This is a genomic window from Proteiniclasticum ruminis DSM 24773, assembly GCF_000701905.1.
Lineage (GTDB): Bacteria > Bacillota > Clostridia > Clostridiales > Clostridiaceae > Proteiniclasticum > Proteiniclasticum ruminis.
The window spans coordinates 161,357-219,027 of the sequence record NZ_KL370832.1 but is presented as its reverse complement, the minus strand read 5'-3'; the positions used below and the strand labels follow the sequence as shown (position 1 = coordinate 219,027).

Annotated in this window: 49 protein-coding genes (1 of these 49 cut by a window edge); 2 read left to right on the top strand and 47 right to left on the bottom strand. The window is 44.7% G+C overall.

Going from position 1 to position 57,671, the window contains the following annotated elements:
* The 39 genes from T487_RS0114115 to T487_RS0113925 all read right to left on the bottom strand — a co-directional run.
* Positions 1–262 carry the 5' end (the start) of a TRAP transporter large permease gene (locus tag T487_RS0114115; RefSeq protein ID WP_031577785.1) on the bottom strand. The gene continues 1,022 nt to the left of window position 1, outside the view, so the window shows 262 of its 1,284 coding nt (coding positions 1–262); its start codon is at positions 260–262; its stop codon lies off the left edge, out of view.
* Positions 262–765 (bottom strand): TRAP transporter small permease, encoded by a 504-nt coding sequence (locus T487_RS0114110; RefSeq protein WP_051651746.1) that lies wholly within the window; start codon positions 763–765, stop codon positions 262–264. Before T487_RS0114110 ends, T487_RS0114115 begins: the two co-directional genes overlap by 1 nt.
* 24 nt (positions 766–789) lie before the next feature.
* On the bottom strand, positions 790–1,851 hold the full coding sequence (locus T487_RS0114105; protein ID WP_031577783.1) for a C4-dicarboxylate TRAP transporter substrate-binding protein: 1,062 nt from the start codon (positions 1,849–1,851) through the stop codon (positions 790–792).
* Positions 1,852–2,111: 260 nt separating this feature from the next.
* Positions 2,112–2,735: a GntR family transcriptional regulator gene (locus T487_RS0114100; protein WP_031577782.1), complete on the bottom strand. Its 624-nt coding sequence runs from the start codon at positions 2,733–2,735 to the stop codon at positions 2,112–2,114.
* Between the two features lie 149 nt (positions 2,736–2,884).
* On the bottom strand, positions 2,885–3,355 hold the full coding sequence (locus tag T487_RS0114095) for a YcxB family protein (RefSeq protein WP_031577781.1): 471 nt from the start codon (positions 3,353–3,355) through the stop codon (positions 2,885–2,887).
* An 8-nt stretch (positions 3,356–3,363) separates the two neighbouring features.
* On the bottom strand, positions 3,364–4,656 hold the full coding sequence (locus T487_RS0114090) for a TRAP transporter large permease (RefSeq protein WP_031577780.1): 1,293 nt from the start codon (positions 4,654–4,656) through the stop codon (positions 3,364–3,366).
* Positions 4,653–5,180 carry a TRAP transporter small permease gene (locus T487_RS0114085; RefSeq protein ID WP_143004594.1) on the bottom strand — a complete coding sequence of 176 codons (528 nt, stop codon included), beginning with the start codon at positions 5,178–5,180 and terminating at the stop codon, positions 4,653–4,655. Before T487_RS0114085 ends, T487_RS0114090 begins: the two co-directional genes overlap by 4 nt.
* Before the next feature lie 129 nt (positions 5,181–5,309).
* Positions 5,310–6,374 (bottom strand): TRAP transporter substrate-binding protein, encoded by a 1,065-nt coding sequence (locus T487_RS0114080; RefSeq protein WP_031577778.1) that lies wholly within the window; start codon positions 6,372–6,374, stop codon positions 5,310–5,312.
* Between the two features lie 168 nt (positions 6,375–6,542).
* The gene (locus tag T487_RS0114075) at positions 6,543–7,220 is read right to left on the bottom strand and encodes a GntR family transcriptional regulator (RefSeq protein ID WP_031577777.1); all 678 of its coding nucleotides are present in this window, start codon (positions 7,218–7,220) and stop codon (positions 6,543–6,545) included.
* An 18-nt stretch (positions 7,221–7,238) separates the two neighbouring features.
* The gene (gene uxuA, locus T487_RS0114070; protein ID WP_031577776.1) at positions 7,239–8,321 is read right to left on the bottom strand and encodes a mannonate dehydratase; all 1,083 of its coding nucleotides are present in this window, start codon (positions 8,319–8,321) and stop codon (positions 7,239–7,241) included.
* A 545-nt stretch (positions 8,322–8,866) separates the two neighbouring features.
* Positions 8,867–10,267 carry a glucuronate isomerase gene (gene uxaC, locus T487_RS0114065; RefSeq protein ID WP_031577775.1) on the bottom strand — a complete coding sequence of 467 codons (1,401 nt, stop codon included), beginning with the start codon at positions 10,265–10,267 and terminating at the stop codon, positions 8,867–8,869.
* 492 nt (positions 10,268–10,759) lie between these two features.
* The gene (locus T487_RS0114060) at positions 10,760–11,674 is read right to left on the bottom strand and encodes a sugar phosphate isomerase/epimerase family protein (protein WP_031577774.1); all 915 of its coding nucleotides are present in this window, start codon (positions 11,672–11,674) and stop codon (positions 10,760–10,762) included.
* Positions 11,671–12,732, bottom strand: coding sequence for a Gfo/Idh/MocA family protein (locus T487_RS0114055; RefSeq protein ID WP_031577773.1), 1,062 nt, complete (start codon positions 12,730–12,732; stop codon positions 11,671–11,673). Before T487_RS0114055 ends, T487_RS0114060 begins: the two co-directional genes overlap by 4 nt.
* 37 nt (positions 12,733–12,769) lie before the next feature.
* Positions 12,770–13,807 (bottom strand): ABC transporter permease, encoded by a 1,038-nt coding sequence (locus T487_RS0114050; RefSeq protein WP_031577772.1) that lies wholly within the window; start codon positions 13,805–13,807, stop codon positions 12,770–12,772.
* On the bottom strand, positions 13,808–15,301 hold the full coding sequence (locus T487_RS0114045) for a sugar ABC transporter ATP-binding protein (protein WP_242848069.1): 1,494 nt from the start codon (positions 15,299–15,301) through the stop codon (positions 13,808–13,810).
* A 98-nt stretch (positions 15,302–15,399) separates the two neighbouring features.
* A complete protein-coding gene (locus T487_RS0114040; RefSeq protein ID WP_031577770.1) occupies positions 15,400–16,413 on the bottom strand; it encodes an ABC transporter substrate-binding protein in 1,014 nt (337 codons plus the stop codon).
* 59 nt (positions 16,414–16,472) lie between these two features.
* Positions 16,473–17,480 (bottom strand): LacI family DNA-binding transcriptional regulator, encoded by a 1,008-nt coding sequence (locus tag T487_RS0114035; protein ID WP_031577769.1) that lies wholly within the window; start codon positions 17,478–17,480, stop codon positions 16,473–16,475.
* A 271-nt stretch (positions 17,481–17,751) separates the two neighbouring features.
* The gene (locus T487_RS0114030; RefSeq protein ID WP_031577768.1) at positions 17,752–18,726 is read right to left on the bottom strand and encodes a Gfo/Idh/MocA family protein; all 975 of its coding nucleotides are present in this window, start codon (positions 18,724–18,726) and stop codon (positions 17,752–17,754) included.
* A complete protein-coding gene (locus tag T487_RS0114025; protein ID WP_031577767.1) occupies positions 18,723–19,553 on the bottom strand; it encodes a sugar phosphate isomerase/epimerase family protein in 831 nt (276 codons plus the stop codon). The genes T487_RS0114030 and T487_RS0114025 overlap by 4 nt, the downstream gene beginning before the upstream one ends.
* A gap of 131 nt (positions 19,554–19,684) precedes the next feature.
* On the bottom strand, positions 19,685–20,734 hold the full coding sequence (locus T487_RS0114020; RefSeq protein WP_051651745.1) for a MupG family TIM beta-alpha barrel fold protein: 1,050 nt from the start codon (positions 20,732–20,734) through the stop codon (positions 19,685–19,687).
* Positions 20,721–22,142, bottom strand: a complete 1,422-nt coding sequence (locus T487_RS0114015; protein ID WP_031577765.1) for a PTS transporter subunit EIIC — start codon at positions 22,140–22,142, stop codon at positions 20,721–20,723. Before T487_RS0114015 ends, T487_RS0114020 begins: the two co-directional genes overlap by 14 nt.
* Positions 22,143–22,159: 17 nt before the next feature.
* Positions 22,160–23,056, bottom strand: a complete 897-nt coding sequence (gene murQ / locus T487_RS0114010) for an N-acetylmuramic acid 6-phosphate etherase (RefSeq protein ID WP_031577764.1) — start codon at positions 23,054–23,056, stop codon at positions 22,160–22,162.
* 3 nt (positions 23,057–23,059) lie between these two features.
* Entirely contained in the window at positions 23,060–23,950 is an 891-nt protein-coding gene (locus tag T487_RS0114005) for a MurR/RpiR family transcriptional regulator (RefSeq protein ID WP_031577763.1), read from the bottom strand.
* 317 nt (positions 23,951–24,267) lie between these two features.
* The gene (locus T487_RS0114000; protein ID WP_031577762.1) at positions 24,268–24,966 is read right to left on the bottom strand and encodes an LPXTG cell wall anchor domain-containing protein; all 699 of its coding nucleotides are present in this window, start codon (positions 24,964–24,966) and stop codon (positions 24,268–24,270) included.
* Positions 24,963–25,505, bottom strand: coding sequence for a hypothetical protein (locus T487_RS0113995; protein WP_031577761.1), 543 nt, complete (start codon positions 25,503–25,505; stop codon positions 24,963–24,965). Before T487_RS0113995 ends, T487_RS0114000 begins: the two co-directional genes overlap by 4 nt.
* Positions 25,502–28,738 carry a pilus assembly protein gene (locus T487_RS0113990; RefSeq protein ID WP_031577760.1) on the bottom strand — a complete coding sequence of 1,079 codons (3,237 nt, stop codon included), beginning with the start codon at positions 28,736–28,738 and terminating at the stop codon, positions 25,502–25,504. Before T487_RS0113990 ends, T487_RS0113995 begins: the two co-directional genes overlap by 4 nt.
* 63 nt (positions 28,739–28,801) lie before the next feature.
* Positions 28,802–29,380, bottom strand: coding sequence for a hypothetical protein (locus T487_RS0113985; protein WP_031577759.1), 579 nt, complete (start codon positions 29,378–29,380; stop codon positions 28,802–28,804).
* Positions 29,381–29,420: 40 nt separating this feature from the next.
* The gene (locus T487_RS0113980; protein ID WP_031577758.1) at positions 29,421–30,044 is read right to left on the bottom strand and encodes a SipW-dependent-type signal peptide-containing protein; all 624 of its coding nucleotides are present in this window, start codon (positions 30,042–30,044) and stop codon (positions 29,421–29,423) included.
* Between the two features lie 20 nt (positions 30,045–30,064).
* Entirely contained in the window at positions 30,065–30,601 is a 537-nt protein-coding gene (locus tag T487_RS0113975; protein WP_143004593.1) for a SipW-dependent-type signal peptide-containing protein, read from the bottom strand.
* 50 nt (positions 30,602–30,651) lie between these two features.
* Positions 30,652–31,179: a signal peptidase I gene (locus tag T487_RS0113970; protein WP_051651744.1), complete on the bottom strand. Its 528-nt coding sequence runs from the start codon at positions 31,177–31,179 to the stop codon at positions 30,652–30,654.
* 584 nt (positions 31,180–31,763) lie between these two features.
* Positions 31,764–33,341, bottom strand: coding sequence for an ABC transporter permease/substrate-binding protein (locus tag T487_RS0113965; RefSeq protein WP_031577755.1), 1,578 nt, complete (start codon positions 33,339–33,341; stop codon positions 31,764–31,766).
* A gap of 1 nt (position 33,342) precedes the next feature.
* Positions 33,343–34,470, bottom strand: coding sequence for a betaine/proline/choline family ABC transporter ATP-binding protein (locus tag T487_RS0113960; protein WP_031577754.1), 1,128 nt, complete (start codon positions 34,468–34,470; stop codon positions 33,343–33,345).
* A gap of 261 nt (positions 34,471–34,731) precedes the next feature.
* Positions 34,732–40,725 (bottom strand): Cna B-type domain-containing protein, encoded by a 5,994-nt coding sequence (locus T487_RS0113955; protein ID WP_031577753.1) that lies wholly within the window; start codon positions 40,723–40,725, stop codon positions 34,732–34,734.
* Between the two features lie 695 nt (positions 40,726–41,420).
* A complete protein-coding gene (citF, locus tag T487_RS0113950; RefSeq protein ID WP_031577752.1) occupies positions 41,421–42,929 on the bottom strand; it encodes a citrate lyase subunit alpha in 1,509 nt (502 codons plus the stop codon).
* A complete protein-coding gene (locus T487_RS0113945) occupies positions 42,926–43,792 on the bottom strand; it encodes an HpcH/HpaI aldolase/citrate lyase family protein (RefSeq protein WP_031577751.1) in 867 nt (288 codons plus the stop codon). The genes citF and T487_RS0113945 overlap by 4 nt, the downstream gene beginning before the upstream one ends.
* Positions 43,785–44,045: a citrate lyase acyl carrier protein gene (gene citD, locus T487_RS0113940; RefSeq protein ID WP_031577750.1), complete on the bottom strand. Its 261-nt coding sequence runs from the start codon at positions 44,043–44,045 to the stop codon at positions 43,785–43,787. The genes T487_RS0113945 and citD overlap by 8 nt, the downstream gene beginning before the upstream one ends.
* A gap of 14 nt (positions 44,046–44,059) precedes the next feature.
* Positions 44,060–44,566 carry a citrate lyase holo-[acyl-carrier protein] synthase gene (gene citX / locus T487_RS0113935; RefSeq protein ID WP_031577749.1) on the bottom strand — a complete coding sequence of 169 codons (507 nt, stop codon included), beginning with the start codon at positions 44,564–44,566 and terminating at the stop codon, positions 44,060–44,062.
* Positions 44,567–44,584: 18 nt separating this feature from the next.
* Entirely contained in the window at positions 44,585–45,763 is a 1,179-nt protein-coding gene (locus tag T487_RS0113930; protein WP_031577748.1) for an NAD(P)-dependent malic enzyme, read from the bottom strand.
* A gap of 111 nt (positions 45,764–45,874) precedes the next feature.
* A complete protein-coding gene (locus T487_RS0113925; protein ID WP_036909570.1) occupies positions 45,875–46,819 on the bottom strand; it encodes a LysR family transcriptional regulator in 945 nt (314 codons plus the stop codon).
* Between the two features lie 238 nt (positions 46,820–47,057).
* Between T487_RS0113925 and T487_RS0113920 the strand changes: the two genes are divergently transcribed.
* Both T487_RS0113920 and T487_RS0113915 read left to right on the top strand, forming a co-directional pair.
* Positions 47,058–47,714: a CoA transferase subunit A gene (locus tag T487_RS0113920; RefSeq protein ID WP_031577746.1), complete on the top strand. Its 657-nt coding sequence runs from the start codon at positions 47,058–47,060 to the stop codon at positions 47,712–47,714.
* Between the two features lie 3 nt (positions 47,715–47,717).
* Positions 47,718–48,386, top strand: a complete 669-nt coding sequence (locus T487_RS0113915) for a 3-oxoacid CoA-transferase subunit B (protein ID WP_031577745.1) — start codon at positions 47,718–47,720, stop codon at positions 48,384–48,386.
* A gap of 639 nt (positions 48,387–49,025) precedes the next feature.
* On the opposite strand, the gene T487_RS16090 is transcribed toward T487_RS0113915, so the two are convergent.
* The 8 genes from T487_RS16090 to T487_RS16575 all read right to left on the bottom strand — a co-directional run.
* Positions 49,026–49,487 carry a NanQ anomerase/TabA/YiaL family protein gene (locus T487_RS16090; protein ID WP_051651743.1) on the bottom strand — a complete coding sequence of 154 codons (462 nt, stop codon included), beginning with the start codon at positions 49,485–49,487 and terminating at the stop codon, positions 49,026–49,028.
* Between the two features lie 73 nt (positions 49,488–49,560).
* Positions 49,561–50,412: a MurR/RpiR family transcriptional regulator gene (locus T487_RS0113905; protein WP_031577743.1), complete on the bottom strand. Its 852-nt coding sequence runs from the start codon at positions 50,410–50,412 to the stop codon at positions 49,561–49,563.
* A 32-nt stretch (positions 50,413–50,444) separates the two neighbouring features.
* A complete protein-coding gene (locus T487_RS0113900) occupies positions 50,445–51,335 on the bottom strand; it encodes an ROK family protein (RefSeq protein ID WP_031577742.1) in 891 nt (296 codons plus the stop codon).
* 40 nt (positions 51,336–51,375) lie between these two features.
* Positions 51,376–52,065 (bottom strand): N-acetylmannosamine-6-phosphate 2-epimerase, encoded by a 690-nt coding sequence (locus T487_RS0113895; protein ID WP_031577741.1) that lies wholly within the window; start codon positions 52,063–52,065, stop codon positions 51,376–51,378.
* Between the two features lie 102 nt (positions 52,066–52,167).
* Positions 52,168–52,944: a Gfo/Idh/MocA family protein gene (locus tag T487_RS0113890; protein WP_051651742.1), complete on the bottom strand. Its 777-nt coding sequence runs from the start codon at positions 52,942–52,944 to the stop codon at positions 52,168–52,170.
* A gap of 312 nt (positions 52,945–53,256) precedes the next feature.
* Positions 53,257–54,147 (bottom strand): fumarylacetoacetate hydrolase family protein, encoded by an 891-nt coding sequence (locus T487_RS0113885; RefSeq protein ID WP_031577739.1) that lies wholly within the window; start codon positions 54,145–54,147, stop codon positions 53,257–53,259.
* A 26-nt stretch (positions 54,148–54,173) separates the two neighbouring features.
* Positions 54,174–55,328: a Gfo/Idh/MocA family protein gene (locus T487_RS0113880; protein ID WP_162178265.1), complete on the bottom strand. Its 1,155-nt coding sequence runs from the start codon at positions 55,326–55,328 to the stop codon at positions 54,174–54,176.
* A gap of 177 nt (positions 55,329–55,505) precedes the next feature.
* Positions 55,506–57,671, bottom strand: a 2,166-nt coding sequence (locus T487_RS16575; protein ID WP_031577737.1) for a bacterial Ig-like domain-containing protein, incomplete at its 5' end; no start/stop codon positions are given.

Below are 57,671 nucleotides of genomic sequence, written 5' to 3'. Positions count from 1 at the left end.
CGGTTAACATTGCTGCGAAATCAAATATTCTGGATGTAACACCACTGTAGTTCATCAAGGATCCTAGCAAAACAAAGAAAGGGACTGCCAACAATGAAATACTCTCAGTTCCACCTATAGCTTGTTGGGCAAATACAATACTGTTTACTCCTGGTGTGAGAAAGAAATATACTAAAGATGATCCTAAAATAGCAATATATACTGGAACTTTCAAAAACAGAAGTACAAGCAGTAAGACAAAGATCACTAAGACTAAATCCATTACATTTCAACTCCTTTCGTAATATCTATTCCTCTTAGCTTCTTAACAAAAACGTAAACAAAACTAAGAATGATATTAATACAAGAGATAGGAACTATTCCATATATAAACGTATACGGTATTTGCATAATACTAGTAGTTCTACCACTTCTTTCGAAAAGTTGAAAATATCCAAAGCTTTGATATAGTAAGTAACCCATTGTAACTAAGACTACAGCAGCAATGATAATTTCCATTACTTTCTGCATCTTCTCCGGTAATGCATCAACGAGAAGTTCGATTGCTACATGTCCACCAACTCTAAATGCGTAACCAGCGCCTAAAAAAACAACCCATACCTCTAGGAGGAGCTGAAGCTCCTCCATCCAGGTGAATGGATTATTTAAAAAGTATCTGGAAAGCGCGCCTAGTAGTGTAATAGATACAAGTATTGCTAAGGAAACTCCTGCAACAATCAAATCAATGTTGAGCAACCAATTTAATCCAACATTTTTCTTGTCCAATTTTACACCAACTCTCTTTATTAATTATTCTGCGCCCATAGCCTTTCTAACTGTCTCATAAAGTCCATCAGACCACCCGAAGGTAGATCCAAGATCATAGAAAGACATTGCTGACTGCTTAAATGCAGCTTGTGTAGCATCATCTACCTCTGTCACAGTTACTCCCTCATCCTTAAACTTCTGGAGATAATCTGCTTCAGCTTCATCTACCAATCCGTTGTTGTAGAATCCTGCTTCTTTACCAGTAGAAACTAATAGTTCTTGCTGTTCTGCTGATAATCCGTCAAAGAACATGGTTCCAGTAACCCAAGTAGTAAAGTTCTTCACATGAGCATCCAGAATCAGGTATTTTGCAACTTCCTGGAATTTTCTTCCATAAAGTGTAGCGAGAGGGTTTTCAACACCAGTTATGGTACCAGTTGTTAATGCTTCATATGTATCGCCTAGTGGAAGACCAACTGCTGTTGCTCCCATAGCATTAAAACCTTCGGTTTGAATTTGATTCGATGGCACACGAACCTTTAACCCCTTTAGATCTTCAGGTCCTTTTACTGGAGTTGTTGTCATAGTATGACGATCTCCGTACTTCCAGTTTGAAGTAATGATCTTGAGTCCCTTCTCTTCAAGCAGATCTGATTGTCCCTTATACCAGTCACTTTCAGTCAGTGTCCAAGCTTGTTCCCAATTATCAAATAGGAAAGGTCCAAAAAGAATACCGAAATCCTTTACACCATAATCAGCATAAAAAGCTCCATCTGCTAATGTCATTACTGGTTCACCTAGAAGCATGGAGTCAATGAGTTCATTCTTACTCCCAAGCTGACTGTCTGGATAAAGGACAATTTTCATGCTTCCGTCGCCTTGTTCTTCCACTAGATCTGCCCACTTTTGCAGTGCTTGTCCAATTGGTTCTGACATTGAGTTCTCAAATCCGATTTGGACTTCAACAACATCACCTGAGTCAACAGGTGTTTCAGTTCCTGGGTTTTCAGTTCCTGGTGTTTCAGGAGCCTCCTCCTTAGCGCCGCAAGCAGCAACTGAGAGAGCTAACATAGTTGCTACAACAATTGAAAGTACTTTTTTCATTTTTATCCCCCTAAAATATAGTACGGCCTTCAAGTCTTGTTTATTTGAAGTATCCGTCTTGTATACATGAATAGTAATGCATATAGAAACCGTTGTCAATGCAAATTCCAACATCTTGTCAAAAATAAGAATTTGTTAGATTTCTTATGCCTTTTATTCAATTACCTCTTAAATTCTGAAAACTAATTAGTATTCTAGAAAACTAATTTAACCATTAAATGTTCACCAATTAATTTGTTAAAACTTAAATAGATATTTTTTTATCTAAGATTTAAATTATATTCACTTAACATCATTTTATAGCTTGCTTCTCTAGATTTTTCCAAATGTATTGTAAGATACGTTGCAGCAGCTTCAAAGTCTCCTTTGAACAATGAGTTAAATATCTCACGATGCTCAATCTCAGTACTTTCCATCCTGGCATTTACTTTCTCACCGGCTAGAATACGGAGTCTCATATTATGATCATAAATAGCTCTCATAGTATTAATGAGATAAACATTGCCAGTTTGATGTACAAGATACATATGAAGTTCATCATCAATCTTGTACGATTGCTCACGAGACTCAAAATGCTGCATCCTTTCCCATAATATTTTTAAATACTCCTTATCAAGATTTACACCATAATTTCGAACTGCATAGGGCTCAATTAATAAACGTGTTTCGAAAATCAACTTGATATCATTTAATGTGATATCCTTGACCATTATTCCTTTTTTATATACTACTTTTACCAAGTTATCCTGCTCTAACTTATTAATGGCTTCTCTTACTGGTGTTCTTGAACTATTAATTTCCTCACATATTATACTTTCACTTATCATTTCATTAGGTGGGTAATGTCCATAAATAATCTTTCTTTTTATTTGATCATATGCCATGTCACTTAGACTACTCCTACTCAATTCACTCGCTCCTTATAATACGAAATATTTACTATATTTTACCATAGTTTTGAATGGGTTTACCCCACTGTTAAGTTAATAAATTAATAGAAATGACCACCTAAAAGGTGGTCATTCATGAGAAGTTATTTTTTATGCATGCGTATAACGTAGTTATAAAGATTCTCTTTTTCTTTTCCCAGTGTATCATTACTGAGGATATACCCTTGTCCGCCTGATGCAAAGATGATCAGAAGAAAAGGATACCGTTTGATTCCTTGGACTTTACTCCATCGGAGTATGGACTTTTGTCCATTCTTTTCCACGTGGATGCCTTTGTCGTCCAGCGCAATTTTCATGCCCTCCGGAAGACCCTCCACCTGCTTCTTCGCACGCAAGTAGATCAGAACAGGCTGTACCACTGTGAAGATGGATAGGCCAAGAAGAAGGAGAATCTTTAGGATCATATCCACTTGAGTGAAATAACGGATACTGAGAAGGATCATGGCCATGGTGAAGATGACATTCACCATGCCTGCCATGGAGTGGTAAATATTGTACATGGAAATCTTCCATAGATCCTTCGCTCTGGTCTCATAAGGAAATTCAAATTTCATGTCCATTCCTAGTTAAATAAGGATGGGAGCCACAAGCTCGCTGCAGGTACGAAGGTGATCACAAGAAGTGTCACAATCATCATAAGGAAGAATGGCAGCGTCGCCTTTACAATCTTCTCCATAGGCTGTTTACTCACAGCAGATCCAATGAAGAGCACCGCACCAACCGGTGGTGTCAGAAGACCGATACCGCAGTTCAGCACCATGATGATACCAAACTGAATTGGATCGATTCCGATGGATGTTGCGATTGGCAGGAGGATTGGTGTCGCAATTAGAATGATTGGCGCCATATCCATGATCATACCAAGAATCAGAAGGATCACATTAAGAAGCAGCGCCAGAATGATCGGATTGTTTGTGAATCCGATGATGGCATTGGCCGCCAGCTGTGGCACGTGAAGCCTGGTAAGCATAAATCCGAAAATACTGGAAGTAGCGATCAGAATCAGTACTATGGACAGTGTATTCACACACTCACCCAATGAGTTCCATACGCCTTTCCAGTCCAGTCCCTTGTAGATAAATACAGAGACTATAAGGCTATAGATAACAGCAATGGCTGCAGACTCTGTGGCTGTAAACACACCACCAACAACGCCTACAACAACGATAAGAACCGCTGCCAGAGCCCAGAATGAGCTGAGCATCTGCTTAAAGAGCACCATCAGGCTGAACTTCGCGCCCTTTGGATAGTTTTTCTTCACAGAAATGATGTAAGACATGATCATGAGTGATACTGCCAGGATCGCTCCTGGAAGATATCCTGCAAGGAAAAGACTTCCTACAGAGATTCCACCAGCTGTGGTGGCATAGATGACCATGTTATGGCTTGGAGGAACCAGTAGTCCTTCCACAGATGAGGTGATGGTCACCGCTGTGGAGAAGTCCGCATCGTATCCTTCATCCACCATCATAGGGATCAGGATACTACCAAGAGAAGCGGTATCTGCTGCAGCAGAACCAGAGATTCCACCGAAGAAGTATGAAGCTACCACGTTTACCATGGCAAGCCCTCCACGCATCCAGCCTACACAGGCATTCGCCAGGGCGATGAGCCTCTCAGAAATACCACCTGATCCCATGAGAACACCCATGGTGATGAAGAATGGCACCGCCATAAGGCTGAAGGAGCTGATACCTTTGACCATCTGCTGTGCGATGGTGGTCAGTGGAAGTCCTTCATATAATAGTGTGAACATAGATGCAAGTCCTACTGCGTACGCAATGGGAAATCTCAAGAAAATCATAAGCAGGAAGCTGCCCAGGAGTATTAAAATAGATATCGATTGTGCACTCATGATTTAGCCCCCTTTAATGATGAAAACTTTTTAAAATGTCCTACTAAAGATTCGGACAGGAACAGGATCATAGCAAAGCCTGCCAATGGAATTGGGAAATACATCCAGAATCTGGACAGCCATGGCATGCTGACATAGGTTCCTTTGGAACCTATTTTCATTGCATAGTTCCATCCAACCACAAGCATCACGATGGCGAAAGCGAAGACAAAAAGGTCTGCAATAATATCCATAACGATGAGTGCTTTTTCAGACAGATATTTGTCAAAGGCTGTCATTCGGATGTGTGCGTTTCTACGGATGGCCAGCGCTGCAGAAAGAACTGCCATATAAGACATGAGTGTTAAGACCACCTCTTCACTCCAAGCTGGATCCGGAATAAATGGAACAAATCTTCCGGCAACCGCCATGGTTGTGATGAGGATATCGGCTACCAGCAGCAGTTTACATACCAGCAGCACAAAATTATAGATGGATTCAAAAACCGATGACATCTGGCTTTTGGTCTCTACTTTATTTTGCATAAGAATCCTCCTTGATTCATGTGTGATAGAAAAGAAAGAGTGCATAAGGTGGTTTTCCTTATGCACTTCTTTTACAAGATGCTGGAAAAGAGAATCTCTTTTCCAGCATACAGTTCCTAGATTGTACGATTACTGCATATCAAGAATCTGCTGATACAGTTCTTTGAAGTCCTTTGTTTCAGCTTCAACAACGTCCTTAACAGCTGCCTGCCATGGAGCCATATCTGTAACTTCAACAACGTTTACGCCAGCAGCCTTCAGCTCATCCAGAACTTTAGCCTCTGCTTCAGCGGAGATCTTTCTGTTGTATTCAGATGCATACTTACCAGCTTCCATCAGGATGTTCTGCTGTTCTTCGGTAAGACCGTCCCATGCTTCGTCTGTGATGATAACCTGGATTGCACCAAGGGTATGTCCATCAAGAATCAGGTTAGGAGCAACTTCTGGGAATGCATTGGACTTGTAGTTTGCGATAGGCTGCTCAGCTCCATCTACAACACCAGTCTGAAGTGCGGAATACAGTTCTCCGAAGGATACTACTGTAGGTGAAGCGCCAAGACCGTTGACCATACCGTTCATAACTGGGTCATTGGATACTCTGAGCTTCATTCCCTTCAGGTCTTCGATGGAGTTTACAGGATCAACTGTGAAGAAATGACGGAATCCTTCTTCTCCATAGAAAAGTCCTCTTACGCCTGTTCCAGCTTCTTGTGGCTCAAGAAGAAATTCTGGTGCAAGATCAGATGTAGCAAAGTTCCAGAAATGGTCTCTGCTTACAAAAGTGTAAGGAATGGAGAGAAGCTTGGACTTCAGTCCGCCGTATGGTGTCAGCGCAAATGCGGAGATACGGGACATGTCGATGGTGCCTCCGCCGCCGAGCATTGCATCAAGTACGTCGTTTTCGGATCCAAGAACACCTGAAGCCTGAATTTCGATCTTGATCTTTCCACCGGAAAGTTCATGAACCTTGTCAGCAAATGCCTGGTCTGTCTGTCCAACGATGGTGTCCAGCGGATTTACTTCTGCGTACACAAGTGTCACTTCTGGTTCTACTTCACCTGGCTCTTCGCCTGGCTCTTCAGTCGGTGTTTCTGGTGTTTCTGGTGTTTCTGGAGCAGGCTCCTTCAGTCCACATGCTGCAAGACTTGCAACGATTGTTAAACTCATGATCATGGCTAATAACTTCTTTTTCATTTTGTCCCCCTGTAAATTTATATTTTTTAATTGGTAACAACGTTAAGTTCAACGATTCCTGTTGGAATCAATCGATGGTCTGCACTTCTTTATGCCTGGCCTCACCTCCTTAAAATAGGATGATCCTTTGTTTCCATAGCTTTCGTGTGCAATTACTGCTTTCATCCGCTACACAAAATAATCAGGATGGTCTCGTCTTATAAGCTCCTCATCCACCTTGTAGCGGGATAAGTGACTGGTCATGAGCGCAACGGCTTCGATTTTACTTTTTCTTATAATAGCATCCAGGATGGCACGATGATCATCCAGTAGCTCCTGCACTTCTTTATCTGTGAGCAGTCTCAGCATTCTCACCCGGTCAAAGTGAATCATCATACTGTCCATGAGGTGATAAATCTGAGTTTTCCTCGCAATGATGAAGAGCTGTTCATGGAATTCATTATCCAGCTGGAAAAACTGACGGAATGAGCTGGACTTGAGATAAATCTCCTGCATGGTGATATTTTGAAGAAGAGCTCTGTGGTCTTCCTCCGTGGCTACCTCACATACAGTTTCCACCACTGCATTTTCAAGAACCAGTCTCATGAATCTGGCTTCATCCACCAGACTGTAGTCAATCTTGGAGATATAGCTTCCCTTCTGTGGGAGAATATCTACAATTTGGCTCTTGCTGAGTTCTATGAGCGCTTCTCTTGTCGGTGTCCGGGAAATGCCCATTTCATCGGCCAGTTCTTTCTCACTGACCATGCTTCCAGGCTGCAGCTTCAAGTTGACGATATTCTTCCGCAAGGTGCGAAAGGCATAGTCCCGAGCGGTCTCTTTACTTTTCCTTGCTGTGATTTCCATAGAAGTATCCCCTTTTCCCTATTTATATCGGGTTTTCATTTTTGAGATGGCTTCCTGAAGACCCAGAAGGTAATTGGCCCCAATGGCTCTGTCGTAGAGTCCATAGCCAGGTCTTGCTTTCTCGCCCCAGATCATTCTTCCATGGTCTGGTCTTACATATCCTTCAAATCCCACTTCATCATAAGCTTTCATGACTTCAAACATATCAAGGTCTCCACAACTGGACAGATGTGCAGCCTCGTCAAAATCTTTTTCTGTCAGATGCTTTACGTTACGTATGTGTGCAAAATGGATTCTGCCTTCCTTACCAAACTCTCGGATCATCTCCGGAAGATCATTCTTAAGATCCGAACCAAGACTTCCAGTACAGAAGGTCAGCCCATTGTAGGGACTCTTGTTGAGATCCAGAAACTTTCTGATGTTCTCCCTGTTGGTGATCACTTTAGGCAACCCATAAAGCGGCCATGGTGGATCATCAGGGTGTATGGCAAGTTTTATGTCATACTGCTCCGCATATGGAATGACCTGATCGAGGAAATATTTCATATTTTCCCAGTAGGTCTCTTGGGTCATATTCTGATAGAACTCAATGTCTTTTGCCATGGCATCGAGCCGTTCTGGCTCCCATCCAGGAAGACTGTATCCTCGTGCTTTCTTTGCCATGACATCTGCCATGACTTTCGGGTTCATTTGAAGCACTTCTTCATGGCGGTAAGCCATGACCTGGCTGCCATCAGGCAGTTCCAGGGAAAGATCGCTTCTTGCCCAGTCCATCACCGGCATGAAATTGTAGCAGAGCACTTTTACGCCCACTTTGGACAGATGCTCCAGAGTTCTGATGTAATTCTCGATGTACTGATCGCGGCTTGGGAGTCCTTTTTTAATGTCTTCATGGATATTGACACTCTCGATGACTTCCATTTCAAGTCCCGCGTCGTTGATTTCTTTCTTCAGAGACTCGAGCATTTCCAGAGGCCACACCTCTCCCACCGGAATCTTCGGCATGCAGGTGGCTACACCTGTGACTCCCGGTATTTGGCGGATCTCCTTCAGCGTTACGCTGTCATCTCCAAAGGGAAACCATCTTAAAATCATTTTCATAGTTGTTATCCCTTCTTTCCCCAAAAGGATCATTTTTGATGTTATCCTTTTCACAGGACCTTAACTAAAGTTTAACACTGGTATACTAGTGCGTCAACAGGTAAATTCATAAATTTTGAAAGTTATTTTACGGATTGTACATTTTCTCCTGTATCCCTTTTCAGCACTTTTCCACCTTTGGTTATAATAGAGTATATCACTGAAAATCAGCAGCTTTCATCTTTTTATCCCATTATGATTTTGTAAAATTTAATTGTGGAAGCTCTAAAAATATAGAGATTATGAACGAAATATGAAAGCACTTTCACAAATCCCCAATATTCGGACAATTCTTTGTAACGGTTTACGTGCAACGTTTACCCGGGTATTCCTATGACTTCTTTTAAACATGTTTAATGAATATTTGTTTGTTTTTTATTGAGAAATTCGTAATGACTCCTTCACCCCGCAGGCAGCATGCTCTTCTTTGCCAAAGAAAAAAAGTCTGGAGTTCTGATGCTCCAGACTTTTTTTTCGGTACGTATTAGTATGCTGTTTCTTTTTTCTTACATGTTGAAGTATTTTTCTGCGTTGAGATAAGAAATTTCCTTCACCATCTGCTCCAGCAGAGCGTAGTCTTCAGGCACCTCTCCCTCTTCTACCCATTTTCCAAGAAGGCTGCAGAGAATTCTTCTGAAGTAGTCATGTCTTGGATAGGAGATGAAAGATCTGGAGTCCGTGAGCATACCCACGAATTTTCTGAGAAGAGAAAGGTTTGCCAGAGAGATCATCTGTTTTTCCATACCGTCTTTCTGGTCATTGAACCACCAGCCGGATCCGAACTGAATTTTCATGACGCCATTGGTTTCTCCCTGGAAGTTCCCCAGCATGGTTCCAATGACATCATTGTCTCTTCCGTTCAGGTTGTAGAGTATAGTCTTTGGCAGATTGTCTTCTCTGTCCAAAGTGTCCATGAGCTTGGACAGCGGTCTTGCCACCAGTTCGTCGTTGATGGAGTCAAACCCGATGTCAGCGCCCATTTTATGGAACATTCTGGTGTTGTTGTTTCTTAGAGCGCCAATATGGTACTGCTGTGCCCAGTCTCTCTTTTTGTACATCTTACCAAGTTCCACCAGCACAAATGACTTGTACTTGGCTGTTTCTAGAACAGTCAATGTCTCACGGGCAAGGGCTTTTTCCAGAACAGATGCGATTTCCGCTTCTGTGTACTCTTCGAAGAAAACGGTGTCCAAGGCGTGATCGGAAAGTCTTGCGCCATTTTCGTGGAAAAAGTCTACTCTGTTTTCCACTGCTGAAATAAGGCTCTTCACATCCTTCACGTCAAATCCAACAATGTCAGAAAGCTTTTTCATGTAATCCGCAAAGCCCTCTTTGTCGATATTCAGAAGCTTGTCTGGCCTGAGTGCTGGAAGCACTTTGGTCTGGAAGCTTTCATCTTCTTTGATGGCTCTATGATGCTCCAGTGTATCGATCAGATCATCTGTGGTGCAGATCACCGCCACATTGGAGTTTCTGATCAGATTTCGCACATTGAAATCCTCACCCTCAATGACCTTGTTTGCCTTTTCCCAGATAATCTGAGCGTTTTCCGGACAAATGGTGTCCTCGATGCCAAAGTAAGTCTTCAGCTCCATATGGGACCAGTGGTACAAAGGGTTTCCGATGCAATATGGCATGGTGGCGCAGAACGCTTCAAACTTCTCAAAGTCAGACTTGTTTCCTGTGATGTACTCTTCACTGATGCCTGTGCTTCTCATGGCTCTCCACTTGTAATGGTCGCCTCCCAGCCAGATTTCGGTGATGTTTTTGAATCTCTTGTTCTCTGCTATGAGTTTTGGATCCAAATGACAGTGGTAGTCATAAATCGGCATGTCTTTTGCATACTCATGATAGAGCTTTTTGCCTGTTTCATTCTTCAGCATAAAATTGTCGTGTATAAATGCCATAGTTTACCTTCCTTTCACATAAACATAATTTGATGCCTATATCATAGTCTAAATTTTAACCAGTGAAAAGTACCCATTTGTTGTTAAAACTGCTCTGTAATTCTAAAGCATGAAAAACTTGACTATTTTATCACCAGCCATGAGCCATCCGAATAACCTCCAATATTTTTCCCAAATTCTCAGTAAATTGAAACTAAATTTTCTTTATTTCAAATAATCATCCTGGAATTTCACGAAAATTTCAGATTCTAAAAAGTTCATTGGGCTAGATGCCTCTATTCACCAAGAGCAGCCAGAACCAGATTCCCCCACATTTTTCCGTCTTATCTGGGCATTTTTTCCCAGTGTCTTCGCATTTTTTGCAAGTCATTCACACGGAAAATTAGGAGCTTTCATTCACTGACAGATACCAAACAAGAACGGATAAAGAGCAGTATACAGCCTGCCGCATACTGCTCTTTACTAGAAACTATTGGAGGATTCTAAAAACCACTAAATGACAAACTGCTCCATGTATCTCTTCGAAATTTTCAAACTGTCCAGAATCTTCTTTTCGCTGCTCTCAAAAGCCCGGTCTTCCACCTCTATGCAAGCATACCCGTCATATCCGATGTCATGAAGAGCTGAAACATAAGCCCCCCAATCCACATCCCCATATCCAGGAAGTTTTGGACTCATGTAATCCAAAGGATAGGCCATGACACCAACCTCCTTCAGCTTATCAGGATACAGCTTGATGTCTTTGAAATGCACATGAAATATACGGTCTTTAAATTCATAAAGAGGAGCAAGATAGTCTATCTGCTGCCAGATCATATGGCTTGGATCGTAATTGATGCCAAGAATATCTGTATCCGCCAGTTTCAGCACTTCTCTCCAGATTCTAGGCGTTGTGAAAAGATTCTGTCCTCCTGGCCACTGATCCTTTCCAAACAGCATCGGACAGTTCTCTATGGCGATTCGGACCCCCGCTTGTTCTGCGTGCCGTAGGATGGGAGGCCAGAGCTCCTGAAAAAGAAGAAGGTTCTCTTCTACAGTTTTCGTCTGGTCTCTTCCAATAAACGTTGTCACCATATTGATACCAAGCTTCGCGCTGGCATCAATGACCTTTAAAAGATGCGAAATGCTTAATCGTCTTCCCTCCAGATTGCCATCCATGGGATTGGGATAATAAGCCAAGGAAGAAATCTCCACCTTCTTATTCCTGCTGTATGCTAAAATAGAGGCGATCTTCTCTTCACTTAATTCATCCACGTCAATATGAGTGACGCCTGCGTATCTTCTTTCAGCTTTCCCCTTTGGCCAGCAGGCCACTTCCACACACTCGTAGCCAAGGTCGCTGGCGATGTCCATCATTTCTTCAAAAGTCTTGTCGGGCAGAATTGCACTGACAAATCCGAGTTTCATTCAACCACTCCTTTCAGTTCGTTCACCTTTATGGTTTTTCCTGTTCTAAAAGCTTCTTGGCAGGCGAAGACCACCTGCATGGAATACAAAATTTCACTGGCTGAAAGTATAGAAGATTCTCCACGCTTCACATCCTCCAGAAAGCTGTCCATGACACCGGAAACCGTCTGCTGGTCATTGGTCTGCATTTCATCCACTTCAAAATACTCTGCCGTATGATCTTTCCGTACCAGTTTCAGGGGATGATCCTCATCCTCATAGACATAAAGAATACCCTCTGTTCCAAAAATTCTTGTACTGTTGTCCTCTGGACCATAATAAGTCCAAGACACTGTCATGGTGCCTACTGCGCCGCTTTCCAGTCTGAAAAGACATACTGCATTATCATCTACGGTAATGAGTTCTCCCTTTTCGTCCCTCTTGTCCAAAGTACCCATCATCGAAGAAACTTCAGAGATCTTCTCCCCAGTCAGGTACTGGAGAAGATCTGTCTTATGAATGCCAAGATCTGCCATAGCCCCCATACCAGCTGCATCTTTTTTGAAAAACCACACATCTTTCCCTGGACTTGAACTCCAGGTTTCTGGTCCCCCATGTCCAAATGTGCTACGGAAAGACAGCACTTTTCCAATTGCTCCATTTTTGATGAGTTCTTTCGCTTTCAGATGCGCTTTATTCAGGCGCTGGTTATGGGCAATATCCAGGATTCTTCCCGTTTTCTTTGAAGCTTCCACCATGGCGATGCTGTCTTCTAGGGTCATAGCCATGGGTTTCTCACAAAGAACGTGCTTTCCTTGTGAAAGTGCTTCTATGGTGAGCTTCATATGAAGATGATTGGCTGAACTGATGATGACCGCGTCAATGTCCTCATCTTTCAAAAGCTCTTCTTCACTGCCATAGACTTTTCCTCCGTAGAGTTTTGCCATCTGGTGTGCTTTTAAAGGGCTCCTGTTGTAGTATCCAGCAATTTCCACATCCCCTCGCCTTGCAGCTTCTGGGATATGACGCACCTGCGCAATTTTCCCGCATCCAAGAAAAGCCAGTCTGATTTTATCCATCCTATTTCACTCCTTGATTTCGTTCTTCTCCCTCCACTTAAGAGGTCTTTTCCTTTTTCTGAAGAAGTACGGCCAGAACTACAATGAGTCCTTTAAAGGCTTCTCTCAGGAAAGGCGGTACACCAAAAAGATTCAGAAGGTTGTTCATCACCGCTATGATGAGCATTCCGAAAACCGTACCGATGATGAGTCCTTTTCCTCCACTCATGCTGGTGCCACCGACCACAGCGGCCGCAATAGCATCCATTTCATTACCGCTGCCCGCATTGGCAAAATCCATGGAGCCAATTCTTGAAACCTGAATGATGGCTGAAATAGACACCAGCATCCCCATGAGGACATACACCTTCAGTTTCACCTTTTCCACATTGACACCGGAAAGCTTTGCTGCCCGTTCATTGGACCCCACCGCAATTACTTGGCGCCCGAAGGTGGTTTTCTTTGAGACATAGTAAAGAATCAGAGCGATGATGAGCCAGTACAGAATCGGCATGATCATATAATTGCCGAACCTGAAACTGGAGATGGCAAGAAATGGCTTTGGCACTGTTGGATTGTAGCCTTGCATAAAATGCTGTGTGACACTTCTGTAAATCTTCATCGCACCAAGGCTGGCAATGAACGGCGGTATTTTGCCTTTGGTGACGAGAAGTCCTATGAGTGCCCCTAAGATGCTTCCAAAAGCAACACTTAGAAGAATCGCCACGATAAAGGCAATAGGTCCGGATAATCCCAGAAGGCCAAGGATCCCCTTAGGGCCGTTGTCAATGAGCATCATAAGAACTGCTCCAGTGGCAACCAGTGTGGACCCCACCGCAAGGTCTATACCGCCGGAAATGATGACAAAAGTCATGCCCAGAGCAACGATACCAACTCCGGCATTATTTCTTAAAATATTGATCCAGTTGTTCAGCCAGGACATCAGCCAGGCGCCAAAAGAATCGTAGTCAAATCCCAGTGTCAGAGTCTGGAGTATGATCATAATAACCAGCGCGACCCCGGTACTGAACAGCGGTGTGCCCATCCACTGCCGCTTGAACCATGTAAAAAGTGTTTCTTTTCTCCGATCTTTCATCTAAACCACATCCCCTTCTTCTGTCACTGTGCCGCCGGTGGCAAGCATCATGATGTTGTGCTCATTAAGTTCTTCTCCCGTCAGCTCTCCTTGGATCCGGCCATGATACATCACAAGCACGCGGTCACAAACTCGGATCACTTCCTGTGCTTCACTGGAGAGAACCACGACGCCGATGTCCTCATCCACCAGGGAGAGAATAATATCGTAGATGTCCTCTTTGGCGCCCACATCCACCCCTTGTGTGGGGTTGTCCAGCACTAGAAGTGAAGGATTTGCTGTGAGCCATTTGGACAGGACCACTTTCTGCTGATTTCCGCCAGACAGACTGCCAATGGCATCCTGCAGTTTCCCCATCTTGATGTGGAGTCTGGACACTTGTTTCTGAAACTCTTCCGTCTGTTTTTTAAAATTGATGCGGCCTTTATTAGCGAACAGCGGCCAGGTGACGATGGATCCATTATCAAAAATGTCCATATCTTTGATGATCCCATTCTCTTTCCGGTTTCTTGGCAGGTATCCGATGCCATGGTGAAGCGCATCCACTGTGTTTCTGATCCTAACAGGTTTTCCATGGAGATAGAGAGCGCCGCTTTCATGGGGCTCTGCGCCAAAAACGGACAGGAAGAGCTCGCTTCTTCCGTCTCCAAGAAGACCCGTGATGCCAAGGATTTCGCCTTTATACACCTGAAAACTGATGTCTCTATAGAGCTGCCTGTAAGAGAAGCCTTCTACTTTCAGAATCTCCTCTCTTTGCAGGAGATTTCTCTTCAGGGATTCTGTTCGGACTTCATGTCCCACCATGAGCCTGGCCAGATGGTTGGGACTGGTTTCTTCAATGAGGCCGTCTCCGACTACGCTGCCGTCCCTCAGCACCATATATCTGTCGCAGAAGTCCATGACCTCTCCCAGTTTATGAGAAATAAAAATAATACCGACATCCTGCTTCACCAGCGTCATCATCATGGAGAAAACTCTTTCAATCTCCACTTCTGTGAGCGAAGTGGTCGGTTCATCCATGATGATAATGGAAGCATTCATCATAATCGCCCTGGCAATCTCCACAATCTGCTTATAGGATGCATCAAGATCCCGAACCATGGTTTTGGGATTCAGTGTGATGCCCATCTTGTCAAAGACTTCTTTGGTCCTGGCTTCCATGGTCTCCAGGTCTAGAAATCCATACCGGTTCTTCAGCTCTCTGCCGAGAAACATATTCTCATAGATAGGCAGATCATTGATGAGGTTCAGCTCCTGATGGATAAATGCGATACCTGCATCCAGTGAATCGGAAGGTTTCTGAAAACGCACTTCCTTCCCATCGATATAGATTCCGCCCTGATCCGAGGGCAAAACTCCTCCCAGGATATTCATAAGAGTGGACTTTCCTGCACCGTTTTCCCCGATGAGCGCTAGAATCTCTCCACCTTTCAGGGACAGAGACACCTGTTTCAGTACATGGTTGTCACCAAAAGATTTTTCTATGTTTCTCATTTCAATCTGCATCTTCTATCGTTGCCTCCTTTCTCCCTTAAGGGAAAAGGTTATGGAAATTCCATAACCTTTTCTGTTTTCCCAGGATTTATACGTTTTTAGTATGGAGAATTCGCATCCAGGAATTCTTCATAATTGTCACGGTCTACGATGGTGGTAGGAATGATCTTCACTTCATCTACAGTCTTGCCATCCAGGATATCCACTGCCATATTCACGGCATCCATGACCATGGCTGGGCTGTATAGTGCAGACTGAATCCAGATGTCTTCATTCTCAGGCATCATTTTGAAATACTCCTGCATTCCGCCTCCACCGGTCACAACCTTGATGTCAGTTCTTCCTGCTTCGGAAATCGCCTGGAGTACACCGATGGATGTTTCATCATCCATGGAGTAGACTGCATCGATCTTGGCATTGCTGGTCAGAATGTCTGCAAAGTCTTTCAGACCGTCTTCTCTGGTGAACTTGGTGGCATAGGTGATCACTTCAAGGTCTGGAGCGATTTCAGCCAGTGTGTCCACAAAGCCTTTCTTTCTCAGTTCAGATACAGAACCTGAAGTAGGGACTTCCAGCATAACGACAGTTCCAGTCTTACCGATTTTTTCTACGATATAGTTTGCCCCTTGGACACCCATATCTTCATTGTCTCCGGAAACGCGGTACACACCGTCTGCATCGATGGCGATGTCAAAATTCACAACGGTTACGCCTGCATCAATGGCCTGCTGAATGGGCACTTCCATACCTTCCCACTGTGGGAAGGCAACGATGGCCTCAGCACCCCAAGTCAGAAGGTCGTCCAGCTGAGCTGTCATTTCTTCTGCATTGGTTGAGGTCTGAATCTGATATTCGATTTTGTCAGAGAGCTCTTTTGCGCGCACTTCCGCGTTATAAGCAACAGCAGCAACCCAGCCATGTGTCACAGCAGGAGCAAGGATTCCAATTTTGTACTTGCCTTCAGCAGGCTCTTCAGAGGGTTCCTCTTCCCCAGGTGTTTCCACTGGAGTCTCCCCAGGAGTTTCCTCAGGTGTTTCGCTGGTGCCGCAGGCGGTCAGAAGTGGTGTGAGAAGCAAGCTTAAAGTCAGAAGCATTCCTAGAACTTTTTTCATTTTTCATCCTCCTCGTATTTTGAACTATATTTTAATCTGGTTAAGGACCAGATCGGCCTTCAGGTAGTATGGGGTCCTGATGATTCTCTCTCGATGAACTGATGCTTTAAAATATGATGTTTCTCTTTCATTTCTTTCTTTCTGATGCAGTCATAGAGAAGTTTCATAGATTGAACCCCCAGCTTATAGCAGGGCTGTTTCACTGTGGATATATAAGGGTGAAACATGGTGGTGTCCTCCACATCGTCAAAGCCTGTGACAGTGAGATCTTCTGGAACTCTGATGTTCAGCTCTTTGGCTGCACTGATGGCACCCAAAGCTATGGTATCGGAGATGCAGAACACTGCAGTTGGACGGTTTTTCATGGATAGGAGTTTCATCGCCGCTTTTTTCGCACTGTTGAAAGAATAGTCCCTGTCTGCAAAAACAGTGTAGCTCTTCGGCACCTTCATGCTCTTATCCTTCAATGCGTCTTCATAGGCTCTTTGTCTTTCCATGGTGGAGATATAGGGATTCTTCGAGCTGATGGTGGCAATTTTTGTGTGCCCCAGCTGGAGAAGATAGGTCATGAGTTCCCTGGTTGCCCTGTAATTGTCGATGGAGACTCTTGGCAGATCCGCTTTCTCATCATATTCGGAGCATTGGACCATGGGATAGTCATTGGCATACTGCATGAGAAGACTCCTGTCCATGGTGGAGGCGAGTAAAATCGCCCCATCCGCTCTCTTTTTCGCGAGCATATCCAGTGCTTCTTTCTCTTTCTCCGGTTTTCCTGATGTATTATAGATCAGCGCGCTGTATCCCAAAGTTCCTGCGGTGTCTCCAATCCCTGTAAGAATATGGGCATAGTAGGGATTTGTAATGTTCGGTGCTACGATCAGCACAACCCGCGTTTCATTCTTTCTGAAGTTTCGCGCCAGAAGATTCGGTTCGAAATTCAGCTTTTCTATGGCTTTCAGCACTTTTTCCTGTGTTTCAGGTTTTACTGTCTCTTTGTCATTCAGTACTCTGGAAACTGTGGCGACTGAGACCTTTGCTTCCTTTGCCACATCCTTTATGGTTGCCATAGTACACCGCCTTTCAATTTTTGATTTCTGGTTTGAACTGAAATCAGAGGACTAAAACCCTGAAACCCTTTAAAATCAACACATTCACACGATATTATAATTTTCAGAAATGTAATTGATTACATTTTTAGTGTAGTATCCCCGCTTTTCTTTGTCAACACCATCTCCGTTTAATTATGAATTTAAAATTAAAAGCAAGATCAAATGAAAAAGTCGCAGTAAAGGTTTACACCATCTGCGACTTTCGTAATAACTTTTTGATTCTATGTTTTTAGTGGGTAAAGACAATTTTTTCAAGAATTTCGATGGAACCGAGAATTTCCCTCTCCTGGATCACTTCTGAAGGCTTCCCTTCCTCCACGCAGGACATGAAATGGGAAAGCTCATTATAGAACATTCCAGTGGGTGGCAGATTGATTCCTGTGGACACCAGAACCTCATCGGCAGTGTCGTAGACGAAGGGTTCCTGGTCCTTCTTATACAGGGTCAGAACACCTTTTTCCTGCACAATAAGCCCGTGTTCAAAATAAATCCGAAATCTCTGGGTGAAAGGATACTCGGCATGATACCAGGCTGTTTCCGCACAGACCGAAAACTCGTCATATTCATATAGGATCCGGTACTGCTCCTGCCCCTCTTTCTTATTTCTGCCATTGGAAGTATACTGGAACTTTTTTGGTTTTCCAAAAGTGGATATGATGAGATCCAAATCATGGATATGTAAATCAAATGCAACAAGACCACTCTTTTCCTTATCGAAAAGCCATCCTCCCTGACTCCAGGAAGGTTTGCCGGATACACGTTCAAAATAGGCATCCAGGGGTTTTCCTAAAGTACCCTTCTGGACAATTTCTTTGAGAATCTGCACATCCTTTGTGAACCTCAGCACTTGAGCAACAAACAGAAACTTCCCCTTCTTCTCTGCCAGGGCATACATTTCTTCCGCGTCCTTTCGATGCAGTGCCATGGGTTTTTCCACAATGACGTGTTTTTCCAGTGACAAAGCTTCCATCACTTGCGCCTTATGGAGAAAGGTGGGTGTACAAATGTCTATGACATCCACGTCGAGATTTTCCACCAGTTCGCGGATGCTCTCAAAGGCAGGAAGACCGAATTCTTCCGCTTCCTTCGTCCCGGAAGCACTCTCCGTAACAACCCCCACCACTTCTGCATTGCTGATTTCTTTATAGTTGTGAAAATGGACTTTCCCCATACCGCCAAAGCCTACAAGCCCTACCCGTATCATATGCTTTCCTCCACTTTCGTGAGGACACCGTTTTTCTGAAGATAGGAAACTGAGTCCAAAACTGCCTGATCCACTTCCTCTTTCGAAGAAGGACCTTTTTGGGTGAACTCAATCTCAATGCTCAAAGGACTGTCGTTTCCGTGTTCACTCAGCAGCTGGATTGCTTCCAGAAGCGGCAGCTTTCCGCTTCCAACGGCAGGGAAATTCCATTCATCCTGAAGTCCATCCTTGTCCTTCAGATGGACAAATCCAATAAGATCTATACAGGAGGAAAGATCTTCCAGAATATCTACGTTGCCATAAAATACCGCATTGGCTGTATCATAGTTGATTTTTACACGATCACTGTCCACCCGTTTCACAATTTCTGCAAGATGCCTTCCGGTACTATGCTTTCCGTGATTCTCGAGGCAGAGTATAACGTCGTATTTTTCAAGATGAGGTACTAATTTTTTCACCACTTCAGCCACTTCTTCATCTGAGATTTCTTTTCGGTCTTTCAGGTGGGCTTCGCCTATGGAGGAGAGAATGTACTTACATCCAAAGAAATTGGCCAAAGCCATATTCAAAATAAAGTCCCCTATCCTGTCTTCATCCATCAGATTTGTATGTCCACTTAGGGCCAAAGGTGCAATGTTTTTATCTTTCATTGCTTCTTTCAGCTGAATGAGCTCACCAAAACTCATGGTGGGAAAAACATGTTCTGTCCATCCTTTTGTCGCAGTCAGCTCCACATTGGAAATCCCTGCCTGCAGCATCCCCTGAAGGGCGTCTTCCAGGGAGAATCCATGATAAGTATTTGAATTTAGAAGTACAGTCCGATTCATTCGATACACTCCTTGTAACCGTTTTAGATTCAGTATAGCACGTGAAAAACCATTGTCAAAATACTTAGAATCATTTAAAAACGTTTTTGAAATAAAAAAAGGCTTGGAAATCCAAACCTTTCTGTTATTCTTTATCTCTTTGTCAGTCTGATTTTTGCTCCATTGGGAATGTTCTTCAGCAGGGAGTGATAGCAAGGATCCACTTGTCCAATGACGTTCACTCTGTCATCTCTCTCAAAAGTTTCCCGCAGAATCTGTACTTCTCCAGAATATCGACCATAGTTCTTATTGTCTATGGTAATGCTTCCTAGCTTTCTTTCTGTTGTGTGTGAAGGTTCTATGACTGCTCCAGGAGTTGCATATTCTCTGGACTCCTGCACTCTTATGAGGCTTTGGGGTGAATCAATACGAACTGTAAAGTTCTTATGAAGAAGATCTTCTTTCTCCAAAGTGCTCACTGGAATAGAATAGACACCTTCTTCCAATAAAAGTCTAATGGGCTCAGCTTCCTCTTCTGAAAGAAGTCCATCTCCTACAAATATGTGCTTTATTCCATACCCATTCATAAGATCCACAAAGCTGACATAAGGCTTCTGATGCCTGTGTTCCTCTAAAGTGGGGAGGCCATCGTATAGAGGTCTTCTCTTCTCACTTTCCCCTGAGATGAATGCCATGACGCCAAGGCCATAGTGCTTCAAGAGCTCATTTCTTTTCATAAACTGCTCTCGGTCTATTCCTGTTTCGGGTCTTGGATAGAAGTTATACATAGCATAAAAGGTTTTTCCCGTTTCTTTCAGCACCATAAGATCTTCTTCTGTCAGCGTAGAAGCATTGAAGCAGACAGGCACTTTTTGTGCTGCGAGAAGGATTTCCTCTTGGGTGAACCCATAGTCCACGCGAAGGACATCAATTTTCAGCCGTTCCGCTAAGGATACTAAAGAATCTTCCGAGAAGATTTCCAGGCTCCTTCTGGAAACATCCGCAATCACTTCATAGCCCGTTTCGTTCAGATAAGCCATCATCTCCTCCACCTGTCCTACATAGGCATCGGAGAATTCCTCACTGATGTGCAGAGAAGTAAAAACAGCACTCCCCTCCTGATAGAGGGAGGAGAGCTGTTTTCTTTTTTCCTGCCATGTGGAAGGATAAATGGAGAAGCCTAGTGTACTAGACAGCTTCAACGTCCTTATCCTTGATGACAAAGTATGTGATGATAAATCCTGCAACGTAGGAGATCACAAGACCAATGAAGAAGTTCAGCATGCTTTCTGGCTTCATGATTGGAATTGCTACAAGTCCTGAAGGACCCCAAGCGTTTGCAAGAACCTTGGTCAGCATTACGTAGGCTCCACCGAATCCTGCTCCAAGACCAGCAGTGATAAATGGCTTGAACATTGGAAGTGTAACACCATAGATGAGTGGTTCTCCAACTCCGAGGAAACCTGCTGGAAGAGCACCAGTGATTACATTCATCATTCTCTGGTTCTTCACTCTCTTTGCAATGAAGTAGATGGCGATGGCTGCACCAACCTGTCCTGCACCAGCCATAGCCAGTACTGGGAAGAGGGATACTCCGCCCATAACTTCCAGCTGGATTGCATAGATGGCAATGAGTCCATGATGAAGTCCTGCAAGTACCATTGGAAGGAACACCGCTGCCAGCACATATCCGCTGATGACGCTCACTACAGGGTTGCTGGAGTTGATGATGACGCTAAGTGCGCTGACGAGAAGATCAGAAAGATATCCAGTTACAGGCATTACAGCAAATACCAGAATAAGACCTGTGATGAGTAAGCTCAATAGTGGTGTCAGAACAAGATCCAGTACATCTGGAATCACCTTTCTTAATCCCTTTTCTACCTTGGACAGAATCCAAACAGCCAGGATGACTCCCATGATACCGCCCTTACCGGTGGTGAGGATGGAGTTCAGTGGGGTTTCAGCATCATAAAGTCCAAAGATGGTGGAGATGGCTACGATGTTTGCATGAATGGACATGGCACCAATCATACCACCAAGACCTTCTGTAGCACCAAACTGCTTAGCAGCATTGATACCAGTGAAGATGGCAAAGTATCCTAAGAAAGCATTACCTGCCATAGCAGTAAAGAGCTGTGCTACCTGCCAGAAACCTTCTGCAGGAAGTGTTCCCTGTCCCTGAAGGGTGCTGATGAGGCTGGCAATTCCAGAGAAGAGACCAGCGGCGATGATGGCTGGAATAAGAGGAATGAAGATATCTGCAATGGTCTTGATGAATTTCTTCAGTGGACCCTGCTTCTGCATGGACTTCATCGCATCCTTGTTCTCTTCCCAGCTTCCTGCTGCACTATCTCTTGGAAGACCCAGTTCCTCTGCACAGATGTCCATAACTTTCTTTACCTTTCCAGGTCCAAGGACGATCTGGTAGGAGCTTCCATCAACTACAAGGCCAAGTACACCTTCGGTGTTCTTGATTTCATCTGACTGTACTTTGGAAGCGTCTTTTACGGTCAGTCTTAATCTTGTCATGCAGTTTCCTGCTTTTACAACATTGGACTTACCACCGACGAGTTCGACGAGTTTTACGGCGAGTTCTTTATTATTCATAAGTATCCTCCTAATTGTTATTTGTTGATTGCTTTTCGGATATGTCCTTTGGCTTTCTCAAGTGCTTTTTCTGCTTCGTCCACAGGGGTGTCAAGTAGAATCGAAGTGATGGCGAGCTTCACGCTGCCTTTTGCTTCATCAATGGCAGTTCTTGCTGTTTCTCTCTCACAGCCAGTGGCTTCCATGACAATATTTTCAGCTCTTGTCTTCAGCTTTTCATTGGACTGCATCACATCCACCATGAGATTCTCATAAGCCTTTCCGGTACCTACCATAGAAGCGGTGGAAATCATATTGAGCACGAGCTTCTGCGCAGTGCCTGCCTTAAGTCTTGTGGATCCTGTTAGGACCTCAGGACCTGGAACAGGTTCAATGGCGATGTCTGCTTCCTTGCTCATTTCAGAATTCTTGTTGCAGGCGATGATGGCTGTTTTCACACCAAGGCTTCTAGCATAGCGCAGTGCATGGATGACATAAGGTGTTCTCCCGCTGGCTGCGATACCAATGACCACATCCTTTTCATGAAGTCCGATGTTTTTGAGGTCTTCCGTTCCCAATGTCTCAGAGTCTTCTGCTCCTTCTACGGCTTTCACAAAGGCTTTTTCTCCACCTGCCATAAGTCCTACAACAAGGTCAGGGGAGACACCAAAGGTAGGTGGACATTCTACCGCATCGAGAACTCCAAGTCTTCCGCTGGTTCCTGCGCCCATGTAGATGATTCGGCCTCCGGTTCTTAGGGCTTCTGTGGTCCATTCAATGACCTTTGCCACTTCAGGAAGCACTTTATTTACTGCCTCAATGACCTTCTGGTCTTCACGGTTCATGGTTTCTACAAGTTCAAGCGGTGTCATCTGGTCCAAATTCATGGTCTCAGGATTTCGCTGTTCTGTGGTTAGCTTTGTTAAATCGATCAAATTCTATTCCCTCCCCTTTCGGGTTTTCTCTTTTGGTTCTGCCCCTTCATTTACATAGGGTTTCTCAATATGTGTTCTCTGGAACTGCATCACGTTCTCTTCATAGGCTCTGTTGATATAAGCTGTATACAAAATATCAATAATGTTTAGCTGGGCAATTCTTGAGGACATGGCGCCGGAACGGAAGGTGAACTCCGTCGCTGCCACGCTTAAATTATAATCCGCAATGATAGCTAGTGGGTTTTCCTCAAATCTGGTTACAGCAATCACAGTTGCACCATTTTCCTTCACAGCGCTGACGCACCTTAGCACTTCCTCTGTCATACCAGAGTAGCTGATGGCTATGGCCAAATCTTCTCTGGTCATATTCTTGGCCTGAAGATATTGGGCATGCCAATCCTCACTGATGATACAAGGCTTGTTGATTCTTAAAAACTTCAGGTAGGCATCCTTTGCCACCAGAAGCGATGACCCCATGCCAAAAAGGCAAATGGTTTTTGCTTCGGCAATTAGATTCACACATCGCTGAAGCACTTCGAGATCTATTAGTTTTCTTGTATCCTCTAATGAAACGATATTTTTATACGTTACTTTATCCACCAGTTCTTCCAGGGAGTCTTCCTTCGTGATTTCTTTGCTTCTCTCATCGTAACTAGATTTTCGAAGAGCAAGCTCATAAACAAGGGATTTGCTGAAATCACGGAACCCATGAAATCCTAGTTTTCTGCAGAGTCTTATGATGGTGGATGCAGAGGAATAGGTCTCTTCTGCCAGCTCATGAATGTTGAGCTGAGGCACCTCATCGGCATGTTCCAAAAGGAATCCGACGACACCTTTTTCTGCTCCACTGGCTTTTCCTTCGTACTCCTGAAGTCGAACCAATACACTTTTCATTTCTCTTTCTCCTAACATGTCAGGGAGTTATCGCGCGCACGATGCCTGGTGTTTACTGTACAAGGTATCTTTCAGTAATCCTTTCCAAGCTTATCTTCAGTATACTCACATGAAACTTAATTGTAAAGAAAATGGGAAATCATGAAACTTTGTTTCAATTGTTGAATAATTCTTTGTGTAAACGATATAAAATGTGATTCAGTTTCAAAGACATTAGCGTCTCCGTCTAAGAAAAAGACCATAAAAAGAAACTGCCCGGGATGACTCCAATCAAAGCAGTTTCTTAGGAGAGAGAACGCTTATTCAGTTAGCAGCACCTAGTTAGACGCTCCTTTTCTTTTTTTGTCCAGAAAGAGCACTAGAATGCCTAACGCCAGCAGCCCTCCACCGTAGAGAAGATAATTTTCTGACTGTTCTCCCGTTTTGGGGAGCTCTTTATCATCAATTTCCTCTTCTTCCGGTTCCTCAGGCTTTTCAGGCTCTTCAGGTTCTTCTGGCAGCGGCAGCGGATCCACGTCTTCATCTTCAATTTCTTCAATCATGATGACCCATTCCACCTCTGCCCCTTTTCCCATGAACTCATTGCCCATCTCTTTTGACACCTCTAAAGAGAGATCCCAGCTGAACGCGCTTTCAGGGAAAAGTTCTTTGATTTTCACGTAGTTCTCGAATGACCCTTGCTGGTCCAAGGACTCCCTAAATATTTCCTCCCCTTCCTCGGAGATGACTAAAGTCATCTGACGGAGAAGAGCCTCATCCTCTTCCTTTACAGGATTGATTTTGAGAAAGAAATCCACAAACTGACTGGAGTCATTTCTGAGAAAGATTTCTTGTGTTCGCACATCACCAGGCATCAGCCCTTTGAAATTATCAAAGAGGTCTTTGCTGTTTGGCACAAAGACAAAGAGTTCCGCCTGATTCCGATAAGTGACAGAAGATGCATGGACCGGCTTACCCTCTGATAGGGATAAAAAGAGAAACAGGAGCAGCAGTACTGTCCATTTTTTCTTCATCATGGTCCACCTCCCTGTAGTGTTTTATCCGGGTTCACGGTGATCCCCCACATTTCAGTGACCGCAGCCGGTGGGTCTGCCTGAATGCCGGAGCCGATGATCTGGAGCTCAAACTTCAGACCTTCTTTCACTGGCATTTCGAAGGTGCCAATGAGTTTCTCCGTGAGGGCTCCTGGTGCCACCATCTCGATATGATAGTAAAAACCATCGGTCCCCTTGAACCAACCCGGAAGAATCGGCAGCTCCGGAAAATCTGCTGCAGTTACTGCGGTTTCCGAAAGATCTCCACTTTCCGTCTTCCATACCGGAATTACCGCCGCCCTGATATAGGCATCGATGTTTCCGGTGTTTCTGATAAATACATTGTCTTTGGTTTCACCATCAAATTCCTCTTCCACAGTGGTGGTCACCGTGCCAGGAATAAAGGTGTTTACTTTTTCCTCTGTACTGTCCACCAGCCAAGCCGATGTGAGAAGATTTGCACTGAAGAGAATCACAGCCGCAGCAGTCAAAACGAGAAGTATTTTACGGTATCGTTTCATTCTTCATCTTCCTCCTCTCTTCTCAGCGTGCCATTTTCCTGTGACTGCCCTTGGAGATTCACCGCGTAGCTTTCACCACTGAGCCACTTGTCAGAGGTTTTTCTGTTTGTAAAGATCAACTTGACATCATGGCTTACTTTACTGATTTCCACTATTTTTCCATCAGGGACAGTGCTCTTGTAGGCAGCTGCTGGTTCAATGGAAATGCTGTCAATGTCATACCGGAAGGACCAGCTGGTGATTTCTGTCACCTTATAGTCTCCCAGTTTCAGTCCTGTGATCTTTTTGGAACCAAGCCCCTGAATGGCCACCTGATAGGTGCCTGTAGGTCCTTCCACCAGGAAGAGGAAACTTTGGTTCTCATCGAGGACACTGCCCGCCTTCAGTTTCTTTTCAATGGTCAAGGCAGCTTTCTTCACAAATATAGTGAAGTGGTAATCGTCATGACCCTGTCCAGATACCGCAGGAACAATTACTGTGTGGCTTGTGTACTCATCAGATCCGATGAACAGTTTGATCTTAAAGGTTGAGTCAAATTCCGGCTCATAGGCTGGAATGCTGTTAACTGTAGACCCAGCGATAAACTGAGGCTCCAGGGTAACTGCAGGAACTAAGGTCAAAGGCGTTACTGCAGAAGGATCCGGATTCACAAATCCATTCAGGATCATTCTCTGCGTGATGTCCGTCTGTTCACCCCACCAAATTTCATGGTCTGTGGCTGTCACTTTGGGCACCCACACATACAGGTTTGCATCAATATCTTCTGACGATGCTGTCACCGTTCCGGTATGGATCGGTGTCACCTTCACAGTGAAGGTGTACTTTTTATTTTCCACCTCTTCTAGTAGAAGATTGAGCTCATCAGACAGAATCGTGTCTCCTGCACCAATGGTGAAGCGTCTTAGCACTGTAGTACCGTCTGTATCATAGAGAATATACTCAAGATCCGCGTAGGCGTTGTTATAGCCATCTACTGTGTAGAGCGGTCCGCCAGGACTGGTTTTATAGGATAGGCCGTTGCCTGCGATCAGTTCATTGGCTGGGATGCTCTGGCTGATGTAGATACCCTTATGTTCAGGCTGTGCCAGATATCTTAATGGTACATCCACATCAGGAACCGGGAAGGCTTCCACAAAGGTTTCTTCCGGTGTATAGATGCCGGAGTCCGGTTTGTTTGTGACCACCTGGTTTCCGCCGATAAAGTCGTCTTTCACATCCACCACGAACTTCACAACGATTTTCTTTCCTCTAGATCCCGTGCTTTGGGTATAGGCTACATAGTTTGCAGAATAGTCAAAGCCTGTGATATCAAGCTTTTTGTTTGGTTTGTCCACTAGAGCTGTGATGCCTCCAGGCTGAGGGCTCGCAAGGCTCCATGGTGCTGCACTTTCAAAGTCTGTTCCATTTCCCGTGTAGTTGTAGACTTTGATGTCTACACTGGAAGCATTGAACCCAGATGAAAATTCAAACTGCTCTGTGAGTCTGTCTCTTAGCTTCGACTGAGCCGTAAGGGATTCGTTGGTAGCGCCTCCAATTTGGCTGGAGATGCTTTGGAATATGCTGTTCAGTGCATCCTGATTGTTGGCAGTAAGATAGTAGTTTTTTGTGTAGGATCCTGTACCAGGGTTTGTCATGCTTTGGGCATTCTCGTAATTACTGGACACATAGTTCATGAACTTGTTTTCATCACTGGTTCCTGCTGGGTTTGCCCCATTGAAAATCCCAATGGTGAATGATGTGGCATCTAGATTGTTCTTCATATTGTATGCCGATGCGATGGTACTGTTTGCTACCTCTGTGCTGAAAGTATTGGTGTAAGTCGGCGTACCATCTGTAAACATGATGACCACTCTTTGCCTTTGTGTTCCGCTTGGAATTGGATTCTGGGCAAGCACTGTCTGTGCCATCCCCATACCAAGATCCGTTCTTGTAGCACCCGATGCTTCAATCCAGTCTATCGCTGTATTTAGTCTCGACAAGTATGTCCGTACATCCAGGAGAGAATCCCTCAGATTGTTGTTGTTTGTGTTTGTGTATCCGATGGGACTTGTTCCGGATACTCTGGAGAGAATCTCCGTATTCTCATAGTTTTGTCCATTGGTGTTTCCAGCAGCAAAACCGATCATGGAAATTTTATGGTCTACGTTATTGGTTGTTGCACGGTTATAAACCTGTTGCACAAAAAGCCTCAACGCATCCTTCAGCACATCTCTTCTACGGATGGCTGTAGTATTGTTATAGAAAATCCAGTTAGGAACATCATCCTCATCATCCACACTCACTGTAACCGTATTACCATTTCCTGCAACATAAGAGTATGTATAGGTTCCATCCCTGCTGGTTCTTGTTAACGTGACCTTTCTCAATGTCCCACTATTATCTCTTATATATAAAGTGGAACGGATCGAATACAATGTTCTATTGGTGATTTCATCTCCATTCATATCCCAAGCCATACTACCGGACTGGTCAAGAACCAGAACGATGTCTGCAGGAATATGCTGAATGATGGTGGAGAGTTCTCCTGTGGCAAAAGCCTCCAGGGTGATTTCCACCTGATGGGTTCCAGGCAGATATACTGCACTTTTCTTCAGAAAGACACTGGGGTCATCCAAAGCAGATGCCGCTCCAATGGCCATAGGTGCAGCCATGCTGCCAGACCTCATGCTCTTCATGGTTTCCATTGGACCAGACACAGCAGGCTTCAGAGCACCAGCTCTTGTATAGTTTCTAGCTGTATTCACGGATAGAACCAGTTCTTCCTCCAGATCCTCTGGATCTTCAAGAGGTTCTTCCGATACTTCCGGTGACTCCTCTACGGGTTTCTCTACCGCCTCTTCCGTCGGCTTTTCTATTGATTCTGGCGCTTGGGACTGTTCTTTAGGACTTTCAGCGGGCTCTTCTTTTGCTTCTGGTAATTCAATTACAGTTTCGGAAGGTACTTCCTGCTTAATTTCAGGGGACAGCACATCGGGCTCTTCTGCTGCTGGCTTTTCTTCTAGAGGCTTACTCTCCTCTTCAGAAGGAGTTTCAACAGGCGCTTCCGTATTTTCCTCTTCTACAGGAGCGGGAGCTTCCGATGGTTTTTCACCAATTATAGGTTCTTCTTCAAGTGTATCTATAGACTCCACACTCAATTCCTGAGGACTCGTCAGCTGCTCTAAAGCATAAACAGGAAAAGGGACGCCAAAGAACATGAATACCGATAAGACAGCTGCCATTAACTTCTTCAAACTTCGTCATCCTCCTTTCATCAATTTCAATTCTTGATTCACATTTTTTCAAGAACCGTTTCTTTATTCAGCTGGCCACCCTGCAGCTTCCTGAACTGTTACTCCATTATTCTGGCTCTGCACACCCTGTGCAAGAACATCAATTTCTACTCTAGCATTCATAAACGCATTACCAAGAGACGTTGGGAAGGTCACCTGTGTGAAAAGATTCTCTGTGGTCTCACCAGGTGCTAAGATTTCGTTGTAGTAGAACCAGCCATCTGTTCCCTCTGTCCAGTCTTCATCATTGAGATCCAGACCAAGAACATTAAAGTCTACATCAGCGGCTTCGCCTGCCAAGATAATACTTCTGTCCAGCCTGACTCTGACCCAGATGGGATTGTCTCCATCATTGGTGACACTGACAATCTTATCAATGACGTCTCCAGGCATGACGAGATCAAAACCTTCCACAGGGAATGGCTTAAGATCTTCTGTCTCAGGATCTATCGTATCGTCATTCAAGATCAGCGCCACATTCCCCATGGTGACACGGTTCAGTGCTGTGTCTTCAGCAGTGAAGAAGGCCAGGGTCTGGAAGACCATAACGGCCAGTATACTTGTGATGGCTAGAACTGCGATAATTCTCTTATTTCTTTTCATTTTTCATTCTCCTCCATTGTCTTCATTTAACGTTCAACCGTTATGGTGCAACATATGCTGCGAAAGCTTCTGTAACATTTGCAAATCCTTGTGATTGAATGGCTTCTGCGATGATATTAATCTGGAATCCAGAAATACTTGCCATATCTTCACTGTCCAAAGATGCAGGAATGGTTACTTGTGTAAACAGTGGATTTGTGGATCCTCCTATAGTAAGAACATTCGCAAATCTGAACTCATATGTGTTTCCACTTGCACCAGCATAGCTCCACCCGCCACCTAGCGCTCCTAGAATGCTCTTAGGGTCTGGAATGGCAGCTGTTATTTCTGCATGCTTCGTAAAGGTAACTTTTATGCGTACATAAGCGGGATTTGATCCAGTATTATGTACCGTTGGATCTTTTGGTAGAACTGCACCAGGGTAAATTCCCGTATAAGTGTTCGATGGCACTCTTACATCAGGATCTGGAACAGTCCATGTGGTACCTGTGACGGATGGTGTCTCAAGAACATCCGCTTCATCCAATGTAATCTCCACATTACCCATGGTGAAGGTATTTTTTACTTCATCCGACTGATCTGTAAAATAAGCAAAGGTGATGGCTGCTGCAAAGACAGCAATGATACTCAAAGCAAGAATCATAATCCTCTTTTTGTTTTTCATTTTTTAAATCCCCCTTTCAATTAAGGTGTGACACCAAAGTGTGTAATGGCTGCAGTATTGGCAACGGCCAAGTCCACTTCCACCGCCTGATGTGCATAGGCTGCTACAACGATTTCCGGTGTGCCAATGGCTTCCAGGTCTTCTTTCGTCAAAGTTTCATCAAAGGTAACCTTTGTGAACATGGTGAATTCCTGAGAATCATCATCAGTCTGCACAATTTCAAAATAACGGAATACTTTGCCGCTGGTTCCCACTGGAATCCACTTGGCACCATCGATGTCAAGTTTTGCATCTTCACCAATCTTATTGTCTATGAAGATATATAGATATGTGGGTTCAGAGTTCGCAAGTACCGTCACTACAGGTTTCTTCGTAATCTCCGCCCCAGGATAAATTTTGGGATCTTCATCAAACTCCTCTTCCAGTTCAATATCGATGTCGCCCACAGTAAATGTATTGGTCACCGCATCAGCGGAATCCGTCAGATACGCTAGTGTTGCAAAAGACGCTACAGCTAAGATCGCAATGACAGCCAGGATACTTAATTTTTTCTTCATAAAAAACACCTCTCTCTTATTCTTTTCAAGTTGCAACAAGGTAGCACTTCTCAGTCCGCCACCTCCTTTTTGAGGGTTCTGCTCTTTCCTTCCGGAAGAAGCAGCGATAACACCAGGATTCCTAAAACACCCAGGAGAACAATTCTCCCTTGTCCTGATGCCAGGAATACCGAAACATAACCAAGATACGGTATGGAGAACTGTGGTCTTCCCAGTAAGTTTTTCGGATGCACCGGAGTGCCGTCTACAGTGTCATTGGCATCTCCTTTGGTAATGAAGCTGCCATCCTCTTTGATGTCCACCACTCTATGGGTAGCCACCATGAGACTTTCATTCATCACAAAGGTGATGGGATCCCCAATGGAAATCTCAGAAGGTTCCACCTGATCCACATAAATCAGAGAGCCCACAGGATATTGCGGTTCCATACTGCCCGAGATTACTGCATAAGGTGTCAGTCCCACAAGTCTGGTCCCTGCCAATAAGACTGCAAGGATCAGCACCAGTGCCATAAAACTACCACTCAATAAGGTAAACATGGAAGGTTTCATTTTTTTCTTCTCTTCTCTCGTTCTCATCGTTCTCTCCCCACCATTCGACATAATAATTGTATTTATACACAAATGAATAATTCATTTAACTAAATATTAGCATTCTACTTGAAAAATAGATACATTGAATCGACATATTTCCAATTTTATTTACATTAGTTCGACAATGTATCGATTATTCATTTATCTTTTCTTGGATATTTTATTAACGTTCAATTTTTAGGCAACTTTTTGTATTTTTCTTATAATATAGAATCAAAAATACGCCAGATTTTCTTGCGCTCATTTGTTTTTCCGAAAAATCTCCGGCCTTTTACACTTTTTTCACATAAAATTCATGCCTAAATTCTATATTTTTCAGAAAGCGAAACAAGCAGCAGAACACCTTCTTCTGAAGGCTCAGAACTTAAAATACGCCTCGGGATTCACAAATCCGCAGTAACGGTCCATTTTTCATTCATAATTCGTTCAAATTTTATGCAATCGTGTATAATTCCGCTCTCCAAATCCTTTCTCTCACTCCCCTTTAGGACAAAAAAACACCCGGAGCTTACTTTATGTAAACTTCGGATGCTTTTTTTGATCCATGATCCATTCTTATTAAGTTGTAATTACCCTTCTAAAAGACCTTGCTCAATCAGAAAGTCTCTTGCAACCTTATCAGGCTGCTGCTGAAGTTCATCCACCCGGTAGTTGAGATCCACCATAATATCATTGGTCAGCACCTGCCCCAGTTCATCCAGAACGGACGCAATCTCAGGATACTCTGCAAGAAGCCCGCTTCTTGCAACCGGCACCGCATAATAAGGCGGGAAGAAGTTTTTATCGTCCTCCAGCATCACCAAATCAAATTTCTTCAGAAGTCCATCTGTAGAGAAAGCATCTGTGATATCTGTCTCTCCGCTGTCGATGGCTCTGTATTTATTGGCCCCGTTGATGCCGATTTCTTTACCAAAGGTGATGCCATAGTGTTCTTTTAGCCCAAGAATCCCATCTTCTCTATTGAGAAACTCCAAAGTGGATCCAATGGCAAAGGCGTCAGACACAGAAGATAGATCGCTGATGGTCTCCAGTCCATACTGCTCCGCGGTCTCTTTTGTCACAGAGAGCACATAGGTGTTGTTGAACTGAAACTGCTTCAGGATGTCTACATCAAACTTCTCTTTCAGATCTTTCTTCGCTGTATCATATACTTCCTGCATATCGGAATTTGGTGCATACCCTAAAGTATCTCCATAAATGGTCCCGGTATACTCCAGGTAAAGATCAATGTCTCCAGTCTTAATGGCACCGAAGGCCACCTGAGTTCCTCCCAGGTTCGGCTTTCTCTCCACATGTAGATCCGTCCGGTCTTCAATAAGATCCGCCATGAGATGCACCACAATGAACTGTTCGGTAAAATCTTTGCCTCCAATGGTGATGGACTCTTTTCCACCTGTGCCACTGCCGATGGCTGTGACGGTGAATAAAATGACCAGGAGCGCTGCCACCGTACCAAGAAATCCCTTCTGAATTCTTCTGTCGCGCTTCACTTCAGGAAGACTCTTTCTTTGTCCCTGCTGAAGGCTGATAGGTGTCACCAGACTCTCCACCACACTGAAGATGTTATCCACGAGAAGCGCCAGCACTGCTGCAGGTATGGCACCTGCCAGAATCTGAGCATTGTTCGTGGTGCTGATTCCTGAAAAGATCAGGAAACCCAGCCCGCCAGCTCCAATGAAGGCTGCCATAGTCATAAGTCCAACAGCGGTCACCGCAGAAATTCTTACCCCTGCCATGATCACAGGCAGCGCCAGCGGAATCTGAACCTTTGTCAGCACCTGACTTTTGGTCAGCCCAATGGCCTTGGCCGCTTCTAAGGTCCCTTTATCAATACTGGTGATCCCTGTATAGGTGTTCTTGATGATGGGTAGAAGCGAATATAAAATAACAATCACAACAGAGGGCAGCGATCCGATACCAAGGAGCGGAATCGCAAGACCCAAAAGCGCCATACTGGGAATGGCCTGAACCACGTTCGCCCCACCTACCACAGCTTTGGATGCTTTTCTGAAATAACTGATGAGAATCCCCAGAGGCACCCCCACCAAAACCGCAAATCCAACCGCGATGAGCGTCAGCTCTATATGCTCCAAGGTCAGTCGAAGCACCTGGTCCCCGTTGTTTCTAAAATAATCAAATACATTCATGCTATATCACCTCTCCCTCTTCGAAGTACTGCTGACTGAGGGTTGTGACGAGACTGTTCTCCGTCACAAGACCCATAAGATTTCCTTCCTCAGAGAGAATGGGAATTTCAGAAATACTGTTGTCGTCCACCACCCGGAGAAGATCCACAATGGAATCCTGCGCGTGAGCAAAGGCAAAGTCTCTGATCATAAGATCCTTCACTAAAGTAGACCTGTCTTTCATTTTTGCAATTTGCTTTGGCTTGATGAGCCCCAACATCCTTTTCTTTGGTCCATCCACCACAATAAGGCTGTTCACTTTCATGGTCCTCATTTTATCCAGCGCTTTTCCGATGGTAAGTTCCGGAGAAACCGTCACAGGCTCATGGATCATAATATCCTCCGCCCGGATGTACTCCGGAGATTCCCAGATTCTGTTTCTCCCCACAAACTCAGACACAAAATCATTCACTGGATATTTAAGGATGTTTTCCGGTGTATCATACTGGATGATCTCCCCTTTGTCCATGATACAGATTTTATCCGCGATTTTGATGGCCTCTGACATATCATGGGTCACAAAGACGATGGTTTTTCGAACTTTACTTTGAAGATTCACAAGCTCCTCCTGTAGAGATGTCCTTGTGATGGGATCCAGCGCAGAGAAGGGCTCATCCATGAGGATGATATCCGGGTCCAGCGCAAAAGCTCTGGCCACTCCCACTCTTTGCTGCTGCCCTCCAGAAAGCTCACTGGGATAGCGGTCCAGAAACTCTTCTGAAAGACCCACCATTTCCATGAGTTCTTCGGTCTTTTCTGAGATTTTTACAGGATCCAGCTTTTCTACTCTAGCGATGATTTCTGTATTCTCACGGATGGTCATATGTGGGAAAAGCCCCGTCTGCTGGATGACATATCCGATGTTTCTTCTCAGCTCAATGGGATCCTTCCTGGAGATATCTTCTCCATCAATGGTGATCCTCCCCGTTGTGGGCTTAATCAGCTTATTGATCATCTTCAGCGTGGTGGTCTTTCCACAGCCGGACAGTCCAATGAGTACAACCAGCTGTCCTTTTTCAATGTCAAAGGAAATATCCTTCAGCACTTTTGTGTCTTTGAATTTCTTCGATACATTTTCAAATTTTATCATTCCATTCCTCCTTCTTTCCATTCTTTTTCAAAATGAATGATTGCATAACTAACAACTCTAATTATACCAGAGGGTTGTCACTATTGAAAGGAAACCTGAAACTGTTTCATGAAATCGTTACATATTTAAATCTCACAAAGGAATGTCATAAATGAGAACTTTTACTTTTATGAATCTCACAACACATTTTACAAAAAGAAAGAAGCAGCTGTTTCCAGCTGCCCCTCTTTTGGATGGGTATATGTGTTGTTTCAGATGCTGCTATTTTACAGTTCTCTTCTTCTTGGACAGTAGCACTGTGCCGCCCAGAATGAGGATCAAGCCTAATCCATAAAGGTAATTGACATTTTCGGATCCAGTCCTTGGCAGCGCTTCTTCCTCTTCTTCCTCTGGCAGTGGCAGTGGTTCCACATCTTCGATTTCAAGAATGTTCACTACAGTCAGCTCCAGCACTTCTCCATCTTCATCCAGCAGCACTGTCTTTGGAGTATCGTCAATGATGTAATCTTCTGGTGCGCTGATCTCTGATACGATGTAGGTGCCTAGTGGGAGAACCGCACTAAGGAGTCCATCTTCATCTGTAGTTCCAGTAAAGAGCACAACCCCTTCTTCATCTGTGATTTCAAATACTGCGCCTTCCACAGGGAAGTCAAAGTCATCAATCTTGATGATGCTCAGTGTCGCTCTCAGCTGTCTGTTCAGAATACTTGTGCCTGTTACAGTTGCTTCATATCCTGGTACCGCATCTTCTGTGATGGTGTACACATAAGGGATACCTGCTTCTGTAAATTCAGGAAGCTCTGTGAAGCTGTACAGCCATAGTCCGGATGCATTAGCGGTAACCACTTGCTCTCTTATCTCTTCTCCATTCTGAAGAAGATTCACAGTGATGCTTGCTGGTCTTCCGAACAGATCATCCCAGGTCTTCTGGCCATTGATGTTCACGATGCCTTCTCGGGTGTTCTGAATATCGTAGGTGCCTGGCACGTAGTTTGTGTTGTATCCTGTAACAGGATCTTCTGTGATGCTATAGAGATATGCGATGCCTTCCTCGTCAAACTCTGGAAGTTCAGGGAAACTGTAGGTCCAATTACCTTCTCCATCTGGTGTCACAAGCGCTTCCGCAATCTCTTCTCCGTTTTGAATGAGGTTCACCGTAATGGATTCAGGTCTTCCTGTTCCATCATCAAACCAGGTCTTCTCGCCGGATACATCCGTGATGCCTACTCTCAGGTTCGTAATGGTAAAGGTGCCATCTTCATTTGGTGTTACGGTGCTTTCATAGCCTTCTACTGGTACTTCTTCGATGGTATACGTGTAAGGGATACCCTTCTCATCAAACTGAGGAAGCTCTGTGAAGCTGAAGCTCCAAGCGCCTTCTGTGTCTGTGACTTCCAGGGATCTGTCAAACACTCCATTTCTAAGAAGGTTTACAGTGATGCTTTCTGGTCTTCCTGTTTCATCATCCAGCCAGGTCTTTTCGCCGGATACTTCCACGATGCCCACTCTCAGATTTTCCACTGTGAAGGATCCATCTTCATTTGGTGTTACAGTACTTTCGTATCCTTCCACAGAGTCTTCTGTGATGGTGTATTCATAAGCCTTACCCATGTCATCAAACTTTGGAAGTTCATTGAAGCTGAAGCTCCATGCGCCTTCCTCATTTGGTGTTACAATCTCTTCATCGATTTCTTCGCCATTTTGGAGAAGGTTTATGACGATGCTTACTGGTCTTCCTGTTTCATCATCCAGCCAGGTCTTTTCTCCGGAAATATCGACTGTTCCGACTCTGAGGTTCGTAACTAAATACTCTCCGTCTTCCAGATCGTCAATGTTTGTGCTGTAGCCTTCTACCGCTTCTTCTTCCAGGGTATAAACATATGCTTTACCGTATTCGTCAAACTCTGGCAGTTCATCAAAGCTGAAGGTCCACTTTCCATCTTCCCCTCTCGATACAACAGCGGAATCAGAAATCTCACCATTTCTCAAAAGGTTCAGTGTAATACTTTCTGGTCTTTCTGGATTTTCATCATCCAGCCAGGTCTTCTCGCCAAATACTCTGATTGCGCCCACTCGGAGGTTTGTCACAGTGAAGGTGCCATCTTCTTTCTTCAGCACACTCTCGCTGTATCCTTCCAGATTTTCCTCTTCGATGGTGTAGGTGTAAGCGATGCCCTTTTCATCAAACTCCGGTTCGTTCAGGAAAGAGAAGCTCCAGCCGTCTTCTTCTGTGATGGTTTCTGACTTATAGTCTTCGCCGTTTCTTAGAAGCTTCACGGTGATGGACTCTGGTCTTTCTGGGTTTTCATCATCCAGCCACACCTTGTCCCCTTCAATATCCACGATGCCTGTTCTCAGGTTTTCCACTTCAAAGTAATTGTCTCTTGGTTCTGTGATCTTTACTTTGTATCCTTCTACGGATTCTTCTGTGATGGTATAGGTATAAGCAATACCCTTCTCATTAAACTCCGGCAGGTTCTCGAAGGAGAAGCTTGCTTCGCCATTCTCACCCAGCGGGATACTCTTCTCGTCTACTTTCTGTCCATCTCTCAAAAGATTTATGATGATATTTTCTATGCTTCTTACTCCATTGTCCAGCCAGGTCTTTACACCAGATACTGTGACAATGCCTGTTCTCAGGTTTTCTACCGTATAGCTGCCATCCTCATTCATGCGGATGGTGGAGGTATAGCCTTCCACAGCCTCTTCTTCGATGGTGTAGGTGTAAAGGATGCCTTCTTCGTCAAATTCTGGAAGTTCCAGGAACTCAAAGGTCCATTTTCCGTCCTGTCCTTCACTGACATTTCTGAAGTCCACAGGCTCGCCATTTCTAAGGAGGTTGATTCTGACGGTATCTGCACTTCTTTCTCCATTATCCAGCCAGGTCTTTTCACCAAGGATGTCTACGAATCCTTCACGAAGGTTTGTGATGGTGAAGGTGCCGTCCTGCTCTTTCAAAATGGAAGTTTTGTATCCTTCCTCAGCATTTTCAGTGACGGTATACACATAGGCAATTCCCTTTTCATCAAAGGCCGGCAGATTTGTGAAGCTGAAATTCCAGTCGCCAACTTCATTTTCTGATACAGATGCTTCGTCCACTTTTATGCCGTTTCTCAGAAGATTCACGATGATGCTTTCACTTTCTCTGTTTCCATCATCCAGCCAGATCTTTCTGCCTGACAAGGAAGTGACGCCTGTTCTCAAATTCTCTACGATGTAGCTGCCATCTTGTTTCATGGTAATGCTGGTTTCGTATCCTTCCACTGGGACTTCCTCGATGGTGTATGTATAAGCTTTTCCATCCTCATCGTATTCCGGAAGATCCAGGAAATAGAACATCCACTTTCCATTGACTTCTGACACTACTTTGCTGTCGAACTCCACATTGTTTCTAAGGAGCTTTATGGTGATGGTTTCCGGTCTTCCTGTACCGTTATCCAGCCAGGTTTTTTCTCCAGAAATCTCCACCAGTCCCTCCAGGAGATTTGTCACCGTATAGGTGCCATTTTCATTCTTCTTCACCGTTTCTTTGTATCCGTCCAGGTCTTCCTCTTCGATGGTATAAGTGTATGGAAGTCCATCCTGATCGAATTCAGGCACTTTCATAAAGGCGAAGGACCAGTTTCCTTCCTCATCCGCTTCCACACTCACGCTCTTGTACTCCAGACCGTTTCTTCTGAGGTAAATAGTGATGGACTCTGATCTGTCCGGATTGTTGTCGTCCAGCCAGATCTTTTCGCCAAGGATGTTGATTTCATTGACTCTCACATTGGTGATCAGAATGCCGCCATTCTCTTCAGAGACTGTGCTGGCGTAACCAGAGACTGGTTCTTCTGTGATGCTGTAAGTATAAGCGATACCCTTATCATCAAACTCTGGAAGATCTTCAAAAATGAAGCTCCATACATCTGCTTCTCCAGGATATACGTCTTTATCCATGATCTCTTCTCCATTTCTAAGAAGATTCACGGTGATGAAATCTGGTCTTGAAAGAGGTCCCGCATCTTTCCAGGTCTTTCTTCCAGCGATGTCCACAAGCCCTTCTCTCAAGTTTTCAATCTCAAAGGTTCCGTCGTCTTTTTCTTTCACTGTACTCTTATATCCATCCACTGGAACTTCTTCCACACTGTAGGTATAAGGAAGTCCCATCATGTCAAACTCATCCAGATCCATAAAGCTGAACAGCCATTTTCCAGATTCGTTTGGTGTTACTTCTTTGCTGTTTACGGGATAACCATTCTGAAGAAGATTCACTGTGATGCTTTCTGGTCTTCCTGTGCCGTCATCCAGCCAGGTCTTTTCTCCTGAAACATCCACTTTCCCAACACGAAGGTTCGTGATGGTGAAGGTGCCATCTTCATTGTCTTCGATGTCTGCCAGGTATCCTTCTACAGTCAGCTCTTTCAGTGAATAAATGTAAGGGATGCCATCTTCATTGAATTCAGGCACTTTACTGAAACTGAAGAGCCATTTGCCTTCTTCATCAGGTTCCACTTCTGCGCTTCTATATGGGCTTCCATTTTGAAGAAGCTGAACCGTAATGCTTTCTGGTCTTCCTGTGCCATCATCTAGCCAAGTCTTCTCGCCCAGCAGGGTGATTTCATTGACTCTGATGTTGGTGATGGTGAAGCTTCCGTTGTCATTTTTTACTACACTGCCTTTGTATCCATCAGGAACCACTTCTTCCACTTTATAGGTGTAAGGGAGTCCATTGCTGTCAAAGGCCGGCTCATCTTTAAATGTATAGGACCAGGTGCCTTCCACAGGTTTCATCTCTGCTGTCTTATACGGTGCATTGTTTCGGATCAGATGGATTGTAATCCCATCTGGTCTCGAACTGGTATTGATGTCTTTCCAGATCTTCATCACCGGGATATCCACAACACCGGTTCTGGTGTTGGTGATGGTGAATCCATTCACACTGCCCATGTATCCAGGCACACTATTTTCGGTGATGCTATAGGTGTATAGATCTCCATTTCCGTCAAATTTGTCCAGATTTTTAAATTCACCTTTCCAGCTCTCATTGGCAGCAAAGGTAATCTCTGAAACCTTGATCTCATTTCTCAAGAGATTGAAGGTTACAGCGGCTGGCCTCATGGCTGTGCCCGGCTCATCTTTCCAGATTTTCTCCACAGGCAGATTGAACTTCTCTGTTCTTGTATTTATTACGGTAAATCCGTCAATGACGGTGCTGTACCCAGGAACAGGCACTTCTTCCACACGGTATGTGATGGCAGTTCCGTTTAATGTGGTCTTCGGAAGATTCATAAAAGTGGTCTTCCATCCCGAATCAACATCTGCCGTCTGGGTCATGATCGGTTCTGTCTCCTGCCCTCTAAAAAGCTTGAAAGTGATTTCTTCCGGTCTTAAAGGTCCCCCTTCATCTTTCCAGGTTTTGGTCACTTCAATGTTCATGAGTGGAGGTGTGTATTTATTTTCAATGCTCATCTTATACACATGGAACCCATCCACGAAACTCTTCTCCACTGCACTGTAGGTGGCCGTATACCCTTCTGGTATGTTCTTTTCCTCTGCGAAGTAAGTAAGGACTCTTCCGAGGTTGTCTGTATAATTCACTTCTTTCGTTACAGTGCTCTGACTTTCTGTCAGCTCAAAAGAGCTGGCTACAGTCGGTGTGTAAGGAATGGTTTCATCCTTATAATCTTTGTAGAGGTCAATAGATGCTGCATACTTTGGCCCGTCAATCCAGGTCTTGGATACCACAGCTTTCGCCTTTGGTATGGTAATCTGAAGTGTGCCATAGATCCAATGACCTTTTCCCTGTTCAGAAATTACTTCAATACCATAGGTATTGCCACCATTTAACCCAAGGGTGGACAGGAATTCGCTGAGCGAGAATTTCGCTACGGTCAGATGAGAATCCTTTGTGTTCCCTTGGGATGAGTCAGGCGCAAACACCTGATCTCCCACCCTCACCGTATCAGTGGTAGCATAGGCAGTATAAGATATTGCCGTGATGACTCCACCCGGAGCGGTAAGCTTGACCTCTTTGATGTCATGGGTACTGTCCGTCATCAGATAAACGAAATCCCCGTTGGTCCAGATGGCTTTTGCATAGGTATGGTCATTGGTAGAAGTTTCACCAACGATTTTTGCGCTTAACACAACTGCATCTTCTGCATCAATGGGATAAAAAGCTTCTGCTGCATCAATCTTCACTGCGCCAGGCAGAATCAGTAACGCTGCAATCATTACACTTAAAAACTTCCGAAACGCTTTCCATTTTCTCATGGTTCTCTCTCCCTCCTTGAGGAATTTTGTCCAAATTGTAAGTCCCGACTTGTACTTTGAAACAACACAATAATTCATTACGACACTTTATACTATTATTCTACAAAATTAAGCCTCCATAATCAATATTGTTAAATTTAAATAAATCTATGATTGAAATATATAGAGTTACTCGTCATCTTTTGCGCTAATTCTCTTTATATTTTTAACTTCCTTTATAATTTCCATTCGAAATATTATCATAATCTAACTGTTTGTATGATATTCTTTCACTTCACCTCGTGAAATTCTTTATTTTATAATACCGATTATAGTTTTATGTGTATTTTGTTAACATTTCATAAAGGAAATTCTTTTGAACTTCCACCATAAGTTAAGTCAGGATTATACACATCTGTATAAAATCATTTTTCTGAGATTATTTAATCATTTTCAAAATATACACCATTGTCTTCATGAAAATGCTAATAACTTTCCTATAGAGCCCAATCAACTTTCTATATCCATATCACTCCACATGTTGTATAATTCTTCACAATAATTCCGGATTCTGTTAGTTCTCTTATGTCCTCTTCGGTGGCAGTTTGAAATCAGAATGCACTGCATGAAAATAAACCCCTCCCGAGAAATGAAGTACAAAAAAAGAACCCCACAAGCTTCTTCTAAGCTGTGAGGTCCACCATTCCATATTTAATTTATTTCTCTACTTTCCGAATCACATCCAGGACTGTGCCATCCCGGTATTCGCTGACCGCCACAATCTCCCCGGTTCTTTCTTTTCTCTTGGGGACGCCTGTTAAGCTGTCTGCTACAGCTTTCAGCTCTTTGATGTCCATGATCTTCAGGCTGGTTTCCTCTTTCAGCGTCCGGATCAGCTCCTTGTGTCTTGGATGAACCGCAATACCACGCTCTGTGACGAGCATGTCAATGGTTTCCCCTGGCGTTGTCACCGTGGTTACCCGATCCACCAGACAGCTGATTCTGCTGTTAACGAGTGTGGAAACGATGATAGCAAGCTTTGCGCCAGCTGCTGTATCCGCATGGCCACCGGACCCTCCAAGGATATATCCGTCGCTGCCTGTGGTGACATTGACGTTAAAGTCCACATCGATTTCCGACGCACCAAGAATCACCACATCCAGCTGATTCACAATATTATGGTCATTATGAAGATTCGCATAGGTATTGGCTGAGATCTTCACATGACGCTCATTGACCTTTACAGACTCCACTGCATCTAAATTAAAGGCTTGCACATCATAAAGCTTCTCAAAATATCCTTCTTCCAGCATATCCACCAGATAATCCGTTGTGCCGCCACAAGCAAAGCTTCCTATAATGTTCTTTTCCTTCATGATCTTTTTCACTTCCAGGGCTACCGCCAGAGAAGTGCCTCCGGCGCCGGTCTGGAAGCTGAATCCGTCTTTCAGAAGACCGCTGTGTGCAATGACCGTCGCTGCATCCCGGGCAATCTTCAGTCCCACAGGGTCCTTGGTGATTTTTGTGGTGCCGGATACAATACCTTTGGGGTCTCCAATGGTTGGCACTTTTACCACATAGTCTATGAGGTGTCCTGAAATTTCCGGCCGGTTCACAGACTCTTTCACCGTGTCGGTGATGGCCACCACCTTTTTGCCTGCTTGGGCATCCGCATGAGCATAGCCAAGAACACCACAGGCAGCAGGTCCTTCGGATCCTGTGAGGTTTCCATGAAAGTCCACTGCAGGCGCTGCGATGAACGCTGCGTCGATGATCAGTTCTCCCTCCAGAATGGCTCTGGGTCTTCCTCCATGGGTGGTGATGGTAGAGATCTCCTTCACCTTCCCTTCACTGACCGCCCTTGCCACAGGCCCTGACATGTAAGAAGCATGAAGCCGTGTGACTGTACCGTCCTCAAACATGGGAACCAATGGAGCATGACAGGGGAAAAAGGAGGAAGCCGCCACAGTGACCCCTTTCAGTCCTCTTTCCTGAAGTTTCCCCATGACAAGATTCAGCACCTGGTCTCCATTTCTTAAGTGATGGTGAAAGCTCACAGTGATGCCATCTTGAAGATCCAAGGCATCCAGCACATCATCAAGGTTCTCCGAAAACTCCGGAACTCTACCTTTTTCTTTGTTGTCGGAGTACTCCACATGTCTCTTATTTACAAAAGCTCCTTCATAGGGTCTCAAGAGCCCTTCTCTTCCTAAACTGTTTTTCATCTCACAAGCCCCCACTTCCTGGCAGATGCCATGGTCTTCTCTGCACGCTTGATTACCGGCAGATCCACCATCTTTCCTTTATAGCTGAATACACCAAGGCCCTTTTTTTCTGCTTCCTCCGCTTCCAGAAGAATGTTCTGGGCTTCCTCAATTTCCAGGGCAGTGGGCGAAAATACCTCATGGATGGGCTCCACCTGCCTTGGATTGATGGCCAGTCTTCCGGTGAATCCGATGGATTTTGAGAATCTGGTATCTTCCTTCAGCCCCTCCATGTCATCGATGTCTGTATAAGGTGTGTCGATGGCGTCCATACCATAGGCTTTAGCCGCTGTGGCAATCTGGTATCTGGCAAAGAGAAGCTCATGGCTGTCCGCAGTTCTCTTTATTCCCATGTCGCTGGTGAAATCTTCTCCACCAAGGATAAGCCCTTCAATCCGGCGGCTTGCCTGTAATGTGCTCTTCAGATCAAAAAGACCCAGGGCGGATTCCACGATGAGGATGAAAAAGAGCTTCTTATCTATTTGATGAAGCTTCTCCAGCCTTTCCACTTCTTCCTCCACCAGCTTCACGGAAGCTTCTGTGGCTTTAGGGATCACAATGCCCTGAGGCCTTGCAGGCACCATGACAGAAAGATCCTCTTTCCAGTAGGGTGAGTCTGTGGGATTGATCCTCACTGTGACTTCAGAATCGGTAAAGGTAAGAAAAGACATCGCTTCTCTGACCAAGGTCCTTGCAGCATCCTTCTCCTGAAGGGACACCGCGTCCTCCAGATCGAAGACCAGGGTATCCGCTCCTAGTATATCTGATGTGGTAAGCATTCCTGGATTGTTTCCAGGCATAAACAGTAAACTTCTTCTAGCCATTTGCTCTTTTCACCGCCGTTTCCACTCTGGCCCGGATGGTATAATCCAGCGCCCCTTTATCTTCCAGATAAATCTGACCCTTAGTGATGCCAAGCCCAAGAAGAGTCTCCCGCACCACATGTTCAATCTGTTCCCCAAAAGCATCCAGCACTGTACTTTCCAGATGAAGAAAAAGTTCTTCTCCTGGCGCCACTCTCACAAAGCAGTCGTTGGACTGGATGGTCCCGCATACCGCCTGTTTTAATATCTCCATATCGTTCCCCCGTTTCATTGGCGCTGTGGAGTGTTTTCACACTCCAGCAGCTGATACTCTTTCACCTGTTTCTCAAAATATAAAATGACCTCTTCCATGGTGTGTTTCATAGACCGTACACAGTAAACCGCTTTTTCTTTGCATAGATAGCAGCTTCTTTCCGGACATCCCAGATCTCTTCTGGAATAGATCCTTCCCCTGTCCCGGACATCGAGATCCGCAAGTCTTCCTAATGGATGCGTCTCCTCCAGAAGAACCGCCTTTCTCTTTGCCTCACCCCCCTCTTCCTGAAGAAGAAAGAAGTAGAGGAGTCCTTCCTTAGATTGCTCCGCAAACTCTTCCTCAACACGAAAAGTCTTCAGCACCTCTTTTCTTAAGGTTTCCACCACATAGGACACCGATGGTGCATCCTTGTTCTCTCCAGGATAGTTCCCCCGGAGCGTCAGAAGCACCTGACCGTTTTTCTCCAGAAGATCCTGTTCAAAGGCGTCCCTCTTTTCTCTTGCCTCTAGAAGTTCCAACGCGTTCAGCTCCCTATCCTAAATTCTGGAAAGGCCTTCTTCCACAGCTTTTCTCGCCACGGCATCTGCCACCACTTCCGCTACCCTTTCATCAAAGGCGCCTGGAATCACATAGTCTTCCCGAAGATCCTTTTCTTCTATTAAAGAAGCGATGCCTTCTGCCGCTGCCATTTTCATAGCCTCAGTGATTTTACTGGCACGTACCTGGAGTGCTCCTTTAAAGAGTCCTGGGAAAGCCAGCACATTGTTCACCTGGTTCGGAAAATCAGAACGGCCGGTACCCACCACCCGGGCTCCAGCGTCTACTGCATCCTCATAGGAGATCTCCGGCTCCGGATTGGCCATGGCAAAAACAATGGCATCCTTTTTCATGGAGGCAACCATTTCTTTGGTCAGCACCTTGGGCGCGCTGACGCCCACAAAAAGATCCGCACGCTTCATGGCTTCTGATAACGTCAGAGCTTCATCCGCTTCGTTGGTGATTTCGCACAGCTCTTTTTCCAGGAAATTGTATTCTTCCATATCGCCCTTTCTTAGAATTCCGTTGACATTGAAGGCGTAAATGCTTCGGATGCCGTAGGCATGAAGCATCTTGATCACAGAGCTTCCTGCGGCGCCTGTTCCAGAAACCACCAAAGTGACCTCTTCCTTCTTCTTGCCGATGAGCTTTAAAGCATTCATAATTCCTGCTGTCACCACGATGGCAGTTCCATGCTGGTCGTCATGAAACACTGGAATATCCAGTTCCTCGATGAGGCTTCTTTCAATCTCCACACATCGGGGCGCGCTGATGTCTTCCAGGTTGATGCCGCCAAAGGTAGGCGCAATACGCTTTACCGTTTCAATGATCTCCTTGGAGTCCTTTGTATCAAGAACGATAGGTATCGCATTGACCCCTGCAAATCTCTTGAAAAGCGCAGCTTTTCCTTCCATTACAGGAAGTGCCGCTTCCGGTCCGATGTCTCCAAGACCCAGGACCGCTGTCCCATCGGAGACCACCGCTACGATGTTCCCCTTCCATGTATATTTATAGGCATTGTCTCTGTCCTTTGCGATTTCTCTGCAAGGCTCCGCAACACCTGGTGTGTAGGCCACAGAAAGATCTTCTTTGTCCATCAGCGGCGCTTTCAGCTCCACTGAAATCTTTCCTTTCCATTCTTCATGGAGACTTAATGCTTTTTCATAATAATTTCCCATCATTCCACCTCTTATTCATCCGTTTCAGCATCCCATGATGCTGATGCATTCTATTTAAGGATACCCTTTTTTCCGTTACTCTTCAACGCCAAATCCCATGGACATCTGTATTCACAAAGGCTTTTCCTCTTCACTTTCTCCGTTGATGGGCACAATGTCCTTTCCTTTCTGAAAGTACTCCACAATGCTTTCCTTCACATACTTTTCCAGGGTGGAGGTATAGGATTTCAGAGGATGGGTGAGCACAACCTTCCAGGATACCGGTGACACCAGCTTTTTCTCCAGGATGCCGTCCGTGGCAATGAACTTCGTGATGGGGGAAGGCAGGATTGTCACCATCTCTGAATCCTTGGTCACCTCCAGGAGAAAGTCCCAGGATCCGGAAAGGATCTGGATGTCCGGTTCCATCCGCAGGGCTCTGAATTTTCCCATGAGAAGATGATGGATCATAAAGCTTTCATTAAAGAGAGCCAGCTTTTCTTTCTCCAGATCCGACCACCTTAGCATCTCTTTTTCCGCCAGTGGATGGGTACTGGAAAGAAACACCGTCAGATCGTCTTTTTTCAGAAGCACTTCCAAAAACGCCTGGGGATTCAACTCCGACGGCGAAAGAAGCACCGCAAAGTCCAGTTCATTCATGGCCAGAAGCTTCCTGAGCTCAAAAGCTCCTGCTTCCACGATTTCGAACTTGATCAGCGGATTGAGAAGAATCAGCTTAGACATGACCTCTGTAAAAAGGACCGTCAGGATCAGGGGTGGAATGCCGATGCGGATGACTCCCCGCACTTTCTTGGAAGCTTCCCTAAGCTCCTTAAGCATCCGGTCGTGGGCTTCCACCACACCCTTGGCATTGGCAAAGAAGTTCTCTCCGGAAGGTGTAAGTCCCAGAAGTCTGCCATGCTTTCTATAGAAGAGATCCACCCGCTCCTCTTCCTCAAACTTCAGGATATACTTACTGAGCGCCGGTTGTGAAATATGAAGCTTTTTGGATGCCTCACTGAGGTTGAATCCATTGTTCACCACAGTGATAAAATATTTCAGATGGTCTATATTCAAGGCTTTTCCTCCTTCCGGGTAACTTCTGCTCTCTACCTTTCATCTTATAACTTAATGTTATAGAATCTATGAAAATTTCGTCCTGTACATTCTTCTATGATAACGTTTTAATAAGGTTGAGTAAAGAAATACTTCAGGAGAAACCATGTACTTTCTCATGATTTTTCGGATGAACCAGTCTCGTATTTTTGAGCTGACGCTAAGACTTTTCATAGAGATACAGGAAAGGAGCTTTTATATGAACAAACTCATTGACCTCTCCCAAGCCATTGAACATGTGAAAGACGGAGACACCGTCATGATCGGAGGTTTCCTCGCCGTAGGCACTCCGGACCGTCTCATCGATGCGCTCATCGAAAAAGGCGTCAAGGACCTGACCCTCATCTGCAACGATTCCGGTTTTATCGACCGCGGTGTCGGAAAAATGGTAGTAAACCGCCAGTTCAAGAAAATCATTGCCTCCCATGTGGGCACCAATAAAGAAACCGGCCGTCAGATGCTTTCTGGAGAAACCGAAGTGGTTCTGGTGCCTCAGGGCACGCTTATTGAGCAGATTCGAGCAGGCGGTCATGGTCTGGGCGGCGTACTCACCACCACAGGTCTTGGGACAGAAGTGGAAAAAGGAAAAGATAAGGTGACCGTGGACGGTAAAGTCTACCTTCTGGAAAAACCTCTCCGTGCGGATGTGGCACTGATTTTCGGAAATCAGGTGGACAAGTTCGGGAACATCCATTACCACGGCTCCACCCGAAACTTCAACAACATGATGGCTGCAGCAGCGGACATCACCATTGTGGAGGCCGTGGAAGTGGTGGAAGTGGGAGATCTGGATCCGAATTCTGTACATACCCCTGGGGTTTTTGTCAATTTCATTGTAGATGGAGGTGCCTTTTAAATGATGGATAAAGAAAAGATTCAGGAATTTATCGCAAAACGTGTAGCCCATGAGCTTTCTGATGGCGATGTGGTAAATCTCGGCATTGGTCTTCCCACCAAAGTGGCCAATTTCGTACCCCAGGGTAAAACCATCATCTTCCAGTCCGAGAACGGATTTGTGGGTCTTGGCCCCTCTCCTTCCGATGACAGCATCAACCCCTATATCACAAACGCTGGAGGCATCCCGGTGACCATCCTGCCGGGCGGAGCATTTTTTGACAGCGCCACCTCCTTTGGTATCATCCGGGGCGGCCATGTGAATCTCACGGTACTGGGAGCCCTGCAGGTGGATGAGAGAGGAAATATCGCCAATTATATGATCCCTGGCAAAATGGTGCCCGGTATGGGTGGTGCCATGGATCTTCTCTCCGGTGCAAAAAAAGTCATCGTGGCCATGGAACATACCGCCAAAGGCAGTCCTAAAATCCTCAAAGAATGCACTTTGCCCCTGACAGCCATGGGGGAAGTGGACCTTATTGTCACCGAAATGTGCGTCATCGAAGTGACACCGGAAGGTCTCCTTCTGAGAGAAATAAACGAGGAATTCACCTTGGCGGAAATTCTGGAAGCCACAGAAGCAAAGCTTCTCCTCCCTGAAAAGATTCTCTCCATGCAGTCAATAATCATGTAAACTTCAAAACCATTTTAGGATATAACGCCATTCATCTTTAGCGCTGGGTTTTCTCAGCGCTATTTCTTTAGATTTAAAATTCCAGTACCTGCGTCTTTCTAAATATCAGAAGCTTATTTCCGTTCAGAATTCTTGATACGTCTGAAACCCTATACGAGTTTCTTCTATATTGGTGGTTCATTTGATAAGATAAGTGTATAAAAAAGCCCAGCACATTGTAATGAGCTCTCCATTTATCTACTCGTGTAATATTTTCGATTTGGACTTGTCAGCTTATCAGACACTGTGAGCTTATAGAAGGTTTCCTTTCATTAGTGGATTGAGTATTTTCTTCCTTAAATATTCCCGATTTTTTAGCTACATTAATTCTTGCATTTCATTCCTTGTTCTTAGCGTGGATCAAAACTCAAGTAGTGCTTTTAATCCATCATCACTATCATCTTCAGCTTGCGTGGTGTCTTGGTTGGTATCTTGGACGGTCAATAGAATAATTGTCCTAATCAAATCTCCATCATATTTATGTCATTTCACGAGAGCAAAAACACGTAGTCTATGATTCTTTTAAAAGATGACTTCAGCAGAAATACCACAAACTAAAAAACAGCGGTACGCTTTTCAGCTCCGCTGCTCCTCTCTTTCTTATCGGACTTTCACTTTGATCACATATTTCTTCACATTGGCACGCTCTATTGGGTGCGCGTTGGTGAGATGCGCATCTTCTGGCATATAGATGGCAAAATATCCAGGTCCCATATAGCTGTCGGTGTAGCTATCTCCTTCATAGGATCCCAGGAGATAGTCCCCTTCTTCCACATACGCCTTGGTGATGTGGATATTGTCAATGAGGGTGGACCGGATGAAGTTCATACCTTCCAGGGTAAAATGAATGTCTGCATAGTCTCTGTGGGCTTCATAAAAGGCCTCCTCCAGAGGACTCTGCGTAATATCATGGTACACAAGGAACACCTCGTCTCCCTTGATCTCCATTTTTTCTTTGGGAAGGGTTCTGTAGTCATGCTTCATGAGAAACTCCTGGGCGATTCTCATATTTTCATTTTCAAAACAGTAACTGGATATTCTGGACAGATGATCCATGATCATACTTTTACAACTCCTTACGCCCTTCTGGGCGGATACACAAAATCTTACTTTATACAGTCTAGGTTTTCTATAGTTATAGTAGCTTGTCTGCCACAGCCTTGGCGGTTCTTTCCTTATTTACTTTAGACACTTCATAGGTTTTCTTGAAGTACTCAAAATACAGCACATCGAGAAGATACAGCTGAGCGATTTTAGCCGAGAGGGAACCTCCCTGCAGAGGTCCTTCATTGGCTCCGCAAAGAAGGGTCGCGTCGGCAAAGGCCGTCATGGGACTTTTGTGGAACCTGGTGATGGCAATGACATAAGCCCCGCTGGCCTTTGCCATCTTTGCCACCTCGATGGAGTCTTTCGTTTGTCCGGAGTAAGAAATGACAATGGCCACTTCTTTATCCGTCATAAGCGCTGCGGACATGGCCTGAAGATGGCTGTCCACGGTGAGCTCCGCCTTATTCGTGATTCTTAAAAACTTGTTGTGCCCTTCCATGGCCGTGATGAGGGACGATCCGATGCCAAAGAAACGGATCTTATCCGCCTCCACCATCTTTTCCACCGCTTCACGAAGCACGCCATAGTCCAGAAGATTTTCTGTTTCATCCAGGGCACTGATGTTGGTCATCTTCACCTTGCTGGCCATCTCTTCCAAAGAGTCATTGAGAAGAATTTCCGTGCCAATGGTGTAGGTGGCGTCACTGTTTTCTCCGGATAGACTCTGAGCCACAGCTATTTTGAACTCCTGATAGCCTGTATAGCCTAGTCCTTTGCAGAACCGGAAGATACTGGATTCACCTACGGAGGATTTCTCTGAAAGCTCCGTGATGGACATATACATGATCTGGCTTCGGTTCTGAAGAATATATTCTGCCACCCGCTTTTCAGACTTGGTGAATGAATTGAATAAGGTGCTGATATTTGAAAATACATCCATACTGCTCACAAAAGGTTCCCCCAAACTTCTACTTATTTCAAATGAAGGGACGCTGCCCCCAATAAACCTGCCTGATTGCCTAGGCTGGCATTTTTAAGAACCACTTTTCTAAAACTCTCCATGGTCCTTTTTTTTGTTTCACGCTCGATGAGCTCAAAGGCTAGTGGCTGTTCCAAAAGTCCACCACCCAATAAAATGAGAGATGGATTGAAAATATGGATGAGATTCACCAGTCCATAGGACACTTCTTGGGCCCACTTTTCCAATAGATCTCGCACCTCTTCTCTTCCCTCAAAAATGGCGCTGAATATCTCTTTGCCGTTGGTGAGATGATCATCCAGCTCCATGACTTTTCGGACGAGAGCCGTGGTGGAAGCATAGACTTCATAACAGCCTTTCTGTCCGCAGTTGCAGAGGGTGCCTTCTGGGTGGGTGATCATATGACCAAACTCTCCAGCAATGCCCTCTCTTCCTTTATAAATCTCTTTTCCGAATAGAAGAGCGCCTCCCACCCCTGTGCCATAGGTGAGCATCAGAAGATCCTTCTCTTCTCTTCCAGCGCCAAAGAAGGCTTCTCCTAGAGCCGCCGCATTGACATCATTCTCCACTTTCACCGGCACCTGAAACGCCTCTTCCAGTACTTCTTTCACCTTGGTTCCCGTATAGCGGGGAATATTCTCATTGGCGTAGAGGATCTCTCCTTTTTCGCTGTCCACCTGTCCTGCAGTGCTGATGCCGATGGCTTCATATCCTGTATAGGTGCTTAACATCTTTTTGAGGTTCGACATGACGTGAGGCCCCCCAAGATGGGCTTCTGTGGGCATTTCCATGAAACCTTCCACTTGACCCTTCTCATTTACCAGGGCCGCTTTGATCTTTGTGCCGCCCACATCCGCGCAGAGTATTTTTCTGTTCTCATTCATGATTCCACCTGCTTTCATCTTCTATCATAAAGAAACTTTCCTAGGAGTTCACTACTTCTGCAAATCTTTTTGTGATTTCCATGGGTCTTGTGATGGCAGAACCCACCACAGCGCAGTGTACATGAAGATCCAGAACACTTTTCAGCTCTTCTGGGGTGGAGATGCCGCCTTCCGCAATGACTGGCACGTCCAAGGCCACCATTTTTTCTATGAGGGGAAGATCTGGAAGATCTGTTCCCTTGGTTTCTTCGGTGTATCCGGCTAACGTGCTGCCGATGAAGTCAAAACCGAGCTTCTTGGCAGTGACTGCATCCTCATAGGTGGCGCAGTCTGCCATGAAAAGCTGCTGTGGAAAATGTGTTTTCACTTCCGTCATCAGTTCTTTCAGGCTCTTTCCATCTGGTCTTTCCCGATGGGTGGCATCCAGAGCAATGATATCCACCCCTTCTTCCGCCAGGGCTTTCACCTCGGTGAAGGTTGGGGTGATGAACACCGGATTGTCTCCATACACCTTCTTGATGATGCCGATGATGGGCAGATCTACGGTCTTTTTGATTTCCTTGATGTCTTCCACAGTATTGGCACGGATGCCGATGGCACCACCAAGATATGCGGCATAGGCCATTCTGCCCATGATAAAGGAGCTGTGCAGCGGCTCTTCAGGCAGTGCCTGACAGGAGACGATGAGCCCCCCTCTTATGGCATTCATGATTTCATTTTTATCTCTCATTCTATAGTACCGGCGGATGACTTATTCATCTGAAGTTTCCGCCGCCTCCTCTCTCAAAATACTGTAAACCTTACTCCCCCGACGTTCACAGTCTGTTTTTTCTCAACGCTTCTTCTGTAATGACCGAACCCTCTTCTCTTCCTCGACTTTACCTTTGAAATGAAGCAGATACTCCACCTCACTGAAAGTCATGGGCACTTCTTCCCCGGACCAGAAGGACAGATGGGCAGCGTTGACGAGGGTGATGCTTTTCAGTCCATCTTCAAAGGAGCAGAGAATCTTCTCTTTTCCTTGGATGGCCTTGATGAAATTTCCAATGGTTCTTCTGTGCTCCTCACTGTTGCCAAGGATGCTGAAGGAGTACTCCTCCACGGTCTTTGCCACATGAAGAAAATGCTGGTCTGTTTTTCTTGCAAAGTCTTCCTCTTCTTCTGAAAGCCTGGTGATTTTCAGCTTTGCGTCGTCCTCCACTTCAATCTGCCCTTTACTGAAGGACAGGGTCAGGCGGTTGAGGCCCGGACTTTCATGGGTGCTGGCCAAAAAATGACCTGACGCGCCATTCTCATAAAAAAGATGCAGAGCCGCATCGTTCTCCGTGGTCATGGGTCTATGGAATCCCTCTTTCATGAAGGCCCTGACGGATGCTGGCAGACCTGTAAGATACAGAAGAAGGTCCAGCTGATGGATGGCCTGGTTCATCAGGACGCCGCCGCCCTCCTCCTCATAGGTGCCTCTCCAGCTGCTGTCTTCATAGTAGCGGTAGCTCCTGTAAAGATTGGTGATCTCATAAATGGCCCGCCTTAGCTCTCCCATCTCACCGCTTTCCACAAGGGATTTCACCTTCTGATAAAGGTCCGAGCTTCTGCGGTTAAACAGCACACCGGTAACCAGCTTAGGATGCTTCTTTTCTTCCCCTTCAATTTTTTCTGTGGAGATTTATAATCTGTAAACTATTACACTCACACATTAACACATGAGTTTTACGGTTTCAATAGAAGAAATGAAAAATTTTCCATAATAACTTTATTTATGAAAATTATTTCTATAAACGTGCTTATTTTGCAATTTATTCACTGTTTGCTCACACTTTCTCAGTGGTCAGAAAATGTCAACAACTTCATATGTACAAAACAGTGGAAGTGAAAAGCACTTCTTCTCACTTCCACTGGAACCATTTTTTCTTTTTAAGTGTTATCTTACTTTATTTCTTAAGGTTCCGATGCCTGAAATACTGCACTCCATCAGGTCTCCGCTCTTTAGAAACTTCGGTGGGTCAAAGCCCATGCCCACGCCGCTGGGAGTGCCAGTGGCTATGATGTCCCCTGCTTCCAGCGTGATCCCTCTGGAAAAATCAGAGATCAGTTTATCCACATCATGTATAAATAACCGGGTGCTGCTTTTCTGGCGAAGCTCTCCATTGACCTGGGTTTCCACGGTGAAGTCTGGTGGATAAGCTGCATCTTCTGCAAAAAGGACATAGGGTCCAAGAATGCTGTGGGTATCCAGACTCTTTCCTTTATACCACTGGATATGGCTTTTCTGAAGGGTTCTGGAGGAGACGTCGTTGAACACTGTATAGCCGAAGATGTGGTCTTTCACCTTATCTTTTGGGATGTCCCGCCCTTCCTTTCCCATGAGTACAGCCAGTTCCACTTCATAATCCAGGGCATCGTCAAGAGACAGAAACCCTTCTATAGGCTCTTCTGTTCCCAGGATGCGCACTGCCCTTTTGGAGAAATACACCGGCTCTTTCGGTCCATCCAGTTTCGGATCTTTCAGACCTAGGGTGCTTTCTTTCAAATGAGATTCATAGTTGACGCCTACACAGATGATGTCGTGTATGGGGCGCTCTATAGGAGAAAGAACCCTCACCTTTGTCAGGGGTGTTCCCTGGGGCTTTTCTTTCTCCATGGCCCCTCTAATAACCGCTATATCCTCTGGTGTATACCGCTTGATGAAGTCCAACAGATCCAGAAACCCTCTTTCTGGAAGAAGATCCTTAAGGCTCAGGATATGGCTCTCTTCTTTCTGAAGTACTCCTAATTGTTTTATCCCGTTTTTTTCATACCAGACAAATTTCATGCTGTACTCCTTCTCACTCACTCTGCTTATTTTTTTTCTTTCATCCGCACTCGTTCTGTTACTGCTCTTTCTTCCTGAATTTTTCTATCAAGTTCTCTATCATATGCTTCCAATGAAAAATCCGTTGATACCTTTTCTCCCGTGAAATGTGAGAAATATGCAGCATTCACCAGGGTGATGCTCTTTAAGGCTTCTTCCAGGGAGCACTGGATCTCTTCCTTCCCCTGGAGGGCCTGGATGAAGTTCTCAATGGTTCTCACATGCTCTTCTTTATCCTCCAGGGGTTCAAATTCCTTCACGAGGGACGTTCCAGGCACATGGGCAAAAAGCGTCTCTGTCTTTTTTGAGAAGTCCTCTTCTGGCTCCTGAAGCTTTGTGATTTTAAGAGTTCTTTCGTTTTCCATGAGAATCTGCCCCTGGTCAAAGGAAAGCTCCAGCCGGTGTACTCCCGGGCTTTCATGGGTGGAGGTAATAAAGTGCCCCACAGCTCCGCCTTCATAGAAGAGATGAAGATACGCATCGTTCTCTGTGGTCATGGGTCTATGGTTTCCTTCTTTCAGTAACGCCATGATTTCTTTCGGAAGATCTGTAAACCAGGTGAGAAGATCCATCTGATGGACCGCCTGGTTCATCAGAACGCCTCCGCCCTCTTCTTCATAGGTGCCTCTCCATCCGCTTTCCTCATAGTATCTGTGGGATCTGTAGTAATCCGTCACCTCATAGAGGGCTCGTCGAAGGGTACCCAGTTCCCCACTGTCCACGATTTTTTTGATCTCTTTATGGATGGGATTCGCTCTTTTATTGAAGAGCACCCCTTTCACCAGGTCCGGATAGTCTTTAGCAAAGACTGCCATCTCTTCTGCTTCTTTTCGAGTGCTGGAAAGGGGTTTGTCCGTCAGCACCGAGACGCCCATCTGTAGAGCCTCTTTCATCATGGGCACATGGAGCTTGTGCGGCGTTGTGATGATGACGCCAGACAAAGTCTCTTTCTCCAGCATCTCCTTCAAGGACCCATACACCTTCACTTCCGTAAGATTCAGCTTCTCCAGAATTTTTTCTACCCTTTGAGTATTTCTGGAGGCCACTGCAACCACTTCTCCTTCTTTGATTCTGCCTTCTGAAAATAGCTTCAGATAGCTCTCTCCAATGACACCTATACCGGCGATGCCGAGTTTCATCATACCTTCTATTCTCTCCCTTCTGTAGCTATGCATAGGGTTCATCCCGCACAGCATGTTCCATGTTGACGTATCTTTATTATAAGGTATTTCTCCATCTGATGATATTCTTTTAGCCAATTTCTATATTTTAATAAAGTATAGAAGAAGCCACCGCTCTGCGGTGGCTCTTCATTCACATTATGAAATTCTTCTGTTTTTTTTCTTCAGGAAGAAGGCGCCTGCCGCCATCATCAGAATTCCAGCAAATAAGAAAGTGCTAGTTCCTGTTTCTCCAGTTTTTGGTAAATCAGTTTCCGTTTCAGGCTCCTTATCCTCCTCTGGTTTCTCAGTTGTTTCCTTATCTGTATTTTCTTCTTCTGGTGTTTCTACAGGCTGTTCTGTCTCAGTATCAGGTTTCTCTTCATTCTCGTCAATGATTTCTTCAGCTGCTGCAATGATGCCATACAGTGAGAAATGACTTGTTTCAAAGTAGAGATATCGGATACCATCTTCAGTGCGTTCTTCTGTCTTTAACTTCTCAATCTTTCCAGTCTCAGAAACATAGATGATTTCAAGATTTTTCTTGTTCTTCATTGTCTCAGGTACTGGAACTCTTAAGGTAAGCTTTCCACGAATGTCCTTGTTTTCAATGATACTTTCAGAGATGCTTCCATCTTCATTTTCAACAGTTTTCACAAGGCTCATATCATAAAGAAGCAGCACATTTTCTTTCTTGCCCAGTTTATCCTGAACATCTTTTATGATATTTTCCGGTATTTGTTTCGTCTGTAGATTAACAGTCATCGCCACTACGTCATCTTCAAGTACTTCAGGCAAATTCAGTTTCTTCAGAGTTTCCTCACTAAGTGTCAGCTGAGGTTTATCTTCAGGTGCTGGTGCTGTTAAGTCTACTTTTTCAATTTTTCTTACTTCCTGCAGTATGGATGTAAACTCTTCAATGATCTTCTTGTTTTCTGGTGTATCCTCCATAGCATCAATGAGATTCTTCAGCTCATTTGCTTTTTCACTGCTGAGGGATCCTGCCAAGTCTTCCATCTGTTCTTCAAGTCCCTTTTTATCTAGAACATCTACTGTAAATGAGGCTGTTTTACCTTCATAGGTGATGGTGATGACTTGTTTTTGTGCTGCCTTGCTGCTGTCAAAACCTGAAATCATTGATGCCAGAACATCCAGCGTCTTTTCTTCCAGATCATTATACAGAAGCATCGCTTCAATTCCGGTCAGATCCAGTGTCTCTCCTACGTAGAAGAGTACTCTGGATGGTTCTTTTGTTATGATCAGTGAGGTCAATACTTTTTCGATGATGTCTACAGTAAAGGTCATAGCTTTTTCCATGTAGGTGATGGTGATTACCTTGTCTTCCACTGCTTTACTGCTATCAAAGCCAGATATATGGTCCATGGTAATCTTCACCAGCTTCTTTTCGCCATCGTTATAAGTCTCTTCCACACTAATACCTGTAATGTCTAGCTTCTGCCCTACCACATAAATTGTCTTTGTTGGCAGTGAAATCAATCTGATGCTTTCAACTACTTTCGGAATCACCGTAACAGTGATTTCCACAAATGCTTCGTCTGCTTTTAGATTGATTTTCTGTTCTCCAACTTTACTTGCATCATAGCCTTCAGAAATAATCTTGGTGTGATTTACGGTTTCTTTTTTACCATCATTATAAGTGGCTTCGAGTGTAAGCCCCAGCAAGTTCAGCTTTTGGCCTTCAACATAAATCATCATTTCAGGTTCAGTCTTTACTTCCAGTGCAATAATCCGTCTTGGGATGATGTCTATTTCAAAGGACTTTGTCTTCCCTTCATAAGAGACTGTAATCAATTGTTTTGAAGCAGGAGCGACACTGTCGAACCCGCTGAAAGCTAAGTCCGCCTGAGGAATTAATTTCTCTTCTCCATCGTTGTAATGCGCCTTCACTTCTATGCCTTCACTCTCAAGAACCTGCCCAACGATATAGCTCAGCTTAGCTGGCAGTTTTTCTATGATAATTTCAGCTACAGCTTTTTTGATCACTGTTACAGTAAACGTAGTGGTGAATTCTAAAGACTTCACTGTGATGGTCTGCTCTCCTATGGTGTTTTTGTTGTACCCATCTAAGGTATACTCTGATTTTTCTAATATTCTTTCTGAATCATCGTTGTAAATACCAACCACAGTAAGACCTTCCTCATTAAGCTCCTGTCCTTCCACATACTCTGTATCTGATGGACGTGATTGAACCTTAATTTCTGTCAATGCCTTTGGAATGATGTTTACAGTGAAGGTATCGGTCTTGCCCTCGTAGGTTACGGTGATCTCCTGATTTTCCGCGACTGCTTCGCTATTAAAGCCTGT

Bases quoted from the DNA above. Each gene is read 5' to 3' on its own strand.
- T487_RS0114105 (WP_031577783.1), bottom strand. From the start codon at position 1,851: ATGAAAAAAGTACTTTCAATTGTTGTAGCAACTATGTTAGCTCTCTCA.
- T487_RS0114100 (WP_031577782.1), bottom strand. From the start codon at position 2,735: ATGGCATATGATCAAATAAAAAGAAAGATTATTTATGGACATTACCCA.
- T487_RS0114095 (WP_031577781.1), bottom strand. From the start codon at position 3,355: ATGAAATTTGAATTTCCTTATGAGACCAGAGCGAAGGATCTATGGAAG.
- T487_RS0114090 (WP_031577780.1), bottom strand. From the start codon at position 4,656: ATGAGTGCACAATCGATATCTATTTTAATACTCCTGGGCAGCTTCCTG.
- T487_RS0114085 (WP_143004594.1), bottom strand. From the start codon at position 5,180: ATGCAAAATAAAGTAGAGACCAAAAGCCAGATGTCATCGGTTTTTGAA.
- T487_RS0114080 (WP_031577778.1), bottom strand. From the start codon at position 6,374: ATGAAAAAGAAGTTATTAGCCATGATCATGAGTTTAACAATCGTTGCA.
- T487_RS0114075 (WP_031577777.1), bottom strand. From the start codon at position 7,220: ATGGAAATCACAGCAAGGAAAAGTAAAGAGACCGCTCGGGACTATGCC.
- uxuA (WP_031577776.1), bottom strand. From the start codon at position 8,321: ATGAAAATGATTTTAAGATGGTTTCCCTTTGGAGATGACAGCGTAACG.
- uxaC (WP_031577775.1), bottom strand. From the start codon at position 10,267: ATGGCATTTATACACGACAATTTTATGCTGAAGAATGAAACAGGCAAA.
- T487_RS0114060 (WP_031577774.1), bottom strand. From the start codon at position 11,674: ATGAAACTCGGATTTGTCAGTGCAATTCTGCCCGACAAGACTTTTGAA.
- T487_RS0114055 (WP_031577773.1), bottom strand. From the start codon at position 12,732: ATGGATAAAATCAGACTGGCTTTTCTTGGATGCGGGAAAATTGCGCAG.
- T487_RS0114050 (WP_031577772.1), bottom strand. From the start codon at position 13,807: ATGAAAGATCGGAGAAAAGAAACACTTTTTACATGGTTCAAGCGGCAG.
- T487_RS0114045 (WP_242848069.1), bottom strand. From the start codon at position 15,301: ATGAGAAACATAGAAAAATCTTTTGGTGACAACCATGTACTGAAACAG.
- T487_RS0114040 (WP_031577770.1), bottom strand. From the start codon at position 16,413: ATGAAAAAAGTTCTAGGAATGCTTCTGACTTTAAGCTTGCTTCTCACA.
- T487_RS0114035 (WP_031577769.1), bottom strand. From the start codon at position 17,480: ATGGCAACCATAAAGGATGTGGCAAAGGAAGCAAAGGTCTCAGTCGCC.
- T487_RS0114030 (WP_031577768.1), bottom strand. From the start codon at position 18,726: ATGATACGGGTAGGGCTTGTAGGCTTTGGCGGTATGGGGAAAGTCCAT.
- T487_RS0114025 (WP_031577767.1), bottom strand. From the start codon at position 19,553: ATGAATCGGACTGTACTTCTAAATTCAAATACTTATCATGGATTCTCC.
- T487_RS0114015 (WP_031577765.1), bottom strand. From the start codon at position 22,142: ATGAATAATAAAGAACTCGCCGTAAAACTCGTCGAACTCGTCGGTGGT.
- T487_RS0114005 (WP_031577763.1), bottom strand. From the start codon at position 23,950: ATGAAAAGTGTATTGGTTCGACTTCAGGAGTACGAAGGAAAAGCCAGT.
- T487_RS0114000 (WP_031577762.1), bottom strand. From the start codon at position 24,966: ATGATGAAGAAAAAATGGACAGTACTGCTGCTCCTGTTTCTCTTTTTA.
- T487_RS0113995 (WP_031577761.1), bottom strand. From the start codon at position 25,505: ATGAAACGATACCGTAAAATACTTCTCGTTTTGACTGCTGCGGCTGTG.
- T487_RS0113985 (WP_031577759.1), bottom strand. From the start codon at position 29,380: ATGAAAAGAAATAAGAGAATTATCGCAGTTCTAGCCATCACAAGTATA.
- T487_RS0113980 (WP_031577758.1), bottom strand. From the start codon at position 30,044: ATGAAAAACAAAAAGAGGATTATGATTCTTGCTTTGAGTATCATTGCT.
- T487_RS0113975 (WP_143004593.1), bottom strand. From the start codon at position 30,601: ATGAAGAAAAAATTAAGTATCCTGGCTGTCATTGCGATCTTAGCTGTA.
- T487_RS0113970 (WP_051651744.1), bottom strand. From the start codon at position 31,179: ATGAGAACGAGAGAAGAGAAGAAAAAAATGAAACCTTCCATGTTTACC.
- T487_RS0113965 (WP_031577755.1), bottom strand. From the start codon at position 33,341: ATGAATGTATTTGATTATTTTAGAAACAACGGGGACCAGGTGCTTCGA.
- T487_RS0113960 (WP_031577754.1), bottom strand. From the start codon at position 34,470: ATGATAAAATTTGAAAATGTATCGAAGAAATTCAAAGACACAAAAGTG.
- T487_RS0113955 (WP_031577753.1), bottom strand. From the start codon at position 40,725: ATGAGAAAATGGAAAGCGTTTCGGAAGTTTTTAAGTGTAATGATTGCA.
- citF (WP_031577752.1), bottom strand. From the start codon at position 42,929: ATGAAAAACAGTTTAGGAAGAGAAGGGCTCTTGAGACCCTATGAAGGA.
- T487_RS0113945 (WP_031577751.1), bottom strand. From the start codon at position 43,792: ATGGCTAGAAGAAGTTTACTGTTTATGCCTGGAAACAATCCAGGAATG.
- citD (WP_031577750.1), bottom strand. From the start codon at position 44,045: ATGGAGATATTAAAACAGGCGGTATGCGGGACCATCCAGTCCAACGAC.
- T487_RS0113930 (WP_031577748.1), bottom strand. From the start codon at position 45,763: ATGGGAAATTATTATGAAAAAGCATTAAGTCTCCATGAAGAATGGAAA.
- T487_RS0113920 (WP_031577746.1), top strand. From the start codon at position 47,058: ATGAACAAACTCATTGACCTCTCCCAAGCCATTGAACATGTGAAAGAC.
- T487_RS0113915 (WP_031577745.1), top strand. From the start codon at position 47,718: ATGGATAAAGAAAAGATTCAGGAATTTATCGCAAAACGTGTAGCCCAT.
- T487_RS16090 (WP_051651743.1), bottom strand. From the start codon at position 49,487: ATGATCATGGATCATCTGTCCAGAATATCCAGTTACTGTTTTGAAAAT.
- T487_RS0113905 (WP_031577743.1), bottom strand. From the start codon at position 50,412: ATGGATGTATTTTCAAATATCAGCACCTTATTCAATTCATTCACCAAG.
- T487_RS0113900 (WP_031577742.1), bottom strand. From the start codon at position 51,335: ATGAATGAGAACAGAAAAATACTCTGCGCGGATGTGGGCGGCACAAAG.
- T487_RS0113895 (WP_031577741.1), bottom strand. From the start codon at position 52,065: ATGAGAGATAAAAATGAAATCATGAATGCCATAAGAGGGGGGCTCATC.
- T487_RS0113885 (WP_031577739.1), bottom strand. From the start codon at position 54,147: ATGAAATTTGTCTGGTATGAAAAAAACGGGATAAAACAATTAGGAGTA.
- T487_RS0113880 (WP_162178265.1), bottom strand. From the start codon at position 55,328: ATGATGAAACTCGGCATCGCCGGTATAGGTGTCATTGGAGAGAGCTAT.